This window comes from Lentzea sp. NPDC058450 (assembly GCF_042721395.1).
Lineage (GTDB): Bacteria > Actinomycetota > Actinomycetes > Mycobacteriales > Pseudonocardiaceae > Lentzea.
In genome coordinates, this window is the sequence record NZ_JBHXLO010000020.1 from 1 (window position 1) to 56,260 (window position 56,260).

Here is a 56,260-nt window from a genome sequence, read left to right on the forward strand (position 1 = left end):
GGCCTTTTCCGGCCGACCAGCACCTCGCAAGGGCCCCGAAGTCAAGCCCCAATCTCTATCGACGCGCCAGCGGCGATGACTCGACCACGCTCGTCAGTGCCTGAGCGACCCGCCCGCCAAGGTGACCGTTAGGCCGAGCGAGGGAAGTTCGTCGGCAACCGGACCAACTCCCCTCACAGGCCTAGCCCAGCCCACCCCGCTTGATCACGATTTCAGGGCATGGCAGCCGATCCGTTCGCCCGCCTGGCCGACCGCCAGCAATCCCTGCGAACAGCACTGCGAGCCCTCCAGACAGCAGGCCCCGGCAGCCCGGACTTCCGCACCCTGCTCGACACCACGAACGACCACGTCGACGCGGTCATGCAGGCCCGCAGGGACGTGGAGGCGGCCAGGCTGACCGTCCCGAACCGGGCGATCGCCACGGCGACGACCGCGGCGGCCCTGATCGTCGCGGTCGGCTGGTTCGACGCCTGGTCCCTGCTCTCCCTCCTCACCGCGGTGGCCACCGCGGCGGCGGTGCTGGTGGACCCGACAGGCCGAACACTCTGGGAACCAAGGGCGCGCACCACAGCGATCACCGCGGCGCTCGCCGCCACCCTCCTGACCCCGCTCGTGAGCGGCTGGGCGACACTCGTCACCCTGGTCGGCATCGGCTGGTGGGCCTGGAGGACGCTCAAGTGAACATCGATCCCGTCAAGGCTCTGGACGACAAGATCGAGCGGCTCAAGAAGGAGCTGAAGTCGCTCGAGACCCGCATCGACAACGCCCAGACCGACGCGGCGCACCACCAGCTCAGTCAGACCAACCAGCTCAAGGACACCAATCGCAAGGTCACGAAGACCGCTGACCGGGTGACCGAGCTGGCGGAGAGCGTGCACCGGCTGGAGCGGCTTCTGGTGGCGCTCAACAGGAAGGTGCGCGCCGGCGAGACGCGCAAGGCCGACTTCGACGCGTGGCCGGAGATCGAGGGCGCGGATCTGGCCAAGATCCTCAAGGGGCAGGAGGCCTACGCGCGCAGGAGTTTCACGCCGCAGGAGGCCAAGGACACCCGCAGGGCTATCGCCGAGTACGACAGGGTCGCCGCGGAGGCGATCGACGCCGCCGAGGCTCTGACGCACCTCCCGGCCAACGCGGAAGCGTTGTGGCGCAAGCATTACAAGCAATGGCAAACGATAGCCGGCAAAGAACGGCCCGAAGCTCCGCACGACGACGCGCACGCCAAGGACACCGTTGCCAAGTCGACCGGCAACGAGGCCATCAAGCACGTGCGGAACCTCATCCGCGCGCGACTGGAAGACGCGGTGGCCAGCGATCTGCTGTTTCCCGCGTGGTTCGAGAACGTCCTCGGGCCCGCCGCACCGCCCGGCAGGGCGGACGATTGGCTTTACACCGCAACGGACGTGGTGCTGTACCGGCTGCTGCACGAGGTCACCAGCCCTGCGGACGCGCTGGGGCCGGCGCCCGAGGAAGACGGGCACCGCAAGACCCTGCACGACCGCCTGACCAGCGAGTGTGCGGACTACCGCCGACCGTGAGCGAACGGGCAGGGCGCCTCTGCCCGCGCTCTCAGGTCACGCCAGCTCCAGGCTGAAGCGCTGCTGCGCGGTGTCGACCGCGAGTACCTTCACCTGGACCGAGGTACCGACCTCGGCCTGCTGACCGTGCAGAAGTCCGTGTGCACCAGCGGGGTGCTCGACGAACGATCCGAAGGGAACGGTCGAGACGACCTTCCCCGAGAAGACATCACCAACATCGGGAAGCATTGCGCATCACCTCCTCTCCCAAGCGCGCTGTTCCAACGAGAAGCGCGCGGGATGGAGGGGCCCTGATCAAGTCAGGGCCGGGCAACCGTTCCGCTCACGGCACAAGGCCGACCCGGCAGTCATACCGAGAACCTTAACCACCGCAGGCCGTTGTCCGCAACGGAATCTAGACTCGCGGGCATGCTGGAGACGTCCGCACGGCTGCTGAAGCTCCTGTCGCTGCTCCAGGTGCGGCGCGACTGGACGGGACCGGAGCTCGCCGGTCGCCTCAGCGTGGACGTCCGCACGATCCGCCGCGACGTCGACAAGCTCCGCAGCCTCGGGTATCCCGTCACGTCGCTGCCCGGCGCGGCCGGTGGGTACCAGCTCGGCGCGGGCGCTGAGCTGCCGCCGTTGCTGCTGGACGACGACGAGGCGGTGGCGGTGGCCGTGGGCCTGCGCACCGCGGCCAACGGCACGATCGCGGGTATCGAGGAGACGTCGATCCGCGCTCTCACCAAGCTGGAGCAGATCCTGCCGACGCGCCTCAGAAGGCGCGTCCAGGCGCTTCAGACGCACACCACGCCCCTCAACGCCGCCGGGCCGACCGTGGATCCCGAGACGCTGACGGTCATCGCCGCCGCCTGTCGCGACCACCAGCAGCTCCGGTTCGCCTACGCCGCAACGCAAGGCGAGCCGTCGAAGCGGCTCGTGGAGCCGCAGGGCCTGGTGCACACCGGACGGCGCTGGTACCTCGTCGCGTGGGACGTGTCCAAACAGGACTGGCGAACGTTCCGGGTGGACAGGATCACCGAGGAACCCTCTCTGGCCGCGCGGTTCACGCCCCGCGAACCACCGGCGGAGTCGCTGGGCGAGTTCGTCTCCCGGCAGGTCGCCTCGAACGTCTACACCTACCAGGCCGTCCTGACGATCCACGCGCCGCTGCACGAGGTGGCCGAACGCACCTCCCCCATGGCAGTCTCGCTGGAACCGATCGACGAGCACTCGTGCCTGCTGCGCACCGGCGCCGAGTCGCTCGACCGGATGGTGTTCTACCTGCTGTTCATCGGCCTCGACTTCGACCTGCACGAACCGCCGGAGCTCAAGGAGCACATCAGGATGCTCATCACCCGACTGCGGAAGGCGGTCCAGGCGTGACCGTGGACTTCGAGACCGCCGCGGACCCGTTCAGACGGGAACTGCTCGCCCACTGCTACCGCATGCTCGGCTCCCTGCACGACGCCGAGGACCTGGTGCAGGAGACGTACCTGCGCGCCTGGAAGGCGTATGGCGCGTTCGAAGGTCGCTCGTCCGTGCGCACCTGGCTGTACCGCATCGCCACGAACGCCTGCCTGACCGCGCTCGACGGCCGCACCCGCCGCCCGCTGCCGTTCGGGCTCGGCACCCAGGGCTCGACCGAACGCGACGAGCTCACCGAGGACCACGAGATCCCGTGGCTCGAACCGTTCCCGACCGACCCGGCCGCGATCGTCGGCGAGCGGGAGTCCACCCGGCTCGCGTTCGTCGCCGCCCTGCAACACCTTCCGCCCCGGCAACGCGCGGTGCTGATCCTGCGCGACGTGCTCAGGCTGAGCGCCGCCGAGACCACGGACGAGCTGGAGATGACGGTCGCGGCCGTCAACAGCGCCCTGCAACGCGCCCACGCGCAGCTCAAGGACCTCACCGAGGACCAGGTCACCGAACCCGCGGCGGCCAAGGAGCTGCTCGACCGCTGGGTGAAGGCCTTCGAGGCCAAGGACATCCCGGCGATCATCGGCATGTTCGCCGAGGACGTGATCTGGGAGATGCCGCCGTTCCCGCAGTTCTACGTCGGACCGCGGATGGTCGCGTGGCACCTCGCCCACCAGTGCCCGGCCGTCCCGCACGGCGCGCGCATGATCGCCACCGAGGCCAACGGCCAGCCCGCCTTCGGTCTCTACCTCCGCGCCGAAGACGGCGTGTTCCGGCCGTTCAACCTCCAGGTGCTGGAAGCCAAGAACGACCGGATCACGCGCGTCTCGTCGTTCTTCGACCTCAGTCTGTTCCCGAAGTTCGGGCTGCCTTCGCACGCATGAACTCGGAGCGGTCCAACGGACGGTTCACCACCCGCAGGTCACCGACCCAGCCGTGCAACGACTTCTCCACGATCCTGTTGTACGCGTAGGCGCCGACCAGCCACGGGGCATCGGCCGTCGCGATGCCGCGCGCGGGCGTGGACGGGTTGCGCAGCAACGGCGACCCGTCGACGTACAACGTCGTGTGCACCCCGTCGTTGACCACGGCGATGTGCCACCACGTCTCGTAGTCCATCTCGTGGCCCCAGTTGGTGGAGATGCCCGGCAGGGTGCGCGGGAACACCGCCCACTGCAGCTGGCCGCCACCGGCCACGTTCAGGGTCGCGATCGGCTCGCTCGGGTCGTCGCCGGTCTTGCCGGCCGCCGAGCCGGGCGCGAGCTTGGTGAACAGGCCGCACCACGGGTGGTCGAACCCGTTGGGCAGCTTCAAGAACACCTCGATCGTGTAGCCGCGCTCGAACGTCTCGCGGTTCAGCGGCGCGCTGTCCACAGTGGTCAGATAGCCGTTCTTGCCGAAGAACAACGACTTGTGCGACGGCGCGAACCGGCTGTGGTCGTCCGAGACTGTCAGCTCGCCGGTCTGCCGCAGGTCGTTCCCCTTGCCCGACAGGTCCTTCAGCCCTTCGCCGAGCCGCCAGTACGCGACCGTGCCGCGCACCAGGACGTCGCGCACCGGCTGCGCGGGAGGCAGCACGGGCGGGTCGAACCGGGCGAAGCGCTGCTCGAAGTCGATCGGCACGCTGAACCGGTCGGCCGGACCGGTCAGCTCGGTCTCCTTGCGCTCCAACGGGTTGAGCGCCTTCTTGCCGAGCAGCCACGGCGACAGCGTGCGCACGTCGATCACGCCGCGGTCGAGGTCGAAGTGGTAGAGGCGGATCATCGCGCCGCCGCCGTAGTAGCGGTCCTGGTAGTTCGCGATGTGCACGTGCACGTCGTTGCCGGCGGTGTTGCGCAGGACGGTGCGCGCGGGCGGCCAGAAGTGCCCGTTCAGCGTCAGGAAGATCTGGTCGTTGTCCTTGATCAGCTCGTCCCACAGCCGGCGCCCGTAGTCGGACATGGCCGCGACGCCGTCCCCGCCGTCGTACACGAGCTCGTGCGTGGTCAGGATGACCGGCAGCTTGGCGTGTTCGCGCAGCACCGACCGCGCCCACTCGAACCCCTTGGCCGACATGCGCCAGTCCAGCGCCAGGACCAGCCACTCCTTACCGGCCGCGCGGAAGACGTGGAACGAGTTGTAGCCGTCCGCGCTCGCGCCGCGGAACGTCGGCGACTGCCGGAACCGGCCGGGTCCGAACCTGTCCAGGTACGGCGTCCGCCCGCGCTGGTCGTCGAGGCGCGAGTCCGGCACGTCGTGGTTGCCCGCGAGCACGCTGTACCCGATGCGCCGCCGGTCGAGCACCTCGAACCGCGCGCTGATGTCGTCGATCTCGCTCTTCCGGGCGTTCTCGACGAGGTCGCCGAGGTGGCTGATGAAGACGATGTTCTCGGACCTCTGACGATCGACCAGGTACTGGAGCGTCGCCTTCAACGGCGCCGAGTCACCCCGGTCGAGGTCGAACATGTACTGCGTGTCCGGGATCACGGCGAGCGTGAAGCGCCGCGAGCCGGTGTCGGGACGGCCAGGCGAGACAACGTTGTCAGCAGCTGCGGAACCAGGCGTGACCAGGGCGGCAGCGGCGGCGGTCGCACCGGTGCCGAGCAGGAAGGAACGACGAGACGCGGTCATGGCGCGGAGCGTAGGTGCGCCTGGCCAACGCGAGGAGAACGGAAGGAGAAACCTGCTCGCGCAGATCTGTAGCGTAGCTAACCATGTCCTGGGGATTGCTGGTCGCGGCAGGTGTGATCGTCGCTTTCGGAGGGTTGTTGCAGGGCCTGATCGGCTTCGGCCTGGCCCTCGTCGCCGTGCCGCTGCTCGCGTTGCTGGACCCGGCGCTGGTCCCGGTGCCGGTCCTCGTCATCGCCTGCGCGCACGCGTTGCTGTCGCTGGTCCGGGAGTTCGGCCACGTCGACTGGCGCGGCGTCGGCTGGGCGATGCTCGGCAGGCTGCCCGGCACGGCCATCGGCATCTGGATCGTCGACTCGCTCGACCAGCGCAGCTTCGGCGTCGTCGTGGGCGTGGCCGTGCTGGTGTGCGTCCTGCTGTCGGTCACGTCGTGGCGGCCGCAGCCCACACCGCCGTCGCTGGTCACGGCCGGGGTGGCGAGCGGGTCGTTCGGCACGGCCACGTCCGTCGGCGGGCCGATGATCGCGCTGGTCTACCAGAACCAGGAGGGGCCGCAGGTGCGGGCGACGCTGGCGGCGTTCTTCACGCTGGGGTCGATCGTGTCGATGATCGGGTTGAGCATCGCGGGCAACGTCACCGCGCACCAGCTGTGGACCGGGGTGCTGCTGGTCCCGTTCCTGATCGTGGGGTTCCTGTTCTCGGGGCCGTTGCGCAAGAGGTTCGACTCGAAAGGCGTGCGGACGCCGATGCTGGTGGTGGCCGGGGCGAGTGCGGTGGTGCTGATCATGCGGAGCGCACTGCTGTGAACGCGGAAGCGCGCCGCCGTGAAAACGAGCGCGCGACGGCTTTGCTCCCGAGCTACGGGACGTCGTGTCGCGCAAGCCGACAGGGACGCCGACGAGCTGAACTGTGAGGGCAGGGATCCCCGCTCGCCTTCATCGCCGACCACAGTCTGCCTGGTGACCGCGTCCGGTCATCGCAGGGCGCGCATGGCTTTCGTTCGTCGCAGCAGCGATCCTCGGTCTGACCGTGTGGTTCTCACCGACGTACGCCGGGTACGTGCTGCTGCTCCCGACTGCGGCGGCGGCGCTGTTGGAGCACCGCCGCCGCAGACCAGATCAGGCGAACGGCTGAACGTTCGGCTGGAACACCTGGCCCTCAGCCGGCGGCACGAGGTCCACCAGGTACTTCGCGACGACCGCGTCCGTGCCGGCCGAGCGGCCCAGGATGCAGTGGCCGAACGAGTCCACGCTCACCAGTCGCGCGTTGCCGAGCTGCTTGGCCATGCGCTGGGCGAACAGGTACTGCGTCGCCGGGTCGTAGTAGTTGCCCACCACGACGATCGGGTTCTTCGTCTTCTTGTTCCACGGCCCGATCCAGCGGTCCGGGTTGCGGGTCGGCCACGTGGCACACGTGAGCAGGTCCGACGCGGCCTGGTAGCGGCCGAACGTCGGCGACTCCTTCTCCCACTTCGCCGCGGTCGCGGCCCAGGTGCGGGTGGTGCGGGAGAACGGCTTGTCGATGCAGTTCACGCCGTAGTACGAGTCGTCCGCGGTGTACGGGGTGTCGGGCAGCGGGTCGACGTCCCAGCGGCCACCGGCGTTGGCCAGCGGCGCCGCGAGTTCCACAGTGGACTGAACGCTCAGCGAAGCCGCCGGGTTCAGGGCCGTGTGGATCGACTGCAGCCACGCGGCCAGCGGCGCGATGCGGGCGATCGAGTACAGGTCGCCGGCCACGCGGTTGACCACGTCGGACAGCGTCACGACAGTGCCGTTCGGCAACGTCGCGGGTGCCTTGGCCAACGCGACCTTCATGGCCTCGAACTTGCCGCGGGAGTCACCGGCGAACGCGCACTTCTCCGCACCCGCGCTGTCACACCGCTTCAGCATCGCGTCGAGCGCGATCTCGAAGCCGCGGGCGCGCTCGCGGTCGTACTGCGCGCCGTTCGTCAGACGCAACTGCGGGTCGACGTTGCCGTCGATCACCATCGCGCGGGTGCGCTGCGGGAAGATGTTGGCGTAGGTCGAGCCGATCAACGTGCCGTACGAGAAGCCGACGAAGTTGAGCTGCTTGTCCCCCACCGCCTCGCGCATGACGTCGAGGTCGCGGGCGACGGCCTCGGTCGACATGTGGTTGAGCAGCGGACCGGCGTTGATCTTGCAGTAGTCCGTGTAGGCCTTGGACTGCCGGATCGACGAAGTGATCTCCTCGGTGGTCCGGGGCAGCGAGTACCAGCCATCGTTGACCGCCTCGGCCTCTTCCTGGGTGCGGAAGCAGCGCATCGGCGCGGACCGGGCCACGCCGCGCGGGTCGAAGCCGACGACGTCGAACCGGTCGAGCACGGACGCCCCGAAGTAGTTCTTGGCGATGGCGCCGCGGATCAGGCCCGAACCGCCGGGACCGCCGGGGTTGAGGAAGATCGTGCCGATCTTGCGCGACGGGTCGTTGGCCGGGCGCTTCATCATGGCGATGCCGGTCTTCTCCCCGCGCGGGCGCGAGTGGTCGACGGGCACGTCCTGAACGGCGCACGACAACCGCGCGCGCTCCTCGGGCGTCACGGTGGCGGGAAGGGTGGCGAGCACGTCAGCCGCGCACTGCCCCCAGGCAGCGGGTCTGACGGAGTCGGCCTGGGCGGTGCCCAGGCCGGAAGCGATGGTGCCGAGCACGAGCGCACTCGTGAGAACGACACGCAAGGAAGATGACGTCACGGATGCACCCCATCACCCAGCGTGCATCGTTTGTACCCGCCTATCGTCGGGTTGTGCCCGACGACAGGCGGGTCCGGGAAAAACCTAGAACGGCTGCGCGTTCGGCTGGAAGACCTGCCCGTTGGCGGGCGCGGTGAGGTCCACCAGGTACCGCGTCACGGCGGCGTCGGCACCGGCCGAGTCACCGAGGATGCAGTGCCCGAAAGCGTCGACGCTGATCAGCCGGGCGTTGCCGAGCTGCTTCGTCATGCGCTGCGCGAACAGGTACTGCGTCGCCGGGTCGTAGTAGTTGCCCACGACCACGATCGGGTTCTTGGTCTTCTTGTTCCACGGCCCGATCCAGCGGTCCGGGTTGCGCGTCGGCCAGGTCGGGCACGTCAGCAGGTCGGACGCGGCCTGGTAGCGGCCGAACGTCGGCGACTCCTTCTCCCACTGCGCGGCCGTCGTGGCCCAGTTGCGGTTCGTGCGCGCGAACGGCTTGTCGATGCAGTTCACCGCGTAGTACGAGTCGTCCGCGGTGTACGGCGTGTCCGGCAGCACCCGGACGTCCGCGCGGCCGGCCTGGTTGTTCAGCATCGGAACGTCCACAACGGACTGCACGGCCAGCGACGCGGCGGACGGGTTCTGCGCGGCGTGGATCGACTGCAGCCACGCGGTCAGCGACTTGAACGACGTCGGGCTGTACAGGTTGCTCGACGTGCGGCCGACGACGTCGGTCAGCGTCACCTGCGTGCCGTTCGGCAACGTCGTGGGACCCTGGCCCAGCTTCGTGCGGATGTCGTCGAACTTCTTGCGCGCGCCACCGGCGAACGCACACCGCTCGACCCCGACGGAGTCACAGCGCTTGAGCATCGCGTCCAGCGCGATCTCGAAGCCCCGCGCGCGCTCCTTGTCGTACTGGGCACCGTTCGTCAGCCGCAGCTTCGGGTCGACGTTGCCGTCCAGCACCAGCGCCCGCGACTTGGTCGGGAAGATGTTCGCGTAGGTCGCACCGAGCAGCGTGCCGTACGAGAACCCGACGTACGTGAGCTGCTTGTCCCCCACGGACTCGCGCATCGCGTCGAGGTCGCGCGCGACGGCCTCGGTCGACATGTGGTTCAGCAGCGGACCGGCGTTGATCTTGCAGTAGTCCGTGTAGGCCTTCGACTGCCGGATCGACGACGCGATCTCGTCTTTGGTGCGCGGCAGGGCGAACCAGCCCTCGTTGACCGCGTCCGCCTCCTCCTGCGTGCGGAAGCAGCGCAGCGGCGCGCTCCGGCCCACACCCCGCGGGTCGAAGCCGATGAGGTCGAACTTCTCCAGGATCTCCGGCGTGAAGAAGCTGGAACCGTAGGCGCTGTAGATCAGTCCGGCGCCGCCGGGGCCACCGGGGTTGATGAACAGCGAGCCGATCTTCTTCGCCGGGTCGCCGGCCGGGCGCTTCATCATGACCACGCCGGTCGTGTCACCGCGCGGCCGCGAGTGGTCGACGGGCACGACCTGGACGGCGCAGCTGACCTTCGTGCGTTCGGCGGCGGGGATCTCGGCGAGCACGTCCGCCGCGCAGGGCCCCCAGGCGGCGGGCTTGGCCGATGCTGTCTCGGGCTGGGCAGAAGCGCTGCCCAGCCCGGTGATGACGGTGCCGAGCGCGAGCGCACTGGCGAGCGCCACGCGCACGGCACGCGTTGATGCAGGTCTCATCGTGGCAGCCCATCACCGGGCGTGCACGCTGTGTACCCGCCTATCGTCGGGTTGTGGTCCCGATTACACGGCCTGCGCGAGCGAGACCGCGAACCTGCCCTCCGCGTCGGTCCACCACCGGTGCAGCGAAAATCCGGCGTCCTCCAGCTCTTGACGCACGCCGTCCTCGCGGAACTTGGCCGACACCTCGGTCCGCAGCTCCTCACCCTCGCGGAACTCCACGGTCAGCCCGAGCTCGGCCAGCCGCACGGTCATCGCCCGCTTCGCCCGCAGCCGCATCTCGATCCACTCCTGCTCGGCGTTCCACAACGCCACGTGCTCGAACGCCTCGACGTCGAAGTCGCCGCCGACCTCGCGGTTGAGCACGTTCAGCACGTTGCGGTTGAACTCCGCCGTCACGCCCTGCGCGTCGTCGTACGCCCTCACCAGCGTGCCGGGGTCCTTGACCAGGTCGGTGCCGAGCAGCAGCCACTCCCCCGGTTCCAGCACGTCCCTGACGGTGCGCAGGAACTTCTCCCGCTCCTCCGGGATCAGGTTGCCGATCGTGCCGCCCAGGAACGCCACCACCCGCGGCGACTCGCCCGGCAGCAGCGACAGGTGCTGCGTGAAGTCGCCGACCACGCCGTGCACGCGCAGCCCGGGGTAGTCCGCCATGATCGCGTGCGCGGCCTCGGTCAGCGCCGACACCGACACGTCCTGCGGCACGAACTCCCGGAGCGTGCCGTGCTCGCGCAACGCGCTGAGCAGCAGCCGCGTCTTCTCCGAAGATCCGGAACCCAGCTCCACCAACGAGTGCGCGCCCGTCGTCGAGGCGATCTCGCCCGCCCGTTCGGCCAGCACCTCGCGTTCGGCTCGGGTCGGGTAGTACTCGGGCAACCGCGTGATGTCCTCGAACAACGCACTGCCCACGGCGTCGTAGAACCACTTCGGCGAGACCCACTTGGGGTCCGCGGTCAGTCCGGCCCGCACGTCGGCACGTAGCGCGTGTGCGGCGTCCTCCGGGGTGAGATGAACGTCCAGCACCGGCTCGGTCATATCGGTCGAACCTCCACAGTGGATGGAACGGCGGTGACCACGTGCCGGTCGGGGATCTCCCGCCAGCCCGGGTCGTCGTCGAGCGGTTCGGACGCGAGTGTCACGCCCTCACCGTCTTGCAGCACCCACAGGGCGTGTGTCCATGTCGTCCCCACGAGCACTTCTCCGTTGGTCAGCAAGAAGTTCAGGCGTGACTTCGGCGCCACGTCCGCGACCTCTCGCACGAGTTCAACAAGCGCCTCCGCCGGATCCTTCCCGGTCTCCAGACGGCGCCGCAGCACCGTCCACAGCAGAGCGGAGTCGGTCGGCGCGTCCATCGTGAGCAGATCGGTGACGTCGACCGTCTTCGCGAGCCCGGCCACGGTGTGCGGCCAGCCGTCGACCCGCCCGTTGTGGCTGAAGAGCCAGGTGCCGTCGGTGAACGGCGCGCAGGCGGCGTCGGTCACCGGCATGCCCGTCGTCGCCGACCGCACCGCCGCCAGGAAAGCGCCCGACGACGTCGAAGCCAGCTGCCGCAGGTTCGGGTCGCTCCACAGCGTGCCCGCGCGCCGGTACCGCACCGGGCCAGGGAACCAGCCGACGCCGTAGCCGTCGACGTTCACGGTTCCCCCGGCCCGCATGTCCCGCGGCGCGTAGGACTGGTGCTCCAGCGAGTGCGGTGCCTCGAGGAGCGGGCCTGCGACGGGCACGGCTGCGCCCAGGTAAGCCAGATGGCGGCACATCGGCCTAGGCGTCCCTGGCGCAGCGGAAGCCGGCGAAGATCTGCCTTCTGATCGGGTAGTCCCAGTTGCGGAACGTCGAGCGGATCGCCGACTTGTCGGTGCCGAACGACCCGCCGCGCAGCACCTTGTAGTCGGGCCCGAAGAACACCTGGGAGTACTCCTCGTACGGGAACACCTCGAAGCCCGGGTACGGCCCGAAGTCGCTCAACGTCCACTCCCACACGTCACCGATCAGCTGGTGCACGCCCGCGGGCGACGCTCCGGCCGGGTACGCGCCGACCGGGGCCGGGCGCAGGTGGCGCTGGTTGAGGTTGGCGTGCTCCTCGGTCGGTTCCTCGTCACCCCACGGGTAGCGGCGCGTCTTGCCGGCCGCGGTGTCGAACCGCGCGGCCTTCTCCCATTCGGGCTCGGTGGGCAGCCGCTTGCCCGCCCACGTCGCGTAGGCCTGGGCCTCGTGGAAGCACACGTGCACCACGGGTTCGTCCGGCACGATCGGCTCGGTGACACCGAACGCCGTGCGCACGAACGAGTTCTCCTCGCGCTGCCAGAACCGGGGTGCCACCAGTTTCGCGTCCGTCCGGTGCTTCCAGCCCTCGTCCGTCCACAGCCGACGGTCGTCGTACCCGCCGGCCAGGATGAACTGCGCGTACTCGCCGTTCGTCACCGGCGTGGTGTCGATGAAGAACGAGTCGACGTGCACAGCGTGCGCGGGCCGTTCGTTGTCCAGGGCCCACGGTTCGTCCGAAGTGCCCATCTCGAACGGTCCGCCCGGAATGAACACTTCCGTTGTGGGCACGAGGTTTCCGGCCGGCGGCGCGGGTGCGTGCAGCACCGGTTCGCCCGTGCGCAGCTGGTGCGTCGCGAGCATCGTCTCGTCGTGCTGCTGCTCGTGCTGCACGATCATGCCGAACGCGAACCCGTTCTCGACGAGCCGGCGCCCCTGCAGCGGCACCTTCTCCAGCACGTCGAACACCTTGCCGCGCACGTCCCCGACGTACTGCCGGGCCTCGCGCGGGTTCAGCAACGGCAGCTCGGGCCGCACGCTGCGGGAGAACTTGAACGCGTCGTAGTACTCGTCGATGTCGCTGCGCACCGGTTCGCGTCCGCCGACGTCGCGAACGAGCCACAGCTCTTCCTGGTTGCCGATGTGCGCCAGGTCCCAGACCAGCGGCGACATCAACTTCGAGTGCTGCCGGACGAGGTCGTGCTCGTCGACGGCGTCGGTCAGGGCGATGGAACGCGCGCGCGAGCGCAACAGTTCCCCCGCCACCTGCTCGCGGAGTTCTTCGGTCACAGCTTCCCCTCAAGCTCCCGGCTGATGGTGCTGATCTGTCCGGCGTCGAGTCCAGTGCGAGGCAACGCCTCGACACCCAGCGTCACAACGTCTTGTGCGGCACGCGCGATGCGTTCGTCCGCCAACCCGTGCCGTGCGGCCACCAGCCACCGCCCGGCAGCCCGTTCCGTCGCCGCCAGCACACCGTCCACAACGGACGGATCACTGAACAGCGCGACGAGCAGCGCACTCGGCGCGACCCACCCGCCAGGCGCGGGCGTGTCGAGGTATCTGATCTCCAGGTACCCGCGCGGCCGGACCGGCGGGAACATCAACGACATGTGGTAGTCGAGGTCGTCGCTCGTGGGGGCACGATCGTGTGCCCCGGAAATCCACTCGGCAAACGTGAACCGCCGCTGGGGAATCCAGTTGGGACCCGGCCCGCGCACGACGATCACGGGCGTGTCCAGGACTCTTCGCGCATACGCCTGGGCCGGATCGGCGCACACAGCCGCAGGTCTGGTGCGCACGGGATCACAGCCGTACAGGGCTCTCATCCGGGCCGAGGCCCAGCCGTCGTGCATCCCGCCGATGCTCGGCGAGTTCGCGAACAACGCGATCATCACCGGCCCGAGCTGGTGCACGGCCGCCCACCGGTCCTGCAGGTACTTCGCCTCGCCGAAGTCGAGGCAGACCTGGAGGCCGGCGGTGTTGCACATCATCGAGATGCCGTCCTGCCCCAGCGCGCCGAACGCGTGCTCCATCGCGGCGTACCGCGGCACCTGCAACATGCGCGTGGGACGTCTGTGCTGGTCAGCGCCCTTGTCGCCGAGCACGAGACCATGGGCCGAGAGCATCTCGGTGAGGTGATCGATGTCCTGGGAGACCGTCCGGAAGAGGTCCGGGAGGCTGGTGCAGGGAGGAGTGGAGATCTCGACCTGCCCGCCGGGTTCGACGGTCAGCGGGGTGCCGCTGGGAAGCGGCCGCTGGGGGCTGTCGGGCACTAGCGTGGGTGGTGCGTGCTCACCGAGCGCGGCGGCGAGCCGGTGCCGATCGAGGACCTGAGCAGGGTCTTCGGCGTGGTGGACGGTCCATTCCAACTCCACCCCGAAGAGCCTCGGAGGCCCGTGCTTGAAACAGACCGAGGCCACATAAGCCTCGGCCTCGGCGCGGTCGGCGAATCTCGCCGGCGCCGGTTGGTCACGCAACGCAGTCACCTGCCACACTCCCCGTGATCGTCTGGCCCGTTCGACGCTACACGCGGGGTCTGACAGTTGCAGCCCTCAAATCCTTACGAAACAAGTGAAGTGCCCGTGTGCACGCGTGCACACGGGCATTCGTCTCACATCGTGAAGCTACGAGCGCCGAGCGTTGGAACGACCGCGCAGCACCGTGTTGGCGGTTGACGCGTTCTTGATGGCCGTTTCGATCTGCGCCATCGAAGAGCCGGACGTGATGCCCGGCACCGTCGCCGTGTTCAACGCGTACAACGTGAACGTGTACGGGTTGGTGGAGCCGCCGGGGCAAGGCCCGAAGTACTTGAGGGAATTGGCCCCCGACTCCATCGCCTTCTGCTTCGCAGCACCCTGACCGGGCACGTTGAAGCCGGACCCGAGGTTCTCCGGCAACGAACGAGCGTTGCCGGGAATGTCCCAGATCGCCCAATGCAGCTTGTTGCCGTTGTTCACGCGGTCCGCGAACACGATCGCGTAAGCGGCAGCCCCGGACGACTCACCCCACGCGAACGGCGGCGACGGGTCCTGGCCGGGCACGCCGTCACCGGCACAGGTGTGCTTGGCCGGAATCATCGCGTCGTCTGCAAAGGCTGTGGACGAAAGCTTAAAAGCGGAGCCGCCTTCGTAGACGATGTCGATGTGCAGGATGCGGTCGTTGCCGGCCGATCCGTCCTTGTCCGTGGTGGTGGTCAGCCAGATGTCGCCGTCGCGGTCCACCTCGACCGTGCGCAGGCGGTTGTAGGTGCCCTGGAAGTAGATCTGCTGGTCGACCAGGTTGCCGGACGCGTCGATGCGCATGCGGTAGATGCGCTGGCCGACGGTGGTGGCCACGAAGACGTAGTCGTTGATGATGGTCAGGCCCGAGGGTGAGGCCTGGGAGGTCGACCACGTCTTCTTCGGCGGGACGGTGCCGGCGCAGTTGCCGATCGTGCCTTCGCACGGTTCCCAGCCGTAGTTGCCGCCCTTGGTGATCAGGTTGACCTCGTCCTGCTGCGAGTTGCCGAACTCCGAGGCCCAGAGGCGGCCCTGCGAGTCGAAGTCGAGGCCCTGCACGTTGCGGTGGCCGTAGGACCAGATCGCCTTGCCGGGGAACGGGTTGTCGGACGGGATGGAGCCGTCCGGGTTGATGCGCAGGATCTTGCCGGCGTTGGTGTTGAGGTTCTGCGCGTTGTTGCCGTTCTGCGCGTCACCGGTCGAGATGAACAGGAAGCGGCCGTCCGGGCTGAACCGCAGGCGCCCGCCGTTGTGGTAGCGGTTCTTCGGCACACCGGACAGCAACGTCGTCCAGCCGGAAAGCCCCGTACCGTCGAACACGGCCCTGACCAGGCGGTTTCCGTCGGCGTAGGTGTGGTAGATGTACACGAAACGGTCGGAGGCGAAGTTCGGCGAGACCTCGATGCCGAGCGCGCCGCCCTCACCGTTGGTGCCCATCGCGCCCGGCACCTTGCCGACGACGGTCTTCGCGCCGCCCTCGGTCACGCGCAGCACGTTGAACGTTTCCCGTTCGGTCACGAGTGCCGAGCCGTCGGGCAGGAACGCGAGGCCCCACGCCACGTCGACGCCGGACGCGATCTGCGTGACGGAGCCGGGGTTCGGGACGCCCGTGCCACCACCGGCAGAGGGCTTCACGGAGATCTCGTTGGAGAACCCGGACAGGTTGCCCGCGGCGTCCCGAGCCCGCACCTTCACCGCGTACGTCTGCCCGGTCACCAGGCCCGCGATGGTCGCCGACAGAGCCGACCCGTCGGCGGTCTGCTTCAGGGCGCCGTCGAAGTGGATCTCGTAGCCGGTCACGCCCACGTTGTCCGTGGAGGCGTTCCACGCGACCGAGACGCTGGTCGAGGTGGCACCGGTCGAGCGCAACGAGGCAGGAGTCGTGGGCGCCTGGTTGTCGACGGGCGCGGGCTTCGTGCGGCCCGGCACGTTGTTCGAGGCCTGCGAGACGTTGCCCGCCCGGTCCTTCGCGAACACGGTCCAGTCGTACTCGACATCAGGACGCAACCCCGTGGCGGTGCCCTCCAGCACGTTGCCGACGCTCGTGACGAGCTGGCCGTGCTGGTAGATGTCGTACCCGGTGACCCCGACGTTGTCCGTCGCGGCCTCCCACCGAAGAGTCACCGAGTTGTGCGTCGAGGACACGAACTGCAGGTTCCGCGGCGGCGTGGGCGCCTCGTTGTCCGGCGGCCCGACCAGCACAGCCGACAGCTTGTCCGCGTTCGGGCCACCGTTCGCGGTCGTCGCGGTCGCCTTGATCTTGTTGGCACCGGCGTGCAGGACCACCCGCAACGTCCGCGTCTGCCAGGTCGTCCACGCCCCGGTCCCGGGGAACGACACGGTCTGCGCGGCGGCGCCGTCGACGGTCACCGACACGGGACGGTCGGCCGTGGTCCCGTTGGCGTACCGGAACGTCAGCTCGTGCTCACCGCCGGACTCGGCGTTGATCGTGTACTCGACCGACGACCCGATCACGTTGTCGTAGTTGACGAACCCGCGCCCGGAGAACCCGGTCCAGTTCGACTCCACCACGCCCTGCGAGAGCGTCGCGTCCTCGGACTCCTGCTCCAAAGCAGGAACGGAGGACAGCTCCTCGACCTCCAGGTAGTCGAGGTTGGGGCCACCCGTGGCACCGGTGGACGTCACCTTGATCGTGTTCGAGCCCGCGTTCAACGACACCGTGTTCTCGGCCGACACCCACGTCGTCCAGGCCCCGGTGCCGGGGAACGCCCGCTCGTCGACGGCCAGGGTGTTGTTCACGGTCACGTCGACCGGCCGGTTGTCCGCGGTCCCGTTGGCGTACCGGAACACGAGACGAGCCTGACCCGCGCGTGCGGCGTTGACCGTGAACTCGACGGACGAGCCCACCACGTTGTCGACGTTCACGAACCCGGCCCCGGAGAACCCGGCGTGGTTCGACTCCACCACGCCCTGCGAGATCGTGGCGCTCTCCGCTTCGTACCGGACCGGTGCCGCGAGGGCCGACTCCGGCAAGGACATCACTGCGATGGCTGTTGTGCAGGCAACACCCATCGTGCCGAACGCGCGAAACGCCCGGCTTCTGCTCGGTGCCACTGTTGTGCCTCCCACAAGACGGGTAGGGGGATCACGAGAGCGGCGGCGGATTCAGTTTTAAACAGGAAACTTTCCTGACTGTCGCGCAGATCACACCACTGCGCGCAGCCCGAGTCAACCCCGTCTCAGAACTGCGGGAAAGCGCTTACCAAAACCCGTTACCTATCCCGGTTCTCGGCGAGTGCGGCGATGAGATCCGAGACCGTCCGGCTGAGCAGCAGATCGACCACGTGGACGCCTGTGGACTCACGCCGCTGCCATCCGAGGCGCTCGACGAGCGCCGACAGCTTGACGATCTCCTGGGTGTCCATGGCCGCAGAGGATATGGCCAGAGACCTGCCCGCCCACACGGTCACGCCCGAAGATCCACACGAAAGGGAACGGCCACGAAGATCACACCAACGGACCCGTCCAATCCGTACGTACGGATTGGATTTCCCACCCCTGTCCTGCCACGATCTACCGGTGCCCAGGGTGAGCCAGGACCACCTCGACGCCCGCCGCCGTCAGATCCTCGACGGTGCGCGTGCCTGCTTCGCGCGCCACGGTTACGAGGGTGCCACCGTACGCCGTCTCGAAGAGGCCACGGGACTCTCTCGTGGTGCCATCTTCCACCACTTCCGCGACAAGGAGTCGCTCTTCCTCGCGCTCGCCGAGGACGACGCCCTGCGCATGGCGGACGTGGTCGCCGAACAGGGCCTGGTTCAGGTCATGCGCGACCTTCTCGACGAACCGGAGAAAAGGGACGAGGAGCACGCGGCCGACTGGCTCGGCACGCGCCTCGAAGTCTCGCGCCGGCTGCGCACCGACCCGGATTTCCGCGCCCGCTGGGCCGAGCGGTCCGAACAGCTCACCGCCGCCACCCGGCAGCGCCTCATCCGGCAGCGCGAGGCCGGAAACCTGCGCGACGACGTCGACGTCACGGTGCTGACGAACTTCCTCGAGCTCGTCCTCGAAGGCCTCGTCTCGCACCTCGCGATGGGTCTTCCGGCCGACGACATGGAACCGGTACTCGATCTGGTAGAGGAAACCGTGCGGCGACACCGCCGTAGCTCTTGAGAGTTCCGTAAACACACCGCACTGTGGACGCATGTCCCAGCTGAAGACCGCCGCTCAGTTCTTCGCGCTGCGCACGCTCGTCCGCGGCTACGCGCTCATGGGTGACCCGTACGCCGGTGTCATGGCCTCACCGCCGAACCGCGACCCGTACCCGATGTACGAGAAGGTGCGCGCCAAGGGCGACATGGTCCGCAGCCGCATGGGCGCGTACGTCACCGGCTCCCGCGAGATCTGCGATTCGGTCCTGCGGGACAACAGGTTCATCACCGCCACGTTCGACGAGGCGTCCATGGTGCCGATCACGCTGATCAAGGACGGCGAGAAGATCGTCAACCCGGTGCAGGACTCGTTCCTGATGATGAACCCGCCCACGCACACGAGGCTGCGCAAGCTCGTGCAGCCGTTCTTCACCCCGCGAGCGCTGAAGGACCGCACCGAGTCGATCCAGAAGATCGTCCGGCAGTACCTGGACAGGCTCGACGACCGGTTCGACGTCGTCACGGAGTTCGCGTCGCAGGTCCCGATCCAGGTCATCGCGGACCTCCTGGGCGTCCCGGACGACCACAAGGACCTCTTCGCCCGCTGGGGAAGCTCGCTCGCCGAGACTCTCGACGGCGTGTGGTCGCACAAGCAGCTGAAGAACCTGCACGCCACGATCATCGAGTACAACGACTTCATCGACGGCCTGATCGCCGAACGCCGCCGCCACCCGCAGGACGACATCGTCAGCCACCTCGTCACCCAGCACGACGACCTCAGCCGCGAGGACCTCGTCGCCACGACCGGGCTGCTGCTGTTCGCGGGCTTCGAGACGACGGTGAACCTGATCAGCAACGGCGTGCTGAAGGCGTTCGAGAACCCGCACACCGTCGCCCCGCTGTCGCAGAGCCCCGAGTACGCCGAGGGTTTCGTGGAGGAGGTGCTCCGGCTCGACCCGCCCGTGCAGTACACGATCCGCTGGCCGAAGGAACGCCTGGAGCTCGCCGGCGTGAGCCTGCCCAAGGGAATGCCGGTCATGCTGATGCTGGCGGCGGCGAACCGCGATCCGAAGGTTTTCAAAGACCCGGCGAAATTCGACCCGACGCGGTCCAACGCGCGCGAGCACCTCGCGTTCAGCGCGGGAATCCACTACTGCATCGGCGCGGGACTGAGCCGAATCGAAGGCCAGCTGGCGTTGCACGAGCTCTTCAAGCGCTTCCCGAACCTCGCCGCGGACGGCCCGGTGACGCGGCGGAAGTCGAAGCTCATCCGCGGCGCGTTGCGACTTCCGGTGCGCGCCAACGAAACCACACGGTCACTCGCTGTGAACTGACGCTGACCTGGGGCGAAATTTGTTGCGGCCAGTGCTCGACTTCACCTGTCTGGAGCAATGTTCGTGCCCCAATGACACATCTCCGTAGTGCATGCTTAGAAGCGAGAGGGAGACCCGCCGCACCGCCGCCGCGACGGGCCTCCCTCTCACCTTGTTTCGAAACTTCGTGCCGTGCGAACTATTCGACGCCGGCCATCAGCTTGGTGATGGAAGGCGCGGCAACGGCCAGTGCGACACCGAGAACAACGGCCGCACCACCCAATGTGAAGAAGTAAGCCGAAGGGCTCGTCGTGTAGAACTTCACGAGCTGAGCGGCCACACCGGTACCCGCGGAAACCGCGAGGAACCACAGGCTCATCGTCTGCGACGCGAACGCCTTGGGCGCGAGCTTCGTCGTCACCGACAGGCCGACGGGCGAGAGCATGAGCTCACCGCAGGTCATGATCAGGAACATCACCACGAGCCACAGCGGCGTCACCTTGCCGTCCGCCGCCGAGTTGCTCGCGAAGTACATGAGCACGAACGACAGGCCGACGAGCACCAGCGAGCCCGAGAACTTGCGGGGCGTGGACGGCGCGCGGTCCCGCAGCTTCAGCCACAGCCACGCGAACACCGGCGCCAGCGCGATGATCATGATCGGGTTGATCGACTGGAACCAGGCGACCGGGAACTCCCAGCCGAACACGTGGTTGTCGACGTGCGAGTCCGCGAACTCCGCGATCACCGACGCGCTCTGCTCGAAGATCAGCCAGAACATCGCCGCCGCGACGAACAGCGGGATGTACGCGAGGACGCGCGGCTTCTCCTCCGGCAGCGTCTTCTTGCTGCGGTACATCACGGTGAAGTAGGTGATCGGCAGGACGATCGACATGATGCTGATCATCAGGATCACGCCGTCGACGCCGTCGAGCACGTACGCCAGCGCACCGAGTCCGGCGATCGCGACGGCGATCACCGCGATGAGGCCGTAGACGCGGCCCTTCTCCTGCTGCGGCAACGGGTTCGGCGCCACGGCGGCCGAGCCCTTCAGGTACTTGCGGCCGAGCCGGTACTGGATCAGGCCCGCCGCCATGCCGACCGCGGCGACCGCGAACCCGGCGTGGAAGCCGACGCCGTCCGCCAGCGCGCCGGTGATCAGCGGCGAGATGAACCCACCGATGTTGATCGCCATGTAGAAGACCGTGAAGCCGGCGTCGCGACGCTTGTCCTCGCGCGAGTAGAGCCCGCCGACGACGGTCGAGATGTTCGGCTTGAGCAGGCCGGTGCCGAGCACGATGAAGATCAGGCCTAGGTACACGCCCGCGATGCCGATCGGCAGAGCCAGCGCGATGTGGCCGCACATGATCAGCACGCCGCCGATGAACGTCGCGCGCTGCCCGCCCCACACGCGGTCGGCGAGCCAGCCGCCCGCGACGCCGGACATGTAGACCGCCGTGCCGTAGATGGCGACGATCGACAGGGCGAGCGCCTTGTCGACGCCGAGACCGCCTTCGGAGACGGCTGTCCACAGGTACAGGCCGAGGATGGCCTTCATCCCGTAGAACGAGAACCGTTCCCAGAGTTCGGTGAAGAACAGGGTGGAGAGGCCTCGGGGGTGACCGAAGAATCCCTTGTCCTGCTCGGAGATGCTGGCGCTAGGAGCGCTCACAGTCATCGTCCCTTCGTGTCAACGATGTCACGGCGCGGATCGGGTGAGATTACGCCGAACGCGTGTACGGCTAGCAAATCGGGTTGCGCCCAAGTGGCCCAACTCTCATGTCGGGGTGCGCACCTGGGCGAGATTTGATGCACTGCTGGGATGGAGTTGATCCAGGCGCACGGCGTGGCGATGACGGAGTTCGACCGGAGGGTGCGGGAGATCGCACCGGACCAGTGGTCGCTCGGCACCCCCTGCCGGGAGTGGTCGGTGAGAGACCTCGTCGGCCACTTGGTCTACGAACAGCTCTGGGCCCCTGAGCTGATCGCGGGCTGCACGGTCGAGCAGGTCGGCGACCGCTTCGACCACGACAACCTCGGCGACGACCCGCTCGTGTCCTGGGTCGTGGCGGCCGCGGCGGCCCGCGAGGCCTGGCTCGGCCCGCACGCGCTGGCCAAACCGGTGAGCATCTCGTCGGGAAAGCTCGACGCCGAGGAGTACTGCTGGCAGATGACCACGGATCTCGCGGTGCACGCCTGGGATCTCGCCCGCTCGATCGGCGCGGACGAACGAATTGATCCCGAACTCGCGTCGGCTGTTCTGGGTTATGTGGAAGGCAACATCGACGAGTGGAGTGGTTCGTCGATGTTCGATTCGCCCGTTCCGGTTTCGCCGGACGCGGACGACCAAACGCGCCTGATCGGACTTCTGGGACGTAAGCCTTAAGGCCTTGACGGGTGTTGCTCGAATTGCGCACTCTGTTGCTGCCGCCGCTTTCAGTCAGGAAAGTTCCCTGTCGAAAGAGGCAACAATGCGCAAGCTCGCCCCAGGGCTTTTCGCCGTGTCCGCACTCGTCGCTTCCCTGTTCGCATCCCCCGCCGCGCACGCCGCCGGACCGTCGGCGTCGCAACTGCTCGCCAAGCTCACGTCGTGCCAGCAGATCTCGTCCGGCAAGTACCGCAGCGACTCCGAGACGGCCGCGAACATCCCGGTCTGCGGCAAGAACGGTGCCGTTTGGTACAAGGCCGACCTCGACGTCGACTGCGACGGCCAGCGCACCTCGAAGTGCAACGAGGACACCGACCCGTGGTTCCAGGACGACACCGCTTTCCACGACTCCAAGGGAAAGCCGCTGGTCGCGGACAAGCTCCCGTACGTGGTCGTGCCGTCGGCCAGCGGCACGTGGGACTACCGCAAGTTCGGCATCCAGGGCGGCGGCGTCGTGGCCGTCATCTACAACAACCGCGTCGAGTACGCGGTCGTCGGTGACACGGGCCCGACGGCGATCATCGGTGAGGCGTCCTACGCCACGGCGGTGGACCTCGGCATCAACCCCGACCCCGAGAACGGCGGTTCGGGCGGCCCGGTGCACTACCTCTACTTCAAGAACTCCAAGGTGTCGCCGATCGAAGATCATGCGAAAGCCACCTCGCTCGGCGAATCGCTCGCCCAGCAGTTCCTGAGCCAGAACTAGTCATTTCCCGGTCGGTGTTCCGAAACGCCCCGCCCCGCATCCCCCTCGCCTCCTGCGAGACGGGGCGTTCCTCCCCCCGATCACGATCACCGGCTCCCCCTGCCGTTGATCGCACCGCATTTCTACAGGCAGATCGTTGTCCGGTGTCGAAGCGCGAAAAGCGGACAACGTCCGTCGGACAACGTTTTGGTCACCGTCGCGTGGAAACAACGCTGCCCCCGGCGCCGGATGCGCCGGGGGCAGCGGGTGCCGGACGGATCAGCCGACGTGTGATCGACGTCCGCACCGGTGGTTGGTCGTGGGTGGACCGCTTCCAGAGCGTGCCAGCCGCTCGTGACAGGCCCCTGAACGTCAGATGACCTTCTGCTCCAGAGTGACGCACCTGATACCGACGGCGTCGAGGTGCTCGCTGACCCGCACGAACCCCGCGCTCTCGTAGAACCGGATGTTGCCGTCGCTCTCGGCCCCGGTGAACAGCCAGACGACTTTCACCTCATCGGGTGCACGTTCGCTGATGGCTTCCAGCAGCCTGCGGCCGATTCCGCCGCCCTGGACGTCCGGCGCGACCGCCAGCCGCGCGACCTCCATGCGCTCGCCGTCGACCCGGCTGCGCACAGAGCCGATCAGCCTCGGCCCGTCGAACGCGCCGACCGACGGCGTGCCGTCGCTCAGGTGCTGCCGGATCTCGTCGAGCGTCTCGACCAGCGGCGGCAGGTCCCACGCCCCGTACCGGCGCGCCTCCGCCAGGTAGGCCGCGCGCTGGATCGTCATGACCTCGCCGGCGTGCACGGGCGTCAACTGTCCGAAGTGGACGCTCACGGCCCGGTGACCCCCGGCGTCCAGCTCTCCGGGATGCCGCTCTCGGTGAGGATCATCTGGTGGTCGTGGAAGCCCTCCGGCGCGTCCGGCTGCCACGGCCACTGCCCCTGCGGCGTCGGCACGATGATCTGCAGCGCGGCGAACTCCGACCCGTCGTAGAGCAGGTACGCGCTGCCGAAGAACTCCGGGTAGAAACCCTTGTAGACCCGCTCGAACGTGATCGGCACGCCCTCGAAGAAGTCGTCGTAGAGCTTGCCGGGCTGGAACCGCTCGCCCTCGCTGGCCCGCTTCACGTACATGTTGACCAGGTTCTCGCCCATGCCCTGCGGCAGCCCGATCACCACCGCCTCGGCGACCCCGAACCGGCGCCAGGCCCCCACCGAGAACACGTAGCCGGGCCCTTCGGCGTCCGGGTTCACCACGATGTTGGTGTGCCCGAACCGGTCGGCCGCGGACAGCAGCCGCGCCCTCAGTTCGATGTCTTCGTCGGAAAGCACGCCCCCCACCCTACGGCACCGTTCCGGCGCCTTATGCCTGCTTGGAGCTGTTCCAACGCTCCCACCTTCAGGCAGATTTGGCCGGAAACGATAGGGGTTTCGCGGTCGGCGGCCCTACCGTCCGTCCATGCCCAAGAGATCGTCCAGCGTGGTGGGCCGCGAGTTCGGCAACGGCATGCGCGCCGCCATCGACGCCACCGGCATGACCCAGCGCGAACTCGCCGTGAAGCTCGGCTGGCAGGAGGCCAAGCTGTCGGACATGCTCGCCGGCAAGGGCGGCGTGACCGAGACCGAGGTCCGCGAGCTCCTCGCCTACTGCCGCACACCCCTAGTCGAGCGCGACCGCCTGATCGAGCTGTTCCGCGAGCAGGGCAACGCCTTCGTGCGGTACACCGACGACGGCGTGCCGGACCAGGTCCTGACACTGATCAACCAGGAGCAGGAAGCGACAGAGATCATCGACCTGTCGATGATCCTCGTGCCTGGCCTGCTCCAGATCCGCGAGTACATCGCGGCTGTCACGGCCAAGGCCCAGACGGTCTCGGAGGAGAGTCTCGCGAAAACGGTGGCCGCGAGGGCGGCGCGGGCGGAGATCCTCGAATACAGCCGGAAGTTCACCTTCTACGTGCACGAGCAGGCGCTGCTGCTCCCGGTCGGTGGCGAAGAGGTGTGGCGAGAGCAGCTCGCACACCTGCTCCGGGTGTCGGTGCGGAAGTACATCAGCATCCGGATCATCCCTCGATCCGCCGGAGTACACGCAGGCGTCACCGGTGACTTCCGGTTGATGAAGTTCCCGAAGTACCCGCCGGTCGTCTACATCGACAGCGTCAAGTGCTGCTTGTTCTTCGACGACAAGGAAACCGTCGACACCTACGAGGCCATCCTGAAAGACCTCGCGACCGTCGCGTTGGATGAGGAACAATCGAGGGCGGTGATCAACAGCATCTTGGAGGGTCTCCAATGATCGAGTGGCGCAAGAGCAGCTACAGCGGCGACAGCAACAACTGCGTCGAGGTAGGCCGAGGCGTGGGCATCCGCGACAGCAAGGCGCCCGCGACCCACCTGCCCGTCTCACCCGAAGCGTGGTCGGCCTTCATGAAGCTGGCGGTCGCTCCTCAGGCCTGAATTCCGTCGAGCAGCAGCCGGACCGTGAGCCGGGCGTCGTAGTCGGGATCGACCCGCTCGGCGCCCGCGCAGATGTCGCCGATCGCGCGCAGCAGTTGGTACGCGGGGATGTCGCGCGTGATCTCGCCGGAGTCCCTTGCCGCGGCGAGGATGTCGGCCAGCACCGGCAGGAGCCGGTCGAGGAACAACCCGTGCAGGGTGGCGAACCCCTCCGGGTCGTTGCGCGTGGCGGCGCCGAGTCCGTGCTTGGTCACCAGGAAGTTCACGAACTCCCCCACCCACGCCCGCAGCGCCGCGAACGGTGACGCCTCCGACGCGAGCAGCGCGGGTCCCGCCTCGGCGCACGCGTCGATCTGGTGCCGGTAGACGGCCACGACCAGGTCCGCGCGCGTCGGGAAGTGCCGGTAGATCGTCCCCATGCCGACGCCCGCCTCGGCGGCGATGCGCCGCACGGGCGCGTCGACCCCGTCGGTCACGAACACCGACGCGGCGGCGTCCAGCAGCGCCTTCTCGTTGCGCCGGGCATCCGCGCGCTTCGCCGTCACCGGCTCCCCTGCTCTCACGCCAACACCTCTCCCGACCAGCACACTTGCCAAGCGGAACACTGCTCCGTATATTCGGAACCGCGCTCCGGTTAGGAGCCTACCAAGCCTCCTCGTCACGTCAGAAGGAATTCGCCATGCCCGGAATCATCAGCGTCACACCGGTCGTGCTGCCCGCACCCGAGCGCGGCGACGACCTCCAGGTGCGCGTGTCCGCACCTCTCACCGGCGACGACCTGCCGATCGTCGTGCTCGCCCACGGCTTCGGCGGCTCGATGTCGTCCTACGACCCGCTGGTGGACTTCTGGGCCGCCAACGGTTTCGTCGTCGTCCAGCCGACGTTCCTCGACTCGAAGACCCTCGGTCTCACCCCGGCGGATCCCCGGTACGCCGACATCTGGCGGTTCCGCGTCCAGGACGTCACGCGCGTGCTCGACGACCTGGACACGCTCCTCGCCGCCGTCCCCGGACTCACCGGCCGCGCGTCCCTCGACCGCATCGCCGTGGCGGGCCACTCGTGGGGCGCGCAGACCGTGGGCATGCTGCTCGGCGCCCGCGTGCTGGACGCCGACGGACAGCCCGGCCCCACCCTGACCGACCCCCGCGTCAAGGCAGGGGTGCTGTTCGCGGCGACCGGGTTCGGCGGTGACGACCTGACGCCGTTCGCGCAGGAGCACTTCGGCTCGTTCATGTCCCCGGACTTCGAGCGGCTGACCACGCCGTTCCTCGCCGTCGCGGGGGATGCGGACCAGTCGCTGCTCGGCAAGCGGGGACCCGACTGGTTCACGGACGTGTTCCACCACTCCCCCGGCGCCCGCGGCCTGCTGACCCTGGCCGGCGGCGAGCACTCGCTCGGCGGCATCCACGGCTACACCTCGACGGACACGACCGACGAGAGTCCGGAGCGGGTCGCGCTGATCCGCAGGGTGGCGTGGGCGTTCCTGCGGGACGCGCTGGGGGTCGACGACCTCCCGTGGAAGCAGGCGCAGGCCGAGGACCTCACCCCGGCCGGACGTCTCGAAGTCCGGTGAAACGCGAAACGCCGGCCACGCAGCTCGCGTGACCGGCGTTTCCTCGGGCCTCGGTCAGTCGACCTCGGCCATGACCTCGTCCGACACGTCGAAGTTCGCGAAGACGTTCTGCACGTCGTCGCAGTCCTCCAGCGCGTCGATCAGCTTGAAGATCTTCCGCGCGCCCTCGGCCTCCAGCTGCACCGACACCGACGGCAGGAAGCTCGAGTCCGCCGAGTCGTAGTCGATGCCCGCGTCCTGCAGCGCCTTGCGCACCGGGATCATGTCGCCCGCCTCGGACACGACCTCGAAGGCCTCGCCCAGGTCGTTGACCTCCTCGGCACCGGCTTCGAGCACCGACATCATGACGTCGTCCTCGGTCGTGCCCGCCTTCGGCACGATCACGACGCCCTTGCGGCTGAACATGTACGACACGGAGCCCGGGTCGGCCATCGAGCCGCCGTTGCGCGTCATCGCCGTGCGCACCTCGGACGCGGCACGGTTGCGGTTGTCCGTGAGGCACTCGATGAGCACCGCGACACCGTTGGGCCCGTAGCCCTCGTACATGATGGTCTGCCAGTCGGCGCCACCTGCTTCTTCACCACCGCCGCGCTTGCGGGCGCGTTCGATGTTGTCCAGCGGCACCGAGTTCTTGCGGGCCTTCTGGATCGCGTCGTACAGCGTCGGGTTGCCGTCGGGGTCGCCACCGCCGGTGCGGGCCGCGACCTCGATGTTCTTGATCAGCCGCGCGAAGAGCTTGCCGCGCTTGGCGTCAATAGCGGCCTTCTTGTGCTTGGTGGTCGCCCACTTGGAGTGGCCGCTCATTTCTCCTCCGTCGAACCGCGAACCATGTCAACGAACAGGCGGTGAACACGTTCGTCACCCGTGAGCTCCGGGTGGAACGCCGTCGCCAGCACGTTGCCCTGCCTGACCGCGACGATCCTACCGGCGGCGTCTCCCGCCTCAGCCGTAACAGGCACCGTAGCGAGAACCTCCACCTCGCCGCTCACCGCCTCCACCCAAGGCGCCCGGATGAACACGGCGTGAACCGACTCGCCCGCGAGGTCGAGGTCGGTCTCGAACGAGTCGATCTGCCGGCCGAACGCGTTCCGGCGCACCGTCACGTCCAGCCCGCCGAGCTGCTCCTGGTCGTCGCGGCCGTCCAGCACCGTCTCGGCCAGCAGGATCATGCCCGCGCACGACCCGTAGGCGGGGAAGCCCGCCTTGATCTTGGCGCGGAGCGGCTCGAGCAGCTCGAAGTTGACCAGCAGCTTGCTCATGGTCGTCGACTCGCCGCCGGGGATGACGATGCCGTCCAGCTCGTCCAGCTCTTCGGCCCTGCGCACGGGCCGTGCGGTGACATCGCACTTGGCGAGCGAGATGAGGTGTTCCTGAACATCGCCCTGAAGGGCGAGCACGCCGATGACGGGTGGGGCAGCAACCATGCTCACCAGCATATTCGACGTGGTCAGACGGGCCGCGCAGCACCCGCGACCGTCAGCGGGAGGGGCCGTCCTCCCTGCGGTGCCGAGCCCAGCGCCAGAGCGTGCCCGCGCCCAGCACGACGCAGAACGAACCCGACAGGACCCGCGCGATGCGGACCTCGGCCCCGGAGACCGCGTCGGCCACCGCGACCACGCCGATCAGCAGGAACACGAGCCCCATCAGCAGCACGAACCAGTCCCAGCCCGAACTCTGCCGCCCACTCATGTCCTCGATCCAAGCAGAGACGTCGGCAGACTTGGCCAACTGCGTTGCGATGCACCAACGGGCACTGGTTGTGGACCAACGCGTCCAAGCGGCGTCTCATCAGGACTTCCGATGATCAGCTGGCACTCGTGAAGCTACTTCTAGCGACCTCGCTGGCACTCGTGACGCTCGCCGTCCCGGCCAACGCCGCGTCCCCGACCACGATCGACTGGGGCCCGTGCGCGGACCAGGTCCTGGCCGCCGGCGGTGCGGAGTGCGGCACCCTCGCCGTGCCGCGCGACCCGGCCCAGCCGAACGGCGCCACGATCACGCTGGCGATCTCCCGCGTCCAGCACCGGACGGCGACGTCCAGAGGCACCGTGCTGACCGTGCCCGACCCGTTCACCGGCACCGGGTACCAGAACTCGCTGCTCGGCGCGCGGATGCCGCAGGGCGACTCGTTCGACTGGATCGGCATCGCCCGCCGCGGCCTCGCGCCCAGCGTCCCCGCCACCACCTGCGCGCTGAACCCGGTGGCGCTCGGCCGGCCCGACTACGTGCCCACTCCGGCCAGTCAGCCGTACTGGACCGACCGGATCAAGAAGATCGCGAACGACTGCGCGAACGACCCGTTGCTCGACCACATGAAGACCACGGACCAGGCCGCTGACCTGGAACGCGTCCGGGTAGCGCTCGGCGCGCCGACGGTCTCGCTCTACGCGCAGACGTACGGCGCCTACGTCGGGCAGGTCTACCAGACGCTCAACCCCGGCAAGGTCACGCGCGCGGTGTACGACGGCAGCGTCGACCCGAAGCGCATCTGGTACAACGCCAACAACTTCGACCAGGACGTGTTGCTGGAGGAGAACCAGCACCGGTGGTTCGACAGCATCGCCGCGCAGGACAGTACGTACCACCTGGGCACCACGCGGGCGGCCGTGCAGGCGGCGTTCGACCGGAAGGCGCGGGAGCTCAAGGCACAGCCCGTGAACGGTTTCGGGTCGTCGGAGTTCATCGACGTGTTCCTGTTCTCGGCGTACTCCGAGCAGACCTGGCCGTTGCTCGCGCCGGCGTTGTCAGCGCTCGTCAACAACAACGACCTGTCGATGACGCTCGGCCTGTACTCCGCGTTCTACGGTGCGGACGCCACGAACCGATACAGCGCGTTGCTCGCACAGCTGTGCACGGACACGACGTGGCCCTCTGACTGGTACAAGTGGACCGCGGACAGTTGGGCCACGCACGCCAAGGCACCGAACTCGACGTGGGGCAACACGTGGTTCAACGGGCCGTGCGCCTACTGGAAGCACAAGCCCGGCAAGCCCGCGCAGATCGGCGGCACCGGGTCGGCGTTGATCGTCAACGGCACACTCAACGCCGTCACGCCGTTCGAGGGCACTCTCGAAGTGCGGTCCAAGTTCCCGAACTCGGCGCTGCTGGCCGTGACCAACGGGATCTCGTTCCAGAGCACGCTGGCCGGCAACTCCTGTGTGGACGGTGCGATCGCCGACTACCTGGTCAACGGCACCAAGCCGGCCCGCAAGCCGGGCCGTCAGGCCGACGCCACCTGCTGACGCGAAAGCGGGCCGCCTCCTCGGGAAGAGGAGACGGCCCGCCGCTCGAACAGACTCAGTCGACCGAGGCCAGCTGTTCCTGCGCGGGCCCGACCGGCTGACGCGACTTCACGAAGCGCCACCCGACGAACAGCACCAGCGCGACCACCGGGATCGACCAGAACGCGATCTTCTCCGGTGTCCCGGCGAACGCCATCTGCCCGATCACCAGCGCGAGGAACGCCAACGTTCCGTACGAGGTGTAAGGCGCGCCCGGCATGCGATACGACGGCCGTTCCAGTTCGCCCGCCAAAGCCTTCTTGCGCAACCGCAGCTGACAGATGATGAGTGTCGCCCACGTCGACACGACACCCAACGACGCGACGGCGATCGCGATGTCGAACGCCTCCTTGGGCACGGTGTAGTTGAGCACCACGCCGAACAGGTACGCGACGCCGGTGAACAGGATGCCGCCGTAGGGCACGTGGCGGGAGTTCATCTTGGCGGTGATGGCCGGAGCCTCACCCTTCTGCGCCAGCGACCGCAGGATGCGGCCGGTGGAGTAGAGGCCCGAGTTGCACGAGGACAGCGCGGCCGTCAGCACGACGGCGTTCATGATGTCGCCGACCACCGGGATGCCGAGGGCTGAGAACACGGTCACGAACGGCGACTCGGTGCCGGTGAAGTGGTCCCACGGCAACAACATCGTCAGCAGCAGCACGGAACCGACGTAGAAGATCGCGATGCGGTAGACGACGCCGTTGATGGCGCGCGGCATGATCTTCTCGGGGTCCTTGGTCTCGCCGGCCGCGATGCCGACGAGTTCGATGGCCGAGTACGCGAAGATGACCGCCTGCAACGTCATCAGCGCGATGCCGAAGCCCGCCGGGAACAGGCCGCCGTGGCCCAGGGTGTTCGAGACCGACGCCGTGGTGCCGCCGACGTCCGCGTTGCCGATGACCAGGCCGGTGCCGACGACCAGGAAGACCACGATCGCGGTCACCTTGATGACCGAGAACCAGAACTCCAGCTCGCCGAAGAGCTTGACCGACAGCATGTTGATCGCGACGAGCACGACCAGGGCCACCAGCGCGGTGATCCACTGCGGCATGTCCGGGAACCACTTGTGCATGTAGATCGCGACGGCGGTGATCTCGGCGATGCCTGTCATGGCCCAGTTCAGCCAGTAGAGCCAGCCCGAGGTGAAGCCCGCCCACGGTCCGATGAACTCGCGGGCGTACTCCACGAAGCTGCCCGACACGGGGCGATGGAGCACCAGTTCGCCCAGCGCGCGCATGACGAAGAACGCCGCGAGACCGCACAGCGCGTAAGACAGGATCAGCGACGGCCCCGCTGTGGCGAGGCGTCCGCCCGCACCGAGAAAGAGGCCGACGCCGATCGCGCCACCGATGGCGATCATCTGCACCTGGCGCTTGCTCAGCGCCTTGGTGTAGCCGTCCGCATCAGTTTCCACAGAACTCACGAGGAGGTTCCTTCCGAAAACGGAAAATTGCTCGCATCGGAACCTCCCGCGCCCCGATGCGCTGATGCGTCGGAACCCTAGCGAGCGGCAGTCATCACCAAGTAATCGGTTGGGGAAGGCTTAACGTAAGCGACGTCACACAGTGCCGCGTTTAGGTCGGACCAAATGTCTTCGACGTGCTCGAGCCCCACGGAAATGCGCAGCAAATTGTCCGGAACGCCAGAAGCACGCAGTTCTTCGCCAGGTACCAGGCGATGGGTCAAAGCCGAGGGGTGCTCGATAAGGGTGTCGACGGAACCCAATGAGACGGCCGGGGTGATGAGCTTCAGCCGTCGCACGATCTCGACCGGATCGCCGTGCACGCCGAACGCGATCATCGCGCCTGTACCGCGCATCTGCCGTGAGGCCGTGGGGTAGCGCACGAACTCCACGGCGTCGTGCTCGGCCAGGCGTGCGGCGAGGACGGCCGCGGACTTCGAGGCGGCCTCGACGCGCAACGGCAGGGTGGCCAGCCCGCGGTGCAGCAGGTAGCCGCCCAGGGGGTGCAGCACGGCGCCCGTGATGATCCTGACCTGCCGCAACGCCGCCGCGCGCACCTCCGTGCAGGCCACGACGCCGCCCAGGACGTCACCGTGCCCGCCGAGGTACTTGGTGCCGGAGTGCAGCACGTACTCGGCGCCGTGCAGGGCCGGGTTCTGCAGGATCGGGGTGGCGAAGGTGTTGTCGACCATGACCGGCACCGACCCCGCCTGCCGCACGACGTGCTCGATGTCGACGAGGTCGAGGTTGGGGTTGGCCGGCGTCTCGACGACGACGAGCCCGGTGTCCGGCCGGATCGCGGAGGACACCAGGCCCGCTTCCACGTACGTGGTGGTGACGCCCAGCAGACCCGACGACAGCAGGTGGTCGGTGCCGCCGTAGAGCGGTCGCACGGCTACGACGTGCGGTTTTCCCGCCATCACGCAGGCGGCCTGGACCACGGCGGTGACCGCTGCCATGCCGCTGCCGAACGCGACGGACGTCTCGGTGTGCTCCAGAGCCGCGAGCGCCTGCTCGAACCGGGCCACCGTGGGGTTGTGCAGCCGCGCGTAGACGGGCGAGGCCGCCCGCGCGGCGCCGGTGGCCCAGTCCCCCAGCGCTTCCCCGCCGAGTGCCTGGTCAGGCACGGGGTAGGTGGTGGACAGGTCGATGGGAGGGGCGTGCACGCCGAGTTCCGCGAGGTCGTCGCGGCCGCCGTGCACTGCGATGGTCTCGATGCGCGTCATGGCCCGAATGGTGGAGACTTCCTCGGGCGGGCGGGTGATGAACCGCAGCCGATTCGGCGGAACGGAGAAGAGCCGTGCTGGATTCGATCGACGAGGCCATCGTGCGGGAGCTGCGGAAGGACGCGCGGCTGCAGAACAAGGACCTGGCCGAACGCGTCAACGTCGCCCAGTCCACGGCGGTCGTGCGGCACCGGGCGTTGCGGGAGCGCGGCGTGATCACCGGCTACCACGCCGAGATCGACCCGAGCGCCGTCGGGCAGCACGTCCAGGCGATGCTCGCGGTGAAGATCCGGCCGCACACCAAGGAGATCGTCGACCCGTTCATGGCGTACGTGCTATCGCTTCCCGAAACGCTCGCTCTCTCGCACGTGACGGGTCCCGAGGATTTCCTGGTGCACGTCGCGGTATCCGACGTCGGTCATCTCCAACGGCTCGTGCTCGACAAGTTCACCTCACGCCGAGAGGTGACAGAGGTTCATACAAACCTCCTTTTCTCGCACGTCAGGAAGCATTAACCGGCGAGCCGCAATGCGGGTGCCAGCTGGTCGCGACCGTCAATGCCGAGCTTGCGATAAACCTTCGTCAGGTGGATCTCGACCGTGCGCAGCTGCACGAACAACACGGCGGCGATCTCGCGGTTCATCTTCCCTTCCGCGGCCAGTGCGGCCACCCGCCGTTCGGACTCGGTGAGCCCCGCCGGCCCGGCCGCGAGCTCCTGCCGGATCGCCTCGGCCAGGTCCTCGACGCCGCAGTCGTCCGCGAGGTCGACGGCGGTCCTGAGCTCGGCCCTGGCCGGCTTGACCCGTCCGGCGAGGTGCAGCGCCCGGCCGAGCGCGAAGTGGCTGCGCGCCCGTTCCAGGAGCGCCCCCGTCGGCGCCAGCAGGTCGACCGACTCCTGCAGCAGCCCGATGCCTTCCACGCCGAGCGTGTGCGCCTGTTCCCGCAACGCCGCCGCCAGCGGCAACACCGCGTTGAGGGAGCGCGCCAGCCGTTCCTCGACGTAGAGGTGCTCTCCTCCGAGGTACAGCCGCCACGACATGGCGTCGTTGTGGCGCGCGTGCAGCCGTTCGCCGCAGTCCAGCAGATCGCGCACACCGTCCTTGCGCCGTTCCGCCGCGATCCGGACCCGTCCCCGCGCGGCCAGCAACGCCGGCGCCCCGAACAGGTCCGGCACCTCGCTCGGCACCACCTCGAACACCGCCGACGCCGTCTCGACGTCGCCCATCTCGAGGAGTGCCAGGGCGAGCTCCGTCAGCGCGTTGAACACCGGCGTCGACAGCCGCGCCGCGCCGCAGCTCTCCAGCGTCTGGAGCGCCTCCCGGGCGTCGGCCTCGGCAGCCGTGAGCCGCCCGAGGTCCCTCAGGCACGCCGACCGCGCCGTGAGCGCGGCGGCAGTGCACGGCCTGTGCTGCCACCTGCGCGCGACGGTCAACGCACGGTCCACCCGTGCATACGCCGCCGTGAGCTCGCCACGCATCCTCACGAACCCAACGGCCTTCAGGTACGCGTCGAACTCCGAGGGCCGCGACGGCAGCACGTCCGGATCGCCGATCGCGTCGGCCTCGAACTCCGGCTCCTCCCCCAGCAGCGCGAGCAGCGCCGGCAACGCGGGGTGCGCGGGATCGGCCTCCGCCAGGTGGTCCACGGCGGCCTGCACGTCCACGTAGGACTCGGCCTCGCCGAGCTCCGCCAGCAGGTCGTGGGCGTTGGGCTCGGCCAGCGCCCGGCGCAGGTACCTGACCGCGTCCACCACCTTGTTGCGCGACCGCGCCCGCTGGGCCGCCGTCGTGAGCACCTCGGTGGCCCACTCCTCGTCCTGGGGCCGCGTCTCGACCAGGTGCTCGGCCACCGCCTCGGCCGACGCCCCGGTCTCCGTCAGCAGTCGTGCCGCCGCGGCGTGCAGGTCCTGCCGCTCGGTGATGGTCAGCGACTTCCTGAGCGTGTTGCGCACCAACGGGTGCACCAACGCGCCCTCGGCGGAGAGGAGGCCCATGCGGTGCAACGCCGCGATGGTCCCCGCCAGCTCGCACGGCTCGATGCCGATCAGCTCGGCCACGCGCGGCAGCGTCACCTCGCCACCCAGCACTGCCAGCGCGTGCATGGCGTCCTGCGCGTGCGTGGCGAGCCTGCGCAACCTCACGTTCAGGGTGGGCAGCAGGGCCGGCGCGGTGAGCCCTTCGACCTGGTCGCCGTACGCGCGGGCGAGGTTCAGCAACAACAACGGGTTGCCACCGGCCTCCCGGCGCGCAGCGGCCACGAACCCGTCGGACAGCGGCCCGAGCTCGTTCTCCAGCAGCGTCCGGGTGGCGTGCTGCGCCAGCTCGTCCAGCCGGATCTCGCCGGTCGCCGCGGCCAGCAGCTCCTCCAGCGTCTGCGGGCCCGTGCACACCTCGCCCGCACCGACGCCGGCCAGCACGAAGACCGGCAGGTGCTCGATGCGGTGCGGCAGCGTGCTCAGCCACTGCAACGAGGGCAGGTCGGCCCACTGCGCGTCGTCCACCACGATGGCGACAGGGCGTTCGCCGGCCATCCTGGCGAGGGCGCGGTGCAGGACGTGCAGCTCGGGCAGCGTCGCCGGGCCGGGCTCGGCGAGCACGTCGGACTGGCCCAGTGCGGCGGCGATGCGCGGCTGGTTCTGGGCGTCGTCCGGCGAGACGCACACGAACAGGCGGCTGACCAGGCCGAACGGGAGCTCGCGTTCCAGGAAGCTGCCGCGCGCGGCCAGCACCGTGAACCCGTGCCGCGCGGCCAGCTCCCGCGCGGTGGTGAGCAGTGCGGTCTTGCCCGACCCGAGGCCCCCGGTGGCGGCGATCAGGTGGCCGTTGTGCTCCGCGGCCGCGGCCAGTGCCTCCGCGAGTTGAGTCGTCTCGCGGTCTCGCCCGACCAGCCCAGCTTTTGCGCCCATGTGACCATCTGAGGCCCAGCCGCCATCTCGGTTCTATCGCCGAAACATTGGCGTTATGCCAGACCGATCAGGCGTAAGGCCGCCGTGGTCCCCGCGGCCAGCACGATCACCGCCACGAACGGCAGTTTTCGCCACGCGGCCAGCCCGCCCACGGCCACCCCGGCCGCCAGCGCCCACCCGCCGAACTGCTTGCCGTTGGTCAGCGCCGACACCGCTACCAGCGCGAACAGCAACACGGTCGCACTGGCGGAGATCAGGTCGCGCACCTTGTCGGGCAGGGTCACCCGGTCGCGCAGCAGCGGGCCGGCGATGCGGATGGCGAAGGTGCCCGCCGCCAGGATCAGGACTGCGGTGACGGGCACGGCTCCTCCTTCTTCTTGAACACGAGCAGGCCGGCCAGGGCCAGCAGCACCGGCACGCCGGCGGGCAGGAACGGGGTCGCCACCAGCGCTATCGCCGCGCCGGTCAGGGCCGCGTTGCGGGTGGCGGCGTCCTTCAGGGCGGGCAGGGTCAGCGCGAGCATGGCCGCGGGGAAGGCCGCGTCCAGCCCGAACGTCATCGGGTCGCCGATGGCCTGGCCCGCGAGCGCGCCGAGCAGCACACCCGTGTTCCAGGTGAAGAACAACGCCACGCCGCACGCCCAGTAGGCGGCTCGCGCGCGCGTCGGGTCCTTCTGCGCCATCGCGAAGGCCGTCGACTCGTCGATCAGCAGGTGGCTGCCGACGACGCGCGCCAGCGGGCTCCTGCCCAGCACGTCGCCGATCGCGAGGCCGAACGGCAGGTGCCGCGCGTTCAGCACCAGCCCGGCCACCACGGCCGCGGCGGGGCTGCCACCTGCGGCGACGATGCCCACAGCCATGAACTGCGAGCCGCCCGCGAAGATCACCAACGACATCAGCACCGGCATCCACCAGGGCATGCCGGTACCCACCGAGATCGCCCCGAAGCTCGCGCCGGTCACGGCGGCGCCCAGCGCCACCGCGGCCACGTCCCGGAGGAGGGCCGCATCAAGAGTTCGCCAAATCGAACGCACCACCCATTAAGATGAACACCTGCCCTTGGTGTTCGTCAAGACGAACGGATGGACTTCTGTGTCGAACGCACCACTCGACCTCATCGCCGCCAACCTCCGGCGTGAGCGCGACCGCACCGGCATGTCGCTGAGCGAGGTCGCGAAGAAGGCGGGCGTCGCCAAGTCGACGCTCTCCCAGCTGGAGTCCGGCGCCGGAAACCCCAGCGTGGAGACGCTGTGGGCACTCGGAGTGGCCCTGGGCGTGCCGTTCAGCCAACTGGTCGAGCCGGCAGTGCCACGGGTGCAGGTGATCCGCGCCGGCGAGGGTCCGGTCATCCACTCGGAGCGCGCGCACTACTCGGCGACGTTGCTCGCCGCGTGCAGGCCGGGCACCAAGCACGACCTCTACTGGGTGGCACTGGAACCCGGCGGCGCGCGCGAGTCGCTGCCACACGTGCCGGGCAGCATCGAGCACATGATCGTGGCGACCGGGCGGTGCCTGGCGGGCCTCGCCGACGACCCGATCGAGCTCGGGCCCGGCGACTACATCGTGTACCCCGGCGACGTGCCGCACGTGTGCAAGGCGCTGGAACCCGGCACGACCGCCGTCATGGTCATGGAGCACACGGTCTAGCCGAGCCGGCTGCGGAGCGCGCGCAGCCACGGCTCGCTGAGCGCGGTGCCGGTGCGGCTCGTGACGCCGACGAAGCGCAGCTTGCGCCGGATCGCGGGCCAGGTCTCAACGGCATGTTCACGCACTGATGTTCGCAGGCGGGGGAACTACTACGCCAACGAGTTTCAAAAGGTTCACCGCGGCGGCAATTCCGGTACCGAATTGCACGAAACAGTCCAACTTCGGGACCGGAAAATACGTTTCAGTTGCGTCGGGAACGCATTCATCGCTTCAATGCGATCATGCAGAAAACCCTGAGCGCTGCGATCGCCGTTGCGGCCGCTACCAGCGCATTTGCCTTCGCCGCACCCGCCAACGCGGCCTCCTCCGCCGGTGCCTGCGCCTCTCAGCTGAGCAGTGCGAGCATCCCCCTGGGCCAGACCGCGTACGCCGTTCAATTCGGCGCGGAACAGGGCCCGTTCCCCAACCACGGGTTCATTTACACCGAGCTGGAATCGGCCAGGACGAAGTTGCAGGGCCCGGCGTGCGCCGGGTTCGCCCGCGTGGTGAAGGCCGAGGTGGACGCCGCGATCGCCGGTATCGACACGGGTGTCGCCGAGCTGCGCGCGGGCGACTGGAAGGCGAGCTGGGCCGCTCTGGAGCCCGCCGACGAGGCCGTGTCGTCGGCCTACTACAAGGTCTGGAAGATCGCGCACCCGTAAGCGGAGTCCGCACAGCGCCGGGGAGGTGGCTCAGCCCACTGCCCCGGCGTTGTCGTGTGCCCAGCCGAGGACCCGGTCGGTGTGTTCAAGGGAATGTGGCAGCCCGCCGTCGCGTTGACCCACAGCGCGGATGGGATGGATTGATCCTCCCTGCCCCTTTAACCGTATAGCAGATGGGGGGCCTTGCCACAAGGCCCCGGGCATCGTTCACACTCATCGACCTATGCCAGATCAAGGGCGCTGTGGGGAGCACGTGGGGTACGAAGAAGAACTGCAGTCCGAGCGTGAATACGTGGCCGGTCTCTACGCACGGCTCGATGGCGAACGTGCGCGCGTGAAGGCCGCGTACCAGTCAGCGCTGGGTGGCACCGGCGAGGCCGCGATGGACCGCGACAACGAGGTGCGCGCCCGTCACCGCGAGATGAAGCGCCTGAACGTCGCCGACTACGGCCTCTGCTTCGGCAGGCTGGACACGGTCGACGGGGCGATCTCCTACGTCGGCAGGATCGGCCTGTTCGACGAGTTCGACGACTTCGAGCCGTTGCTGCTCGACTGGCGGGCACCGGCGGCGCGGCCGTTCTACACCGCGACCGGCGCCACCCCCGAGGGCATGCGCCGGCGCCGCCAGTTCCTGACGCGCCGCAGGGCCGTGGCCGGGTTCACCGACGAGGTGTTCGGTCAGCTCGGCGAGGAGAAGGGCGACGTGGCCCTGCTGGAGGCGCTCAACGCGCCGCGCGGCGAGGGCATGCGCGACATCGTGGCGACCATCCAGTCCGAACAGGACGCCATCATCCGGCTCGACCACCCCGGCGTGCTGGTGATCGAGGGCGGTCCCGGCACCGGCAAGACGGTCGTGGCACTGCACCGCGTCGCCTATCTGATGTACACGCAACGAGAGCGCATGGAACGGCACGGCGTCCTCGTCGTGGGCCCGAACCCGGCGTTCCTCAACCACATCGGGCGCGTGCTGCCGTCGCTGGGCGAGTCCGACGTGGTCTTCACGACCGCCGGCAACCTGCTGCCCGGCCTGTCGGTCACGGCGGAGGACGTTCCGGGCGTGGCGCGGCTCAAGGGCTCGCGCGCGATGGTGGACGTGCTGAAGGCGGCCGTGGCGGCGCGCCAGCGGATCCCGGAGGAGCCGATCCCGATCACGATGAAGGACGTGGTCGTGCAGATCGGCCGGGACGTGGCCGAGTGGGCCCGGCAGGAGGCGCGCGACAGCGGTCTGCCGCACAACGAGGCGCGCGCGGTGTTCCGCGAGATCGTCACGTACGTGCTGACCGAACGCGCGATCGGCCGGATCGGCAAGGGCTGGATGTCGCGGTCCGACAAGCAGGCGTGGGAGGACATGCGCTCCGGCCTGGTCAAGGACCTCGGCGACGACGACCACTTCATCGCGGCGCTCGACGCGCTGTGGCCGATCATGACCCCGTTCGAGCTGCTGTCGTCGTTCTACTCGTCCGCGGAGGAACTGGCCGCGGCGGGCGCTTCGCCGACGTTGCACCGCGCGGACGGCGAGGCCTGGACGGTCTCGGACGTGCCGCTGCTGGACGAGCTCCACGACCTGCTGGGCAAGGACGGCCGCGAACAGGCCGCCGACGCCGCGGCCGCCGCCGAACGCGCCGCCGAGGCACGGTACGCCTCCGAGGTGCTCGACGGCATGGTCGGCCGCTTCGACCACATGGACGACGAGGACCACCTCTTCGCGTCGGACATGCTGTTCGCCGAGGACCTGGCCGAGCGCTTCGAGGACCACGACCAGCGCACGCTGGTGGAGCGGGCCCTGGCCGACCGCGCCTGGACCTACCGCCACGTCGTCGTGGACGAGGCCCAGGAACTGTCCGAAATGGACTGGCGCGTGCTGATGCGGCGCTGCCCCGGCCGTTCCTTCACGGTGGTGGGCGACCTGGCCCAGCGCCGCGCCCCGGCCGGCGCCACGTCGTGGGGTCAGATGCTCGACCCGTACGTGCCGGGCCGCTGGGAATACCGTTCGCTGACCGTCAACTACCGCACCCCGGCCGAGATCATGGCCGTGGCGGCGCGCGTGCTGGCCGAGTTCGCGCCGGACGTCCGCGCGCCGGAGTCGGTGCGCGCCAACGGTGTGCAACCGTGGTCGCGTCAGTTGACCGCCGACGAGCTGCCCGAGGCGATCGCCGAGTTCGTCGCCGCCGAGGCCGCGCTGGAGGGCACCAGCGTGGTGATCGGGCCGCCCGGCGTGCCCGGCACCGTGCCCGCGTCGGAGACCAAGGGCCTGGAGTACGACTCGGTGCTCGTCGTTGCGCCAGAACGGATTCTGGCCGACGGCCCGCGCGGCGCGGCGGAGCTCTACGTGGCGCTGACCCGTGCCACGCAACGCCTCGGGGTGCTGCACCACGAGCCGTTGCCGGCGGCTTTGTCCGACCTGGCTGAGACCGTGCGCACATGACCCGTTAATGGGTCCCGGGAAGGCCTGACCAGGCCTTAGGATGGGCGGAAGTCTGGGGGGACTGCTCGCGTCGGCCAGACGAGACATTTCGCGTCCGAGCCGCATTGGGGGCATTCCATGACGACTCCGCCCATCCCGCCCGCCTCGCCGGAAGAGCCTGCCGGAGAACCGGTTCCGCCGGCGGAGGCAGTCGCCGTGCCGGCAGGCGAGTCGATCGCCGAGCTCCCCGCCTACCCCACCGGTCCCGGCTACACCGAGCCTCCTGCCTACTCCGTGGCCCCGGTCGGCCCGCCTGCGCCTCCCGCGCCCGGCGAGCCGCACAACCCCTGGGCAGCGCCGCTCCAGTCCTACCCGCCGCCCGCCACCCCCTACGGCCCGCAGCCCGTCCCTCCACAAAGGACGTCCAACGCTCCCCTGGTGGTCGGCCTGGTCCTGGGTCTCCTCCTGGTGGGCGCGCTCGCCACGGTCTTCCTCGTCTCGATCGGTAACCGGCCCATGGTCTCCGAGATCACCCCGACGATGACCTACGCGGTGCCGACCACGATCCCGACCCCGTTGCCGCCGCCGGCCCAGGTCGGTGACTGCGTGAAGCTGACCGGCTCGGTCTACGCGGACTACGAGAAGCTCCCCTGCGAGGCCGGCCAGCACAACTACACGGTCAGCAAGGTGCTCGGCAACCGCAGCGAGAAGTGCGGCGACGACCCCGACGCGTACACGAAGTACCACGGCTGGGACGGCCGCAAGTCCACGAACCTGTGCCTGATCCCGGTGTTCGTCGACGGCGCCTGCTACGACTTCAGGTCCTCGATCCTGAACGCCGACCTCAAGCCGTTCGACTGCAGCTTCCTGGTGGTGCGGGTGAAGGTCCTGCCGAACACCGCGGACAAGGCGGCGTGCGGCCCCGACCCCGCGCTCGCCCTGGCGTACCCCGAGATCAAGACGACCTACTGCTTCACCCAGGCGGAGTGACGTGGACCAGGAAAACCCCTGGGCCGCACCGCAAGGCCCGGACCGCAGACCGCCCGAACCGCGCGACGACATGTACGGCCCGATCGACCCGGACCCGTTCAGCGCGTACTCGGGCCCCGCACCGCAGAACCAGACCGGCGCGGACGTGCCACGCCCGTTGCTGGACGTAGCACCCCAGCACTCCGCGCGCGCCGGACTCCTGATCGGCCTGGGCCTGCTGGTGCTCGTCGTGGCGATCGGCGCCGGCCTGCTCTGGTTCGTGGGCAAGGACGACCTGAAGTTCAGCACCGGCACCACCACCGCACCGCCCCCGACCACCGCCACGAGCAAGCCACCGCCGTTCGCGGCCGTCGGCGACTGCGTGGTGCTGCAGGGCGGCTCGTTCGACGTCAAGTACACGAAGACCGACTGCGCCGAGAACAAGCACAACTACACGGTCGTCAAGACGATGCCGACGAACGAGAAGTGCGGCGCGGAGGAGGACGCGTACATCAAGTACACCAAGGGATACGGCATGAACGTGTGCCTCGTCCCGGTGTTCGCGGACGGCGAGTGCTACGACTTCTCGCTCGCCGCGCTGAACGCCGAACTGCCCAAGAAGCCTTGTGGTGGCTACATGGTCGTGAAGGCGAAGGTTCTGGTTGGCACCGTCGACAAGGCGGCCTGCGGGACCGACGAACGGCTGGCGGTGGCGCTGGCCTACCCCGAGATCAAGACGACCTACTGCCTCACGCACACCTTCACGATCGGCTGATCCCGGCTCTGGACAAGCGAAAGGCGCGCCCCTCCGACCGTTCGGAGGGGCGCGCCTTTCAGCGGTGAGAGACCTACCAGCCGCGCTCGGCCAGGCGGTGCGGCTCCGGCACGTCCTCGACGTTGATGCCGACCATGGCCTCGCCCAGACCGCGCGACACCTTGGCGATGACGTCGGGGTCGTCGTGGAAGGTCGTGGCCTTCACGATGGCCTCGGCGCGCTGGGCCGGGTTGCCGGACTTGAAGATGCCCGAACCGACGAACACGCCCTCGGCGCCGAGCTGCATCATCATCGCGGCGTCGGCCGGGGTGGCGATGCCGCCCGCGGTGAACAGCACGACGGGGAGCTTGCCGTTCTGCGCGATCTCGCGCACCAGCTCGTACGGCGCCTGGAGCTCCTTGGCGGCCACGTACAGCTCGTCCTCGGGGAGGTTCTGCAGGCGGCGGATCTCCTGGCGGATCTTGCGCATGTGCGTGGTGGCGTTCGAGACGTCGCCGGTGCCGGCCTCGCCCTTGGAGCGGATCATGGCCGCGCCCTCGGTGATGCGGCGCAGGGCCTCGCCGAGGTTGGTCGCGCCGCAGACGAAGGGAACCGTGAAGGCCCACTTGTCGATGTGGTTCGCGTAGTCGGCCGGGGTGAGGACCTCGGACTCGTCGATGTAGTCGACCCCGAGCGACGCCAGGACCTGGGCCTCGACGAAGTGGCCGATGCGGGCCTTCGCCATGACCGGGATGGAGACGGCGTTGATGATCCCGTCGATCAGGTCGGGGTCGCTCATGCGCGCGACGCCGCCCTGGGCGCGGATGTCGGCCGGGACGCGCTCCAGTGCCATGACGGCGACGGCGCCCGCGTCCTCCGCGATCTTCGCCTGGGTGGCGTCGACCACGTCCATGATCACGCCGCCCTTGAGCATCTCGGCCATGCCGCGCTTGACGCGGGCGGTACCCGTGACCTGATCAGTGCTCACCTGGGCAACCTTTCACGAAGAGAAGTCTTGGTGAACTCACCGTACGTCTGACGTGGCCCCCTCACCCAAGCCACTGGAGCCACGAATCAGAAGTCCACTTTCCGATCAACCGCAGGTAGTGAGCCCGCTCACTCGGTCGAGTGGGAAATGCCGGTTGGCGACCAGATGGGTCTGCGGGGTTGTGACGGGACGTGAACGGGTGTGAGATCGAACACTACGACTTGACGGAGGTCGCCATGGGAAGCAAGAACTCCGACAACGGCACATCGGCAGGCGCGGTCGCTGTAAACGACCCGGCCAAGGTCCGCAACGTCGTGCTCGTGGGCCCGTCCGGCGCGGGCAAGACGACGCTCACCGAGGCCCTGCTCGCCGCCACCGGGGTCCTGAACCGCGCCGGTTCGGTCACCGAGGGCACCACGGTCTGCGACCACGATCCAGCGGCCGTGCGACAACAACGGTCGGTAGGCCTCGCCGTGGCCCCGATCCAGCACGGGGACATCAAGATCAACCTGATCGACACCCCCGGCTACATCGACTTCGTGGGTGAGCTCAGAGCAGGACTGCGGGCCGCGGACGCGGCCCTTTTTGTTGTCAACGCCTTCGAGGGCGTCGACGCCGCCACCATCGCGTTGTGGGAGGAGTGCGCGCTCGTCGGCATGCCGCGTGCCGTCGTCATCGCGCGCACGGACCACCACCGCGCGAACTTCGCCAACGAGGTCGTCGAGTGCCAGGCCGCGTTCGGCGCCGGCGTCGTGCCGCTCTACATGCAGGAGGGCGACGCGCTGGTCGGGCTGCTGACGTCGGGTGACAACCACCCCGACGAACGGGCGGCGCTGATCGAGGGCATCATCGCCGAGAGCGAGGACGAGTCCCTCATGGACCGCTACCTCGAGGGCGAGGAGATCGACCAGGACACGCTGATCAGCGACCTGGAGACCGCCGTCGCGCGCGGCTCGTTCCACCCCGTGATGCCCGTGTGCGCCGCAACCGGCATGGGCCTGGTCGAACTGCTGGACGGCATCGCGCGCGCGTTCCCGTCACCGCTGGAACACGAGGTTCCTCAGGTCACGTCGGTCGACGGCATCCCGCAGCCCCGCATGGCCGCGGACCCGGACGGGCCACTCGTCGCCGAGGTGGTCCGCACCGCCGTGGACTCCTACGTCGGCCGCGTGTCGCTGGTCCGTGTCTTCTCCGGCACGCTGCGCCCCGAACGCCCGGTGCACGTCTCCGGCCACGGCATGGCCGACCGGGGCCACGAGGACCACGACGCCGACGAACGCGTGGCCCACATCTACTCGCCGCTGGGCTCGTCGTTGCGCGAGGTCCCGTACTGCGTGGCCGGCGACCTGTGCGCGCTGACCAAACTCACCACCGCCGAGACCGGCGACACCGTGTCCGCGCCCGAGCAGCCACTCCTGATGGCGCCGTGGAACATGCCGGAACCGTTGCTGCCCATAGCCGTCGTCCCGCGCACCCGCAGCGACGAGGACAACCTGGCCCGCAACCTCAGCCGCCTGGTCGCCAGCGACCCGACCCTGCGCCTCGACCGCAACGCCGAAACGCACCAGATGGTCCTGTGGTGCATGGGCGAGGCCCACGCCGACGTCGTGCTGGCGCGCCTGAGGGCCGGCGGCGCGGAGATCGACACAGAACCGGTCCGCGTCCCGTTCCGCGAAACCTTCGCCGGGTCCGCGAAAGGCCACGGCCGCCACGTCAAGCAGTCCGGAGGCCACGGCCAGTACGCGGTCTGCGACATCGTCGTAGAACCCCTCCCCCGAGGCTCCGGCTTCGAGTTCGTCGACAAGATCGTCGGCGGCTCGGTCCCCCACCAGTTCATCCCGTCCGTGGAGAAGGGCGTGCGCGCCCAACTGGAACGCGGCCTGCACGACGGCACCCCGGTCGTCGACGTCCGCGTCACCCTGGTGGACGGCAAGGCGCACTCCGTCGACTCGTCCGACGCGGCCTTCCAGACCGCGGGCGCGCTGGCGTTGAAGGAAGCCGCCTCCGCCGCCCGCACCCAACTGCTGGAACCCATGGACGAGGTGGCGATCCGGCTGCCCGACGAACACCTCGGCACGGTCCTCGGCGACCTGTCCGGGCGGCGCGGGCGGGTGCTCGGCACCGAGGCCGGCGAAGGCGGGCGCACGGTGATCCGCGCCGAGGTGCCGTCGTCGGAGCTGCTGCGGTACGCGATCGAGCTGCGGTCGCTGACGTCGGGGACGGGCACGTTCAGCCGCCGCTTCTCCCGCTACGACCCGCTGCCGGAAGCACTGGCGGCACGCGCGAAGTGACCGCGGTCAAGCCGGGCGATCGTCCACAGTGGATGATCGCCCGGCCCGATCACGTTCGCCGGTAACGACTTTCTCGCACGCCGCGATATCGGCGGCATGTCATGGTTCAGCCGAAGACGTCCCTCCAGATTTCCTTCCGACATGGCGAGACGCATGGAGATGCTCGGCCGTTTCGAGCTCGACTCCACGAGCGCCGGCGTGGACTCCGGCGAGATCTGGCCGTACTGCCTGGAACCCTTCCTCGACGGCGTCACCAACGACACGGCGGCGTTCCTCGCCGACCTGCTGGCGTTCGTCCAGGACGACGAGGGCGGTTTCGCCACGTACGGAGCGAGTACTCTCGCCCCCAACCTCCTCACCGAGGAGAAGTGGCAGACGCACGACGACGCCCTGGCCCTGCTCGACGCCGGGATCGAGTTCAAGCGGGCGCGGAACCTGCCGAGCGCCATGCTCAAGGGGTACGAGTGGGCGCGCTGGCTGGAGGTGCACGGCGTGAACACGTGGCCTCATGGTCGTCCTCACCCGCCGGTGTAGGCGAACGCCGCCCAGTTCCAGGGATGCGCGAACGGGCGGGGGCGCTTTCCCCGCTCCGGCAGCGGAATCGACGGGGCGACGGCGGCGAGGTCGTCGAAGTCGGCGTTCCTGAGCCAGTTCTGCGCCACCGCGAGTGCGACGGCCGGGTGCGCCCCGTCCCTCAGCACCTGGTGGAACCGGGTCATCAGGAAGGCCGTCGCCCGGTCGAACACCGGCCAGGACGCCGAGACCACTCCCGCGAAACCCAGCTGCAGCAGTGCTGACGGCAGGCCGGCGGCCTCGTTCGGCGTGCGGGCTCCGACGTTCTGCATGTCGCAGGCGGAGATGATCGCCAGGCGACGAGGAGCGAAGCGGAACCGCTCGCGCAGATCCGCGATCGTCACCTCGCGATCGGTGAACAGGAGCGAGCTCAGCAGGATCTCCCGCAGGTCGACCTTCCCGTGGCACACGACGTGCCAGATGTCGTACCGGTGAGCGGCGGGCGCGAACTCGGCCCAGGTCGCCTCCGGCAACCGGTCGCACCGTTCCGGCCAGGTCGAGGCCACCGCGGCGGCCTCGATCGAGGCGAACGGCAGTTCGCCTTCCGGCGCGTTCGGCACGTCGGCCACGAGCAGTCGTGCCGGCTGGCCGGTCATCGTGGCCGCGCGCGAACGGCACCAGTGCAACGTGCGTGCGTTCGGGGCGTACCGGACCGCGGGGAAGTGCAGCGCGCGTCCGGCGGTCGCGTGCAGGGGAAGCCTTGTCAGCGCGCCGATCGGGATGAGCGTGATGATCGAGCCGTGCGCGAAGAACGCGAGCAGCTCGCGCATTCCGTTGCGCCACAACCAGTCGAGGTCGGCGCTCATCCGCGGCCCGCGTTCCTCCACCTCTCCCGACTGGCCGCGCAGCCACTCCTCGACGGAGAACCTGCCGAGGTCCGGTAGCCACACGCACTGCGGGTCGTGCGCCGAGGCGATGATCAAGGCGTAGCCACCCGCCTCCGCCGCGGCGACGTAGACCAGCGCGCCGTCTCCCGTGGCACGGGTGATGTCGGTGTACTCGACCGCGGGTTCGACGGGGTCCGCACCGATGACGTCGGCGACCTCGCGCGCGACCGCGCGGAAGCGGGCCCACTCCTGGTGGCCGCCGCCGCTGTCCAGTGCTTCCCGGTACAGCGCCAGCAGATCACCGCGGCCCGCGTCCGCCAGGGCCGCGGCCACCACGGGATCGTCGCGCTCCACGAGGGTGCTCAGGACGACCGCGCGCCCCGTCTCCAGCGCCACGGCGGCATCCCGGTAGCGGTGGGCCTTCGCGAGCCAGTACCCGGCCTCCTCGGTGTGCTCCCGAACGGTCGCCAGCACCCTCGCCTGGGCGTCGGCGCGGTACCGGACCCGGACGAGCGCGGGCAGCAGTGACACGACGTGGTGGTAGGCGTCCGCGGCCAGTTCGGCTTGACCGGTGCCGAGCGCCCACCGCACCCACGCCGTCGCGAGCCTCAGCTGTGCGGTGACGGGAACGTCCTGGGCGTCCCGCACCGCCGTGCGCCAGTCCTCCTGCCTCGTGCCGCTGTCTCCCGGACCGGTGAGCGCGGCCAGCGCCGACCTCGCCTCCTGCGCCACGGCGTGCGCACCGGACGGACCGGCGAGGTGGAGGGCCTCCTCGAGCAGCGGGACCGCGTCGCTCGCGGGAGTGCCGCGGTGCAGCGCCTTCTCCACGAGGAGACCCGCGAGCACCGGATCGGCCGGGGTGACGTCGCCCCGCCCGAGGTCGCGGCCGGTTCGGCAGGCGTCGATCCCGTCGTCGATCGACGCGGCCCCGTCCCGGACCAGGAGCCATCCGCGCACCGCGTGCAGGTGCGGCAGCAGTCCCTGCCGGGCGCTGCCGGAGTGCCGCAGCGCTTCCTCGATCTCCTGCTCCGCCAGGGTGAACTCGCCGAGGACGACGTGCCCCTGAGCCCGGAGCAGACGGGTCACCGCCGACGACCCGTCGAGCCGGTCCGCGGCGGCGAACAACGGCTCCGGGTCGTCGTGGATCTCGGCGATCGCCAGAGCGGCGTCGGCCAGCACCGCCGCCGCGGCCGTGGCGACCGACGTCCCGTTGCCCGCCAGCACCATGCGGGACATGCCGTCGACCACGGCGGCCAGTTCCTCCTGCCGCTGCCCGCGCCTGGCGGCCGCGATCACCGCCCTGGCGAACTCGATCCGTTCTTCGACGGGCCCTGGCAGGTCCCGGCTGTCGACGGACACGGGCACGTCCGCGGGAGGCGGCAACTCCGGCACCCGCGGTCGCTTCGTCCCCCGCTTCATCGCCCGCAGGTCCATGGCCCGCTTCCGGTCGTCGTCGAGCGAGCCGACCGAGAAGTCGTGCTTGCGCAGCAGGTCGTGCCGATCGACCATGACGGCGACGACGTCGTTCTCCCTCTGGTGCCCGAGCGAGCGTTCGTCGCAGAGGAACAGCAGGCAGGCGCCCACGAACATCCGCGCGTCGGTTCTCGGGTCGTTCTGCTCCAGCTCGGCCTTCCCGATCGCGCGAACGTCCTCGAAGAACCCGAGGATCCCGTCCGCCGCCAGGTCCGGTTCGCCGTGCCTCAGCGCGGAGACGACGACCTTCCACCGGGCCGTGGACAGGTGCCAGGTGGTCCCGTTGGCGCGCAGGCGGTCCGCCAGCCGACCCAGGTCCGCGCACGCCTCGACCGCCGCCGCGCGATCACCCCGGCGCAACGCGTCCTCGAACCGCCACGCGGGGAGTTCGACGGTGGCGAACCGGGAGTCGTGGTCGTCGGACGGATCCTCGGCACGAGCACTCAACTCGACTCCCCTCGCTTCATGCGCCCACGGTTCGGCGAACACGGGATCCGCGGGGTGCCCGCAGTTGTCACAGGGGTGCGGCCAGCGGCGCGGCACCTCGCTCTCCGCGCGATGACAGCCGTCCTGGTGACATCTCCAGCCCACCACCTCGGCGCGGCGGGGCGGGCTGTAGCCGAAGATCGTCCTGGGCGGTCTTCGTGACATCACGAGTCCGCCACCTCCGGTTTCTCCTGCTCGGCGGCCTGCTTGTCCGGCGGGGCGAGGTAGGTGACGGTGAGGAACTGGATGCTGCGCGCGCTGATGCTGACCGCGCCGACGTTGCGCAGCAGCTCGGTGCTCGCGCCTTCGCCCGGTTCCCGGTAGGTGATCTTGTCGCGCAACGTCAGCTCACGGTCTCCCGACTCCTTGCCCACCCGGCTGTAGCTGTGCAGACGGCCGCTCAGGTATGCGCCGTCGGTCAGGTAGCAGCCGACGTGCACCGGGAACTGCGGCGGGTGTTCCTCGAACAGCAGCCACCAGGCGGAGGCGTGCGGTTCCCTCGACGTGGCCCGGCGTGCGGCTCGCCGGACGAGGGCCTGAACACGGCGCCCCGCCACGAGGTACCCCGTCACGATCGCGACCAGCAGGACGGCCGCGGCCCAGCCCAGCACCCTGGCCGGATGTGCGGCCAGGTAGGCGGACGGTGTCAGCACGAACCTGCTCACGTCGACCGCTCTGCCGGGGAGCACCGCCCACATCCCGCCGACCGCGGCCAGACCGATGCCGTCCAGGAGCAGGCCGCTGAACAGGATGGTCAGGCCCTCCTGGAGCGCGGTCTCCTCCGCCGCCGGCCGATCCCGGGCGCGGCGGCGCTGGAAGACGAAGCCAGGCAGGAGCAGGAGGACGAAGATGATCAGCCCGGTGAGCGTGGACGGCATCACGGCTCCCTTGCCGGCGCACGGACGGATCGCCTGTTGCGAATTCCGTCCCGAAGTTGCGAACCTGAGCCCCCGACCGCAAAGGAGAGTAGACCATGAATGAACGAGCCGGCGGAGACCCGGACTACGACGACTTCGAACTCACCGACGAACTGCGCAGCCAGATAGCGAGGGTCGAGGAGCCGATCCTGATCTCCGAAGGCGTGCCTGACGCGTCAGTGCCCACGAATCCGCCACGACTCGGCGGCTTCCGCCCCAGTGAGCCGAACGAGTGATTCCCACGAGTGAGCCCTCCTCCGGGTAACGCCTTTCCCCGCGTTTCGATGAACCCTCATACACGGACACGAGGGTTGCCAGGAAAGGCGAAGACGGCATGGGCGCCGCATTGGGAATCACCTACTTCATCGGCATGCTCGTCTCGGCCGGGGTCGGCCGATCACGTGCCGGCATCAGCCAGCGCGGCAGGTTGTCGCTGCTCACGATCCTGATGAGCCTGCCGTGGTTCCTGCTGCAGATGGCCACGATGTTCGTCTGGCCGGTCGTTCTCGGAGTCTGGCTGGCCCGCGGCAAGCCCCAGTCGCCGTGGCGGGCGATGAACACCGGCGACGGCACCGTGATCATTCGCCGACGGACCTGAAAATCGACGAAGAGCAGCACCTATAAGAATTCCCCGCCGCCCGGAAACACCGAACTGGACAAAAAAGTGGGTGTGGCCGGCGTTCACTCCGGCCACACCCGCTGAAACCAGCTTTCGAGACTACGTGTTCTGCGGGAATCCGAGATTCACGCCGCCGTGCGACGGGTCGAGCCAGCGTGACGTGACCACTTTCGAACGCGTGAAGAAGTGGACACCGTGCGGGCCATAAGCGTGGGCGTCGCCGAACAGCGATTCCTTCCAGCCACCGAACGAGTAGTAGGCGACGGGCACCGGAATCGGCACGTTCACGCCGACCATGCCCACCTCGATCTCGTTCTGGAACCGCCGCGCCGCGCCGCCGTCGTTGGTGAAGATCGCGGTCCCGTTGCCGTACCGGTTCGAGTTGACCAGTTCGACGGCCGATTCATAGGTGTCGCACCGGACGACCGACAACACCGGGCCGAAGATCTCGTCGGTGTAGATCGACATGTCCGTACCGACGTGGTCGAAGAGCGTCGGGCCGAGCCAGAACCCGCCGTCGTCGCCGTCGATCGGGTGGTCGCGGCCGTCCACGGCCAGCACGGCGCCGGCAGCCACTCCAGCGTCCAAATAGGACGTCACCTTGTCCCGGTGCACGCCGGTGACCAGCGGCCCCATCTCGCAGGACGCGCCGGAACCCACCTGCACGTCGGCGATGCGCGACTTGATGCGGTCGACCAGTGAGTCGCCGACCTCGCCCACGGCCACGACGACCGAGATCGCCATGCAGCGTTCGCCCGCGGAGCCGAAGCCCGCGGACACGGCGGCGTCGGCGGCCAGGTCGAGGTCGGCGTCGGGCAGGACGACCATGTGGTTCTTGGCGCCGCCGAGGGCCTGGACGCGCTTGCCGGCGGCCGTGCCGGTTTCGTAGACGTAGCGGGCGATCGGGGTCGAGCCGACGAACGAGATCGCCTTGACCACTGGGTGTTCCAGGATGCGATCCACTGCCACCTTGTCGCCGTGCACGACGTTCAGCACGCCGTCGGGCAGACCGGCCTCGGCGAAGAGCTCGGCGAGGAAGACCGAGGCGGACGGGTCCTTTTCGGACGGTTTGAGGACCACGGTGTTGCCGCAGGCGATCGCGGTGGGCACGAACCAGAGCGGGACCATGGCCGGGAAGTTGAACGGCGAGATCACGCCGACCACGCCGACGGGCTGCTGGATCGAGTAGACGTCGACGCGGGTCGAGGCGTTCTCGCTGAAGCCGCCCTTCAGGAGCTGCGGGATGCCGCACGCGTACTCGACGGATTCCAGGGCGCGCTGGATCTCGCCGGCCGCGTCGGAGACGACCTTGCCGTGTTCGGAGGAGACCAGCCGGGCCAGCTCGTCCTTGCGCGCGCTGAAGAGCTCGCGGAACTTGAACATCACGGAAGAGCGCTGAGCCAGGGACGCGTTGCGCCAGGACGCAAACGCTTCCGCGGCCGCCGACACCGCGGCGTCCACTTCGGACACCGACGCGAAGGCGACCTGGGACGCCACCTTGCCGGTCGTCGGGTCGTAGACGTCACCGGCCCGCGAAGGAGCAGACTCCCAGGGCTTGCCGTTGATCCAGTGCTTGATCACGCCTTCTCCACCGCCTGAGCCAGGATCCCCAGCGCCTCTTCGAGCTCGTCCTCGGTCAGCGTCATGGGAGGAGCCAGCCGGATCACGTTGCCGTACAGGCCGCCCTTGCCGACGAGCAGCCCGCGCGCCTTCGACTCGGCCAGGACGGCACCGGCAGCCGCCGCGTTCGGTTCGCCCTCGGGGCCGACGAACTCGACGCCGACCATCAGGCCCTTGCCGCGCACGTCGCCGATCACGGGGTACTTCTCGGCCAGCGAACGAAGGCCGCCGAGCAGCCGGGAGCCGAGCTTGGCCGCGTTGGCCTGCAGGTCGTGGTCCAGCAGGTAGTTCACGGTGGCCAGGGCGCCGGCGGTCGAGACGGGGTTGCCGCCGAACGTCGAGATCGAGTTGGCGTTGATCGAGTCCATCAGGTCGCCGCGCGCCACCACGCCGCCGATCGCGAGACCGTTGCCGAGGCCCTTGGCGAACGTCATCGCGTCCGGCACCACGTCGTGCGCCTGGATGCCCCAGAAGTGCTCGCCGGTGCGGCCCCAGCCGGTCTGCACCTCGTCGGAGACGAAGAGGATCCCGTACTCGTCGAGCACGTCCTTGAACGCCCGGAACAGGCCGTCGGGCGGGGAGGTGAAGCCGCCGACGCCCTGGATCGGCTCGGCGATCATGCACGCCACGTCGCCGGACGTGGTGGTCTCGATGATCTCGCGCAGGTCGTCGACGCACGCCTTGACGTAGTCGGCGTCGGAGAACGACTTGAAGGGCGAGCGGTAGCGGTAGCCGCCGTGCACCCAGCTGACCTTGATCGGCGAAAGCGCCGAAGCCGACCAGCCGCGGTTGCCCGTGATGGCGACCGTGGCGAACGCACGGCCGTGGTAGCTGTTGCGCAGCGCCAGCACCTGCTCGCTGCGACGGGCCTGGGTGGCGAGCATCAGCGCGGTCTCGTTGGCCTCGGTGCCGGAGTTCGTGAAGAACACCTTGGCGTCCGGGATGCCGGAGAGCTCCGCGATCTTCTCGGCCAGCTCCACCTGCGAGCGGATCAGGTACAGGGTCGAGCTGTGCAGCACGCCGGTGTCGAGCTGCGACCGGATCGCGTCGCTGATCTCGGCGACGTCGTAGCCGATGGCGTTGGTCAGGATGCCCGCGAAGAAGTCCAGGTAGGTCGTGCCCTCGCGGTCGGTCACCCGGCGTCCGGACGCGCTCGCGATCTCGATGGGCTCGTCGTAGTAGAGGGCCAGCCACTTCGGCATCACCGCGCGGTGCCGTGCCAGCAGCTCCTTGTGGGCCATCTCGTCCTCCCAGTCGTCACCTGGCTCGAAGTCTGCTGGCGAGACCCCCTCCCCGCCATGCACAACGTGTACCCGGATCGGCTGGTTGGCATTACGTTGTGTCCATGTACCCGACGGTCGCCGAAGTCGTCGCTCTGCCGGTGATCCGGCAGGGAAAGCCCCGTCTGGTCGCCGGTTCGGCGGGGCTGAACCGGCGCGTCCGCTGGGTGCATGTGGCGGAGATCGCAGACATCGCGCCACTGCTGCGCGGCGGTGAACTCGTGCTCACGACCGGCGTGATGCTGCCCGAGTCGGGCCTCGCGCGCTACGTCGAGGAACTGGCCGCGGTCGGCTGTGCGGGCCTCATCGTCGAACTGGGCCGCCGGTGGCGCGACGACGTGCCCGCCGCCCTGGTCACCGAGGCCGAACGGCACGGGTTACCGCTGGTCACGCTCACCGAGGAGACCAAGTACGTCGCCGTCACCGAGGCCGTCGTCGGCCTGATCGTGGACGCCCAGCTCGCCGAGCTGCGGGCCGCGGAGCAGGTGCACGAGACGTTCACGGCGCTCACGGTCGCGGGCGCCGAACCCTCCGAGGTGCTTCGAGAGGTCGCGCGGACATCCGGGCTCGCGGTCGTGCTGGAGACACTCGGCCACGACGTGCTCGCCTACGACGCCGCCGGGCACGACCCCGTGACCCTGCTCGACGACTGGGCCGCGCGCTCGCGGGCCGTCACCGTCACCGAACGGACCGCCTACGACACCGCGTCCGGCTGGCTGATCACGATCGTGGGGGCGCGCGGCGCGGACTGGGGCCGGCTCGTGCTGGTCTCCCCCGAACCGCCGCCGCACCGGCACGTCGTCGTGGCCGAACGCGCGGCCTCGGCGCTGGCCGTGCACCGGCTCGTGGCCCGGGACCGCGAGTCGCTCGAACGCCAGACGCACCGCACGTTGCTCGCTCAGCTCCTCGGCCAGTCACCGCAGTCACCGGACCTCGGCGCGCGGGCGGCCGCCCTGGGCGTGCCCCTGGACCGGCGCCAACTCATCGGCGTCGCGGTCCGGCCCGTCTCCGTGCTCCAGGGGCAAACGCTTGCCACCCAGGAGGTCCTGCGGGATCTCGCCGAGGCCACGGCACTGGCCGCCCGCCGCGTCACGGTCGCCGCACTGGTCGGCGTCGTCGACGACACCTCGGTGCGCGCGCTGCTCTCGGTGCCGATGACCGTTGGCGTGGAAGGGGTTCTGCGCAAGGTCGCCCGCGAGATCCACCGGACGGCGGCGTCGGCCGTGGTGATCGCCGTCGGCACGACCGTGACGTCCACAACGGACGTGCGCAGGTCGCTCGGCGAGGCCGCGCACGTGGCCGGGGCGGCGCTGCGGGCACCCGGAACCCAGCTGTACCACCGGCTCGACGACGTGCGGCTGCGCGGCCTGCTGCACCTGCTGCGCGAGGACGAACGGATCCGGGCGTTCGCGGACCGCGAGCTGGGCCCGTTGTTCACCCGGGACAACGCCCAGGGCTCACGGCTGGTCGAGCTGCTGCGGTGCCTGTGCGAGAACGGCGGCAACAAGTCGGCGGCCGCGGCGGCCGCGCACCTCTCCCGCACCGCGTACTACCAGCAGCTGGGACGGATCGAACAGGTCCTCGGCGTCTCGCTGGAGGACCCGGAGTCCGTGCTCTCGCTCTACGTCGCCCTGCTGGTGCACGAAATGGGCCCGTGAGCGCGCACGGGCCCATTTTCGACGTGCGGGAACTCAGCCGTTGATCGTCGGGAGGGTGCCCGAGAGAACGTCCGGGTTCGGCACGACGTTGTTGGTCGGCAGGTCGGCCAGCGCCGGGGCCTGCAGGTCGCCGACGTGCGCGTTGCCGGTCAGGTCCTGGGCGTGCGGGAGCGACGGGAGGGTGCCGAGCTCGGCCGCGACCGGGTTCGGGAGGGTGCGCTCCTGCGCGGCGCCCGGCAGCTCGGCACCCGGCAGCGCGGGCACCGGGAGGCCGGCGGGGGCGCCGACGTGCGGCAGCTGGACGGCGCTCGCCGAGTCCAGCGGGTTCGCGTGCTGCGTGGCGTCGCTGATCAGCTTGTCCGCGCCGACCTCGGGAACGCCGGCGCCGACCTGCGGGAGCTCGGCGGCGCTGGCCGAGCCCGCGAGCAGCGGGGCGGCGCTGGCGGCGAGCAGGGCGGCGGCACGGAACAGTCCGGTACGAGACACAGTTTTCCTCAATCTGGTTTGGGGACCGATCTTCGATTTCATCGGCGCGTTCGGTTCGTGAATTAACCCGCTCGATCGGGTGTTGAGGACTTGAACCTCACGCCACGGGAGGTCCTACGGTCTTGGTGTGACCCGTTGGAGCATCGGTGACCTGGCCAAAGCGAGCGGACTGACCGTCCGCACGCTGCACCACTACGACGAGATCGGGTTGGTCGTCGCGTCCGAGCGCACGCCGTCCGGTCACCGTCGGTACACACCGGACGACGTCCGCCGCCTCTATCAGGTGAGATCGCTGCGTCAGCTCGGTCTTTCGCTGGAGGAGGTCCGATCGGCACTGTCGCGTTCGGACTCCCTGCGGCCCCTCTTCGAGGCGCAGCTCGCCGCGCTGACCGTTCAGGCGCGGCAGGTGGACGCGCTGCGGTCGCGGCTCACCGCGCTGCTCGACGGGCACACCACCGAGTCCCTTCTGTCCACTTTGGAGATGATGTCCGTGTACGAGAGCTACTTCACCTCGGACCAGCTGGACGACCTGCGGTCGCGGGCGGCGGCGATGGGCCCCGAGGCCGTGGAGGCGCTGAAGCAGTCCTGGTTGGAGCTGGTCCACCAACTCCGTCAGTACATGGCCTCCGGCACCCCGGCCGAGGACCCGCGCGTCGTGGACCTGGCCCGGCAGTGGGACGAGCTGGGCGCGAAGTTCACCGGCGGCGACGCGGCGGTCCAGGCCGCGGCGCAACGGTCCTGGAACGAGAACAAGACGGCGATCAGCTCCCAGATCGGCTGGCCCGCCGACGACGGCCTCGTCGACTACGTAAACCGGGCGCGCGCCGCCAGGTGAGCTGACAGGGTGGTCGTCATGTCCGCTGATGACGACGCCCGCCGACTGCAAGCAGCCAACCCCACCGGATGGTTCGAGGAGCTCTACGCGGAGGCAGAAGCC

Annotated in this window: 55 protein-coding genes (1 of these 55 cut by a window edge); 26 read left to right on the forward strand and 29 right to left on the reverse strand. The window is 69.1% G+C overall.

All coding sequences use genetic code 11. The features are described from left to right. The first annotated feature begins 219 nt into the window (after positions 1-219). Both ACFWNN_RS27875 and ACFWNN_RS27880 read left to right on the forward strand, forming a co-directional pair. Entirely contained in the window at positions 220-681 is a 462-nt protein-coding gene (locus ACFWNN_RS27875; protein WP_382442887.1) for a hypothetical protein, read from the forward strand. Beyond that, on the forward strand, positions 657-1,535 hold the full coding sequence (locus tag ACFWNN_RS27880) for a hypothetical protein (protein WP_382442888.1): 879 nt from the start codon (positions 657-659) through the stop codon (positions 1,533-1,535). Before ACFWNN_RS27875 ends, ACFWNN_RS27880 begins: the two co-directional genes overlap by 25 nt. A 36-nt stretch (positions 1,536-1,571) precedes the next feature. Here ACFWNN_RS27880 and ACFWNN_RS27885 read toward each other — a convergent pair whose 3' ends face one another. Continuing rightward, entirely contained in the window at positions 1,572-1,763 is a 192-nt protein-coding gene (locus ACFWNN_RS27885) for a S1 RNA-binding domain-containing protein (protein WP_382442889.1), read from the reverse strand. Between the two features lie 180 nt (positions 1,764-1,943). Between ACFWNN_RS27885 and ACFWNN_RS27890 the strand changes: the two genes are divergently transcribed. Then, positions 1,944-2,900, forward strand: coding sequence for a helix-turn-helix transcriptional regulator (locus ACFWNN_RS27890; RefSeq protein WP_382442890.1), 957 nt, complete (start codon positions 1,944-1,946; stop codon positions 2,898-2,900). Then, positions 2,897-3,817, forward strand: a complete 921-nt coding sequence (locus tag ACFWNN_RS27895; RefSeq protein WP_382442891.1) for a sigma-70 family RNA polymerase sigma factor — start codon at positions 2,897-2,899, stop codon at positions 3,815-3,817. The genes ACFWNN_RS27890 and ACFWNN_RS27895 overlap by 4 nt, the downstream gene beginning before the upstream one ends. On the opposite strand, the gene ACFWNN_RS27900 is transcribed toward ACFWNN_RS27895, so the two are convergent. After that, a complete protein-coding gene (locus ACFWNN_RS27900) occupies positions 3,777-5,543 on the reverse strand; it encodes a LamG-like jellyroll fold domain-containing protein (protein ID WP_382442892.1) in 1,767 nt (588 codons plus the stop codon). The two genes, ACFWNN_RS27895 and ACFWNN_RS27900, sit on opposite strands and share 41 nt — an antisense overlap. An 83-nt stretch (positions 5,544-5,626) precedes the next feature. Between ACFWNN_RS27900 and ACFWNN_RS27905 the strand changes: the two genes are divergently transcribed. Continuing rightward, on the forward strand, positions 5,627-6,346 hold the full coding sequence (locus ACFWNN_RS27905; RefSeq protein WP_382442893.1) for a sulfite exporter TauE/SafE family protein: 720 nt from the start codon (positions 5,627-5,629) through the stop codon (positions 6,344-6,346). A gap of 312 nt (positions 6,347-6,658) precedes the next feature. Here ACFWNN_RS27905 and ACFWNN_RS27910 read toward each other — a convergent pair whose 3' ends face one another. The 8 genes from ACFWNN_RS27910 to ACFWNN_RS27945 all read right to left on the reverse strand — a co-directional run bounded on the left by ACFWNN_RS27910 (position 6,659) and on the right by ACFWNN_RS27945 (position 17,573). Further along, on the reverse strand, positions 6,659-8,248 hold the full coding sequence (locus tag ACFWNN_RS27910) for an alpha/beta hydrolase (RefSeq protein WP_382442894.1): 1,590 nt from the start codon (positions 8,246-8,248) through the stop codon (positions 6,659-6,661). Positions 8,249-8,332: 84 nt separating this feature from the next. Next, complete coding sequence (locus tag ACFWNN_RS27915) at positions 8,333-9,928, reverse strand: alpha/beta hydrolase (RefSeq protein WP_382442895.1); 1,596 nt, start codon at positions 9,926-9,928, stop codon at positions 8,333-8,335. Between the two features lie 63 nt (positions 9,929-9,991). Continuing rightward, the gene (gene egtD, locus ACFWNN_RS27920; RefSeq protein WP_382442896.1) at positions 9,992-10,963 is read right to left on the reverse strand and encodes an L-histidine N(alpha)-methyltransferase; all 972 of its coding nucleotides are present in this window, start codon (positions 10,961-10,963) and stop codon (positions 9,992-9,994) included. Beyond that, positions 10,960-11,685: an ergothioneine biosynthesis protein EgtC gene (gene egtC, locus ACFWNN_RS27925; protein WP_382442897.1), complete on the reverse strand. Its 726-nt coding sequence runs from the start codon at positions 11,683-11,685 to the stop codon at positions 10,960-10,962. Before egtC ends, egtD begins: the two co-directional genes overlap by 4 nt. Positions 11,686-11,689: 4 nt before the next feature. Then, positions 11,690-12,979, reverse strand: a complete 1,290-nt coding sequence (gene egtB, locus ACFWNN_RS27930) for an ergothioneine biosynthesis protein EgtB (RefSeq protein WP_382442898.1) — start codon at positions 12,977-12,979, stop codon at positions 11,690-11,692. Then, a complete protein-coding gene (locus ACFWNN_RS27935) occupies positions 12,976-14,175 on the reverse strand; it encodes a glutamate-cysteine ligase family protein (protein ID WP_382442899.1) in 1,200 nt (399 codons plus the stop codon). Before ACFWNN_RS27935 ends, egtB begins: the two co-directional genes overlap by 4 nt. Positions 14,176-14,313: 138 nt before the next feature. Then, a complete protein-coding gene (locus tag ACFWNN_RS27940; RefSeq protein WP_382442900.1) occupies positions 14,314-17,187 on the reverse strand; it encodes a PQQ-dependent sugar dehydrogenase in 2,874 nt (957 codons plus the stop codon). 233 nt (positions 17,188-17,420) lie between these two features. Then, complete coding sequence (locus ACFWNN_RS27945; RefSeq protein WP_382442901.1) at positions 17,421-17,573, reverse strand: hypothetical protein; 153 nt, start codon at positions 17,571-17,573, stop codon at positions 17,421-17,423. Positions 17,574-17,727: 154 nt separating this feature from the next. On the opposite strand from ACFWNN_RS27945, the gene ACFWNN_RS27950 reads away from it, so the two are divergent. Further along, positions 17,728-18,321, forward strand: a complete 594-nt coding sequence (locus ACFWNN_RS27950) for a TetR/AcrR family transcriptional regulator (RefSeq protein ID WP_285641206.1) — start codon at positions 17,728-17,730, stop codon at positions 18,319-18,321. Positions 18,322-18,352: 31 nt separating this feature from the next. Then, positions 18,353-19,633: a cytochrome P450 gene (locus ACFWNN_RS27955; RefSeq protein WP_382442902.1), complete on the forward strand. Its 1,281-nt coding sequence runs from the start codon at positions 18,353-18,355 to the stop codon at positions 19,631-19,633. Positions 19,634-19,811: 178 nt separating this feature from the next. Here ACFWNN_RS27955 and ACFWNN_RS27960 read toward each other — a convergent pair whose 3' ends face one another. Next, positions 19,812-21,287, reverse strand: coding sequence for a peptide MFS transporter (locus ACFWNN_RS27960; RefSeq protein WP_382442903.1), 1,476 nt, complete (start codon positions 21,285-21,287; stop codon positions 19,812-19,814). A gap of 144 nt (positions 21,288-21,431) precedes the next feature. On the opposite strand from ACFWNN_RS27960, the gene ACFWNN_RS27965 reads away from it, so the two are divergent. Both ACFWNN_RS27965 and ACFWNN_RS27970 read left to right on the forward strand, forming a co-directional pair. Continuing rightward, positions 21,432-21,995: a TIGR03086 family metal-binding protein gene (locus ACFWNN_RS27965; protein ID WP_382442904.1), complete on the forward strand. Its 564-nt coding sequence runs from the start codon at positions 21,432-21,434 to the stop codon at positions 21,993-21,995. A gap of 85 nt (positions 21,996-22,080) precedes the next feature. Then, positions 22,081-22,743, forward strand: a complete 663-nt coding sequence (locus ACFWNN_RS27970) for a glycoside hydrolase family 75 protein (protein WP_382442905.1) — start codon at positions 22,081-22,083, stop codon at positions 22,741-22,743. A 351-nt stretch (positions 22,744-23,094) separates the two neighbouring features. On the opposite strand, the gene ACFWNN_RS27975 is transcribed toward ACFWNN_RS27970, so the two are convergent. Both ACFWNN_RS27975 and ACFWNN_RS27980 read right to left on the reverse strand, forming a co-directional pair. Then, complete coding sequence (locus ACFWNN_RS27975) at positions 23,095-23,562, reverse strand: GNAT family N-acetyltransferase (RefSeq protein WP_382442906.1); 468 nt, start codon at positions 23,560-23,562, stop codon at positions 23,095-23,097. Then, complete coding sequence (locus tag ACFWNN_RS27980) at positions 23,559-24,059, reverse strand: DUF4262 domain-containing protein (RefSeq protein ID WP_382442907.1); 501 nt, start codon at positions 24,057-24,059, stop codon at positions 23,559-23,561. Before ACFWNN_RS27980 ends, ACFWNN_RS27975 begins: the two co-directional genes overlap by 4 nt. Before the next feature lie 127 nt (positions 24,060-24,186). Between ACFWNN_RS27980 and ACFWNN_RS27985 the strand changes: the two genes are divergently transcribed. Both ACFWNN_RS27985 and ACFWNN_RS27990 read left to right on the forward strand, forming a co-directional pair. After that, positions 24,187-25,023: a helix-turn-helix domain-containing protein gene (locus ACFWNN_RS27985; RefSeq protein WP_382442908.1), complete on the forward strand. Its 837-nt coding sequence runs from the start codon at positions 24,187-24,189 to the stop codon at positions 25,021-25,023. Beyond that, positions 25,020-25,184 carry a DUF397 domain-containing protein gene (locus ACFWNN_RS27990; RefSeq protein WP_382442909.1) on the forward strand — a complete coding sequence of 55 codons (165 nt, stop codon included), beginning with the start codon at positions 25,020-25,022 and terminating at the stop codon, positions 25,182-25,184. The genes ACFWNN_RS27985 and ACFWNN_RS27990 overlap by 4 nt, the downstream gene beginning before the upstream one ends. Here the strand turns inward: ACFWNN_RS27990 and ACFWNN_RS27995 are convergent. Next, positions 25,175-25,747, reverse strand: coding sequence for a TetR/AcrR family transcriptional regulator (locus ACFWNN_RS27995; protein ID WP_382442910.1), 573 nt, complete (start codon positions 25,745-25,747; stop codon positions 25,175-25,177). The two genes, ACFWNN_RS27990 and ACFWNN_RS27995, sit on opposite strands and share 10 nt — an antisense overlap. Before the next feature lie 116 nt (positions 25,748-25,863). Here ACFWNN_RS27995 and ACFWNN_RS28000 point away from each other — a divergent pair, with 116 nt between their 5' ends. Next, a complete protein-coding gene (locus ACFWNN_RS28000) occupies positions 25,864-26,757 on the forward strand; it encodes an alpha/beta hydrolase family protein (RefSeq protein WP_382442911.1) in 894 nt (297 codons plus the stop codon). Between the two features lie 54 nt (positions 26,758-26,811). Here the strand turns inward: ACFWNN_RS28000 and ACFWNN_RS28005 are convergent, their stop codons facing one another. Genes ACFWNN_RS28005 through ACFWNN_RS28015 form a run of 3 tightly spaced genes read right to left on the reverse strand, consistent with a single transcriptional unit; the run spans position 26,812 to position 28,446 of the window. After that, positions 26,812-27,561: a YebC/PmpR family DNA-binding transcriptional regulator gene (locus tag ACFWNN_RS28005; RefSeq protein WP_382442912.1), complete on the reverse strand. Its 750-nt coding sequence runs from the start codon at positions 27,559-27,561 to the stop codon at positions 26,812-26,814. Then, positions 27,558-28,181 carry a pyridoxal 5'-phosphate synthase glutaminase subunit PdxT gene (gene pdxT, locus ACFWNN_RS28010; protein ID WP_382442913.1) on the reverse strand — a complete coding sequence of 208 codons (624 nt, stop codon included), beginning with the start codon at positions 28,179-28,181 and terminating at the stop codon, positions 27,558-27,560. Before pdxT ends, ACFWNN_RS28005 begins: the two co-directional genes overlap by 4 nt. A 52-nt stretch (positions 28,182-28,233) precedes the next feature. Further along, entirely contained in the window at positions 28,234-28,446 is a 213-nt protein-coding gene (locus ACFWNN_RS28015) for a hypothetical protein (protein ID WP_382442914.1), read from the reverse strand. A 128-nt stretch (positions 28,447-28,574) separates the two neighbouring features. Here ACFWNN_RS28015 and ACFWNN_RS28020 point away from each other — a divergent pair, with 128 nt between their 5' ends. After that, positions 28,575-29,999 carry an alpha/beta hydrolase gene (locus ACFWNN_RS28020; RefSeq protein WP_382442915.1) on the forward strand — a complete coding sequence of 475 codons (1,425 nt, stop codon included), beginning with the start codon at positions 28,575-28,577 and terminating at the stop codon, positions 29,997-29,999. A gap of 55 nt (positions 30,000-30,054) precedes the next feature. Here the strand turns inward: ACFWNN_RS28020 and ACFWNN_RS28025 are convergent, their stop codons facing one another. Both ACFWNN_RS28025 and ACFWNN_RS28030 read right to left on the reverse strand, forming a co-directional pair. Further along, positions 30,055-31,398, reverse strand: a complete 1,344-nt coding sequence (locus tag ACFWNN_RS28025) for an amino acid permease (RefSeq protein ID WP_382443050.1) — start codon at positions 31,396-31,398, stop codon at positions 30,055-30,057. A 140-nt stretch (positions 31,399-31,538) separates the two neighbouring features. Beyond that, positions 31,539-32,726: a trans-sulfuration enzyme family protein gene (locus tag ACFWNN_RS28030; protein ID WP_382442916.1), complete on the reverse strand. Its 1,188-nt coding sequence runs from the start codon at positions 32,724-32,726 to the stop codon at positions 31,539-31,541. Between the two features lie 74 nt (positions 32,727-32,800). Here ACFWNN_RS28030 and ACFWNN_RS28035 point away from each other — a divergent pair, with 74 nt between their 5' ends. Further along, positions 32,801-33,241, forward strand: a complete 441-nt coding sequence (locus tag ACFWNN_RS28035) for an Lrp/AsnC family transcriptional regulator (protein ID WP_382442917.1) — start codon at positions 32,801-32,803, stop codon at positions 33,239-33,241. Here the strand turns inward: ACFWNN_RS28035 and ACFWNN_RS28040 are convergent. The 3 genes from ACFWNN_RS28040 to ACFWNN_RS28050 are packed head-to-tail and all read right to left on the reverse strand — an operon-like array spanning position 33,238 to position 36,664. Further along, positions 33,238-35,631, reverse strand: a complete 2,394-nt coding sequence (locus tag ACFWNN_RS28040; RefSeq protein WP_382442918.1) for a BREX system ATP-binding domain-containing protein — start codon at positions 35,629-35,631, stop codon at positions 33,238-33,240. The two genes, ACFWNN_RS28035 and ACFWNN_RS28040, sit on opposite strands and share 4 nt — an antisense overlap. 53 nt (positions 35,632-35,684) lie before the next feature. Next, a complete protein-coding gene (locus ACFWNN_RS28045) occupies positions 35,685-35,993 on the reverse strand; it encodes an AzlD domain-containing protein (protein WP_382442919.1) in 309 nt (102 codons plus the stop codon). Next, positions 35,972-36,664: an AzlC family ABC transporter permease gene (locus ACFWNN_RS28050; protein ID WP_382442920.1), complete on the reverse strand. Its 693-nt coding sequence runs from the start codon at positions 36,662-36,664 to the stop codon at positions 35,972-35,974. Before ACFWNN_RS28050 ends, ACFWNN_RS28045 begins: the two co-directional genes overlap by 22 nt. A gap of 58 nt (positions 36,665-36,722) precedes the next feature. Here ACFWNN_RS28050 and ACFWNN_RS28055 point away from each other — a divergent pair, with 58 nt between their 5' ends. Next, positions 36,723-37,277, forward strand: coding sequence for a helix-turn-helix domain-containing protein (locus tag ACFWNN_RS28055; protein ID WP_382442921.1), 555 nt, complete (start codon positions 36,723-36,725; stop codon positions 37,275-37,277). On the opposite strand, the gene ACFWNN_RS28060 is transcribed toward ACFWNN_RS28055, so the two are convergent. After that, a complete protein-coding gene (locus ACFWNN_RS28060; protein WP_382442922.1) occupies positions 37,274-37,402 on the reverse strand; it encodes a hypothetical protein in 129 nt (42 codons plus the stop codon). The genes ACFWNN_RS28055 and ACFWNN_RS28060 overlap by 4 nt on opposite strands. 156 nt (positions 37,403-37,558) lie before the next feature. Between ACFWNN_RS28060 and ACFWNN_RS28065 the strand changes: the two genes are divergently transcribed. The 4 genes from ACFWNN_RS28065 to ACFWNN_RS28080 all read left to right on the forward strand — a co-directional run bounded on the left by ACFWNN_RS28065 (position 37,559) and on the right by ACFWNN_RS28080 (position 42,126). Beyond that, positions 37,559-37,978: a hypothetical protein gene (locus tag ACFWNN_RS28065; RefSeq protein WP_382442923.1), complete on the forward strand. Its 420-nt coding sequence runs from the start codon at positions 37,559-37,561 to the stop codon at positions 37,976-37,978. Positions 37,979-38,231: 253 nt separating this feature from the next. Beyond that, positions 38,232-40,403: an RNA polymerase recycling motor ATPase HelR gene (gene helR / locus ACFWNN_RS28070; RefSeq protein ID WP_382442924.1), complete on the forward strand. Its 2,172-nt coding sequence runs from the start codon at positions 38,232-38,234 to the stop codon at positions 40,401-40,403. Positions 40,404-40,520: 117 nt separating this feature from the next. Further along, a complete protein-coding gene (locus ACFWNN_RS28075) occupies positions 40,521-41,372 on the forward strand; it encodes a hypothetical protein (RefSeq protein ID WP_382442925.1) in 852 nt (283 codons plus the stop codon). Position 41,373: 1 nt separating this feature from the next. Beyond that, positions 41,374-42,126, forward strand: a complete 753-nt coding sequence (locus ACFWNN_RS28080) for a hypothetical protein (RefSeq protein WP_382442926.1) — start codon at positions 41,374-41,376, stop codon at positions 42,124-42,126. 73 nt (positions 42,127-42,199) lie between these two features. Here the strand turns inward: ACFWNN_RS28080 and pdxS are convergent, their stop codons facing one another. Next, complete coding sequence (gene pdxS / locus ACFWNN_RS28085; RefSeq protein WP_382442927.1) at positions 42,200-43,093, reverse strand: pyridoxal 5'-phosphate synthase lyase subunit PdxS; 894 nt, start codon at positions 43,091-43,093, stop codon at positions 42,200-42,202. 236 nt (positions 43,094-43,329) lie between these two features. Here pdxS and ACFWNN_RS28090 point away from each other — a divergent pair, with 236 nt between their 5' ends. Together ACFWNN_RS28090 and ACFWNN_RS28095 are read left to right on the forward strand one after the other, a co-directional pair. Then, a complete protein-coding gene (locus ACFWNN_RS28090; protein WP_382442928.1) occupies positions 43,330-45,384 on the forward strand; it encodes an elongation factor G-like protein EF-G2 in 2,055 nt (684 codons plus the stop codon). Between the two features lie 141 nt (positions 45,385-45,525). Further along, positions 45,526-45,918: a hypothetical protein gene (locus tag ACFWNN_RS28095; RefSeq protein WP_382442929.1), complete on the forward strand. Its 393-nt coding sequence runs from the start codon at positions 45,526-45,528 to the stop codon at positions 45,916-45,918. On the opposite strand, the gene ACFWNN_RS28100 is transcribed toward ACFWNN_RS28095, so the two are convergent. Both ACFWNN_RS28100 and ACFWNN_RS28105 read right to left on the reverse strand, forming a co-directional pair. Continuing rightward, positions 45,903-48,908, reverse strand: coding sequence for a CHAT domain-containing protein (locus ACFWNN_RS28100; RefSeq protein ID WP_382442930.1), 3,006 nt, complete (start codon positions 48,906-48,908; stop codon positions 45,903-45,905). The genes ACFWNN_RS28095 and ACFWNN_RS28100 overlap by 16 nt on opposite strands. Then, entirely contained in the window at positions 48,908-49,621 is a 714-nt protein-coding gene (locus ACFWNN_RS28105) for a DUF6338 family protein (RefSeq protein WP_382442931.1), read from the reverse strand. The genes ACFWNN_RS28100 and ACFWNN_RS28105 overlap by 1 nt, the downstream gene beginning before the upstream one ends. 95 nt (positions 49,622-49,716) lie before the next feature. Between ACFWNN_RS28105 and ACFWNN_RS28110 the strand changes: the two genes are divergently transcribed. Continuing rightward, positions 49,717-49,896, forward strand: a complete 180-nt coding sequence (locus tag ACFWNN_RS28110) for a hypothetical protein (protein WP_382442932.1) — start codon at positions 49,717-49,719, stop codon at positions 49,894-49,896. Between the two features lie 98 nt (positions 49,897-49,994). Further along, a complete protein-coding gene (locus ACFWNN_RS28115; protein WP_382442933.1) occupies positions 49,995-50,258 on the forward strand; it encodes a hypothetical protein in 264 nt (87 codons plus the stop codon). Between the two features lie 120 nt (positions 50,259-50,378). Here the strand turns inward: ACFWNN_RS28115 and ACFWNN_RS28120 are convergent, their stop codons facing one another. Continuing rightward, complete coding sequence (locus ACFWNN_RS28120) at positions 50,379-51,860, reverse strand: CoA-acylating methylmalonate-semialdehyde dehydrogenase (protein ID WP_382442934.1); 1,482 nt, start codon at positions 51,858-51,860, stop codon at positions 50,379-50,381. Next, positions 51,857-53,140, reverse strand: coding sequence for an aspartate aminotransferase family protein (locus ACFWNN_RS28125; protein ID WP_382442935.1), 1,284 nt, complete (start codon positions 53,138-53,140; stop codon positions 51,857-51,859). The genes ACFWNN_RS28120 and ACFWNN_RS28125 overlap by 4 nt, the downstream gene beginning before the upstream one ends. A 104-nt stretch (positions 53,141-53,244) precedes the next feature. Here ACFWNN_RS28125 and ACFWNN_RS28130 point away from each other — a divergent pair, with 104 nt between their 5' ends. Then, the gene (locus ACFWNN_RS28130) at positions 53,245-54,837 is read left to right on the forward strand and encodes a PucR family transcriptional regulator (protein ID WP_382442936.1); all 1,593 of its coding nucleotides are present in this window, start codon (positions 53,245-53,247) and stop codon (positions 54,835-54,837) included. 33 nt (positions 54,838-54,870) lie between these two features. Here ACFWNN_RS28130 and ACFWNN_RS28135 read toward each other — a convergent pair whose 3' ends face one another. Then, positions 54,871-55,323: a hypothetical protein gene (locus ACFWNN_RS28135; protein WP_382442937.1), complete on the reverse strand. Its 453-nt coding sequence runs from the start codon at positions 55,321-55,323 to the stop codon at positions 54,871-54,873. Between the two features lie 127 nt (positions 55,324-55,450). Between ACFWNN_RS28135 and ACFWNN_RS28140 the strand changes: the two genes are divergently transcribed. Both ACFWNN_RS28140 and ACFWNN_RS28145 read left to right on the forward strand, forming a co-directional pair. After that, complete coding sequence (locus ACFWNN_RS28140) at positions 55,451-56,158, forward strand: MerR family transcriptional regulator (RefSeq protein ID WP_382442938.1); 708 nt, start codon at positions 55,451-55,453, stop codon at positions 56,156-56,158. Positions 56,159-56,176: 18 nt separating this feature from the next. Beyond that, a protein-coding gene (locus ACFWNN_RS28145; protein ID WP_382442939.1) for a class I SAM-dependent methyltransferase crosses the window boundary here: on the forward strand, positions 56,177-56,260 show its beginning. It continues 528 nt past the right edge of the window; only the first 84 of its 612 coding nucleotides appear in the window; its start codon is at positions 56,177-56,179; its stop codon lies beyond the right edge, outside the window.

Coding starts and splice junctions, on each gene's coding strand:
- ACFWNN_RS27885 (WP_382442889.1), bottom strand. CDS start 1,763: ATGCTTCCCGATGTTGGTGATGTCTTCTCGGGGAAGGTCGTCTCGACC.
- ACFWNN_RS27900 (WP_382442892.1), bottom strand. CDS start 5,543: ATGACCGCGTCTCGTCGTTCCTTCCTGCTCGGCACCGGTGCGACCGCC.
- ACFWNN_RS27940 (WP_382442900.1), bottom strand. CDS start 17,187: ATGTCCTTGCCGGAGTCGGCCCTCGCGGCACCGGTCCGGTACGAAGCG.
- ACFWNN_RS28115 (WP_382442933.1), top strand. CDS start 49,995: ATGGGCGCCGCATTGGGAATCACCTACTTCATCGGCATGCTCGTCTCG.
- ACFWNN_RS27965 (WP_382442904.1), top strand. CDS start 21,432: ATGGAGTTGATCCAGGCGCACGGCGTGGCGATGACGGAGTTCGACCGG.
- ACFWNN_RS28040 (WP_382442918.1), bottom strand. CDS start 35,631: ATGGGCGCAAAAGCTGGGCTGGTCGGGCGAGACCGCGAGACGACTCAA.
- ACFWNN_RS28095 (WP_382442929.1), top strand. CDS start 45,526: ATGGCGAGACGCATGGAGATGCTCGGCCGTTTCGAGCTCGACTCCACG.
- ACFWNN_RS28005 (WP_382442912.1), bottom strand. CDS start 27,561: ATGAGCGGCCACTCCAAGTGGGCGACCACCAAGCACAAGAAGGCCGCT.
- ACFWNN_RS27875 (WP_382442887.1), top strand. CDS start 220: ATGGCAGCCGATCCGTTCGCCCGCCTGGCCGACCGCCAGCAATCCCTG.
- ACFWNN_RS28105 (WP_382442931.1), bottom strand. CDS start 49,621: ATGCCGTCCACGCTCACCGGGCTGATCATCTTCGTCCTCCTGCTCCTG.
- ACFWNN_RS28025 (WP_382443050.1), bottom strand. CDS start 31,398: ATGATCGCCATCGGTGGCGCGATCGGCGTCGGCCTCTTTCTCGGTGCG.
- ACFWNN_RS28015 (WP_382442914.1), bottom strand. CDS start 28,446: ATGAGTGGGCGGCAGAGTTCGGGCTGGGACTGGTTCGTGCTGCTGATG.
- ACFWNN_RS27985 (WP_382442908.1), top strand. CDS start 24,187: ATGCCCAAGAGATCGTCCAGCGTGGTGGGCCGCGAGTTCGGCAACGGC.
- ACFWNN_RS28000 (WP_382442911.1), top strand. CDS start 25,864: ATGCCCGGAATCATCAGCGTCACACCGGTCGTGCTGCCCGCACCCGAG.
- pdxT (WP_382442913.1), bottom strand. CDS start 28,181: ATGGTTGCTGCCCCACCCGTCATCGGCGTGCTCGCCCTTCAGGGCGAT.
- egtC (WP_382442897.1), bottom strand. CDS start 11,685: ATGTGCCGCCATCTGGCTTACCTGGGCGCAGCCGTGCCCGTCGCAGGC.
- ACFWNN_RS28075 (WP_382442925.1), top strand. CDS start 40,521: ATGACGACTCCGCCCATCCCGCCCGCCTCGCCGGAAGAGCCTGCCGGA.
- ACFWNN_RS28090 (WP_382442928.1), top strand. CDS start 43,330: ATGGGAAGCAAGAACTCCGACAACGGCACATCGGCAGGCGCGGTCGCT.
- ACFWNN_RS28130 (WP_382442936.1), top strand. CDS start 53,245: ATGTACCCGACGGTCGCCGAAGTCGTCGCTCTGCCGGTGATCCGGCAG.
- ACFWNN_RS28125 (WP_382442935.1), bottom strand. CDS start 53,140: ATGGCCCACAAGGAGCTGCTGGCACGGCACCGCGCGGTGATGCCGAAG.
- ACFWNN_RS27905 (WP_382442893.1), top strand. CDS start 5,627: ATGTCCTGGGGATTGCTGGTCGCGGCAGGTGTGATCGTCGCTTTCGGA.
- ACFWNN_RS28110 (WP_382442932.1), top strand. CDS start 49,717: ATGAATGAACGAGCCGGCGGAGACCCGGACTACGACGACTTCGAACTC.
- egtD (WP_382442896.1), bottom strand. CDS start 10,963: ATGACCGAGCCGGTGCTGGACGTTCATCTCACCCCGGAGGACGCCGCA.
- ACFWNN_RS28030 (WP_382442916.1), bottom strand. CDS start 32,726: ATGACGCGCATCGAGACCATCGCAGTGCACGGCGGCCGCGACGACCTC.
- ACFWNN_RS27915 (WP_382442895.1), bottom strand. CDS start 9,928: ATGAGACCTGCATCAACGCGTGCCGTGCGCGTGGCGCTCGCCAGTGCG.
- ACFWNN_RS27960 (WP_382442903.1), bottom strand. CDS start 21,287: ATGACTGTGAGCGCTCCTAGCGCCAGCATCTCCGAGCAGGACAAGGGA.
- ACFWNN_RS27890 (WP_382442890.1), top strand. CDS start 1,944: ATGCTGGAGACGTCCGCACGGCTGCTGAAGCTCCTGTCGCTGCTCCAG.
- ACFWNN_RS27945 (WP_382442901.1), bottom strand. CDS start 17,573: ATGGACACCCAGGAGATCGTCAAGCTGTCGGCGCTCGTCGAGCGCCTC.
- ACFWNN_RS27990 (WP_382442909.1), top strand. CDS start 25,020: ATGATCGAGTGGCGCAAGAGCAGCTACAGCGGCGACAGCAACAACTGC.
- ACFWNN_RS27955 (WP_382442902.1), top strand. CDS start 18,353: ATGTCCCAGCTGAAGACCGCCGCTCAGTTCTTCGCGCTGCGCACGCTC.
- ACFWNN_RS27970 (WP_382442905.1), top strand. CDS start 22,081: ATGCGCAAGCTCGCCCCAGGGCTTTTCGCCGTGTCCGCACTCGTCGCT.
- ACFWNN_RS28100 (WP_382442930.1), bottom strand. CDS start 48,908: ATGTCACGAAGACCGCCCAGGACGATCTTCGGCTACAGCCCGCCCCGC.
- ACFWNN_RS28065 (WP_382442923.1), top strand. CDS start 37,559: ATGCAGAAAACCCTGAGCGCTGCGATCGCCGTTGCGGCCGCTACCAGC.